Source organism: Paraclostridium bifermentans (genome assembly GCF_964259345.1).
Lineage (GTDB): Bacteria > Bacillota > Clostridia > Peptostreptococcales > Peptostreptococcaceae > Paraclostridium > Paraclostridium bifermentans_B.
Genome location: NZ_CAXVJR010000003.1, coordinates 346,029 through 403,699 on the forward strand (window position 1 = coordinate 346,029; position 57,671 = coordinate 403,699).

General features: G+C 27.1%; 53 protein-coding genes, 2 pseudogenes and 1 riboswitch (2 of these 56 cut by a window edge). Of the genes and pseudogenes, 41 read left to right on the forward strand and 14 right to left on the reverse strand.

What is annotated here, in order from left to right:
• The 3 genes from ACEXNK_RS07980 to ACEXNK_RS07990 all read left to right on the forward strand — a co-directional run.
• On the forward strand, positions 1–761 hold the 3' portion of the coding sequence (locus tag ACEXNK_RS07980; RefSeq protein ID WP_373598176.1) for a TraB/GumN family protein. Its footprint begins 157 nt before the window's first position; the window shows 761 of its 918 coding nt (coding positions 158–918); its start codon lies beyond the left edge, outside the window; its stop codon occupies positions 759–761.
• A gap of 189 nt (positions 762–950) precedes the next feature.
• A complete protein-coding gene (locus ACEXNK_RS07985; protein ID WP_373598175.1) occupies positions 951–2,627 on the forward strand; it encodes an N-acetylmuramoyl-L-alanine amidase in 1,677 nt (558 codons plus the stop codon).
• A 108-nt stretch (positions 2,628–2,735) separates the two neighbouring features.
• The gene (locus tag ACEXNK_RS07990) at positions 2,736–4,385 is read left to right on the forward strand and encodes a family 10 glycosylhydrolase (RefSeq protein WP_373598174.1); all 1,650 of its coding nucleotides are present in this window, start codon (positions 2,736–2,738) and stop codon (positions 4,383–4,385) included.
• A gap of 59 nt (positions 4,386–4,444) precedes the next feature.
• Here ACEXNK_RS07990 and ACEXNK_RS07995 read toward each other — a convergent pair whose 3' ends face one another.
• From ACEXNK_RS07995 to ACEXNK_RS08005, 3 genes are all read right to left on the reverse strand, one after another.
• Positions 4,445–5,275, reverse strand: coding sequence for a CPBP family intramembrane glutamic endopeptidase (locus ACEXNK_RS07995; protein ID WP_373598173.1), 831 nt, complete (start codon positions 5,273–5,275; stop codon positions 4,445–4,447).
• A 15-nt stretch (positions 5,276–5,290) separates the two neighbouring features.
• Positions 5,291–6,136, reverse strand: coding sequence for a CPBP family intramembrane glutamic endopeptidase (locus ACEXNK_RS08000; RefSeq protein WP_373598172.1), 846 nt, complete (start codon positions 6,134–6,136; stop codon positions 5,291–5,293).
• 241 nt (positions 6,137–6,377) lie between these two features.
• Positions 6,378–6,566 carry a hypothetical protein gene (locus tag ACEXNK_RS08005; protein WP_373598171.1) on the reverse strand — a complete coding sequence of 63 codons (189 nt, stop codon included), beginning with the start codon at positions 6,564–6,566 and terminating at the stop codon, positions 6,378–6,380.
• Positions 6,567–6,802: 236 nt separating this feature from the next.
• Here ACEXNK_RS08005 and murQ point away from each other — a divergent pair, with 236 nt between their 5' ends.
• The 6 genes from murQ (at position 6,803) to ACEXNK_RS08035 (ending at position 12,794) form a co-directional block, all read left to right on the forward strand.
• Positions 6,803–7,708 (forward strand): N-acetylmuramic acid 6-phosphate etherase, encoded by a 906-nt coding sequence (gene murQ, locus ACEXNK_RS08010; protein ID WP_373598170.1) that lies wholly within the window; start codon positions 6,803–6,805, stop codon positions 7,706–7,708.
• A 22-nt stretch (positions 7,709–7,730) separates the two neighbouring features.
• Complete coding sequence (locus ACEXNK_RS08015) at positions 7,731–9,092, forward strand: PTS transporter subunit EIIC (protein WP_373598169.1); 1,362 nt, start codon at positions 7,731–7,733, stop codon at positions 9,090–9,092.
• A gap of 390 nt (positions 9,093–9,482) precedes the next feature.
• Positions 9,483–10,556, forward strand: coding sequence for a DUF871 domain-containing protein (locus ACEXNK_RS08020; protein ID WP_373598168.1), 1,074 nt, complete (start codon positions 9,483–9,485; stop codon positions 10,554–10,556).
• A gap of 39 nt (positions 10,557–10,595) precedes the next feature.
• Positions 10,596–11,441: a MurR/RpiR family transcriptional regulator gene (locus tag ACEXNK_RS08025; protein WP_373598167.1), complete on the forward strand. Its 846-nt coding sequence runs from the start codon at positions 10,596–10,598 to the stop codon at positions 11,439–11,441.
• 207 nt (positions 11,442–11,648) lie between these two features.
• Entirely contained in the window at positions 11,649–12,377 is a 729-nt protein-coding gene (locus tag ACEXNK_RS08030) for a tetratricopeptide repeat protein (RefSeq protein WP_373598166.1), read from the forward strand.
• Positions 12,378–12,506: 129 nt separating this feature from the next.
• Positions 12,507–12,794: a hypothetical protein gene (locus ACEXNK_RS08035; protein WP_373598165.1), complete on the forward strand. Its 288-nt coding sequence runs from the start codon at positions 12,507–12,509 to the stop codon at positions 12,792–12,794.
• A gap of 22 nt (positions 12,795–12,816) precedes the next feature.
• Here ACEXNK_RS08035 and ACEXNK_RS08040 read toward each other — a convergent pair whose 3' ends face one another.
• Complete coding sequence (locus ACEXNK_RS08040) at positions 12,817–13,470, reverse strand: GDSL-type esterase/lipase family protein (protein ID WP_373598164.1); 654 nt, start codon at positions 13,468–13,470, stop codon at positions 12,817–12,819.
• A 220-nt stretch (positions 13,471–13,690) separates the two neighbouring features.
• Between ACEXNK_RS08040 and ACEXNK_RS08045 the strand changes: the two genes are divergently transcribed.
• From ACEXNK_RS08045 to ACEXNK_RS08100, 12 genes and pseudogenes are all read left to right on the forward strand, one after another.
• Complete coding sequence (locus ACEXNK_RS08045; RefSeq protein WP_373598163.1) at positions 13,691–14,290, forward strand: hypothetical protein; 600 nt, start codon at positions 13,691–13,693, stop codon at positions 14,288–14,290.
• A gap of 27 nt (positions 14,291–14,317) precedes the next feature.
• Positions 14,318–17,488 (forward strand): ligand-binding sensor domain-containing protein, encoded by a 3,171-nt coding sequence (locus tag ACEXNK_RS08050; RefSeq protein ID WP_373598162.1) that lies wholly within the window; start codon positions 14,318–14,320, stop codon positions 17,486–17,488.
• A gap of 260 nt (positions 17,489–17,748) precedes the next feature.
• Positions 17,749–18,597 carry a GGDEF domain-containing protein gene (locus ACEXNK_RS08055; protein WP_373598161.1) on the forward strand — a complete coding sequence of 283 codons (849 nt, stop codon included), beginning with the start codon at positions 17,749–17,751 and terminating at the stop codon, positions 18,595–18,597.
• Positions 18,587–20,212 carry a DUF2334 domain-containing protein gene (locus ACEXNK_RS08060; protein WP_373598160.1) on the forward strand — a complete coding sequence of 542 codons (1,626 nt, stop codon included), beginning with the start codon at positions 18,587–18,589 and terminating at the stop codon, positions 20,210–20,212. The genes ACEXNK_RS08055 and ACEXNK_RS08060 overlap by 11 nt, the downstream gene beginning before the upstream one ends.
• A 1-nt stretch (position 20,213) precedes the next feature.
• Positions 20,214–21,470, forward strand: coding sequence for a glycosyltransferase (locus tag ACEXNK_RS08065; protein ID WP_373598159.1), 1,257 nt, complete (start codon positions 20,214–20,216; stop codon positions 21,468–21,470).
• 11 nt (positions 21,471–21,481) lie between these two features.
• A pseudogene (locus tag ACEXNK_RS08070) lies at positions 21,482–23,551 on the forward strand (cellulose biosynthesis cyclic di-GMP-binding regulatory protein BcsB).
• 12 nt (positions 23,552–23,563) lie between these two features.
• Positions 23,564–24,595 (forward strand): glycoside hydrolase family 113, encoded by a 1,032-nt coding sequence (locus ACEXNK_RS08075; RefSeq protein WP_373598158.1) that lies wholly within the window; start codon positions 23,564–23,566, stop codon positions 24,593–24,595.
• Positions 24,596–24,799: 204 nt separating this feature from the next.
• A complete protein-coding gene (locus ACEXNK_RS08080) occupies positions 24,800–26,449 on the forward strand; it encodes an EAL domain-containing protein (protein ID WP_373598157.1) in 1,650 nt (549 codons plus the stop codon).
• Between the two features lie 28 nt (positions 26,450–26,477).
• Positions 26,478–26,579: riboswitch (purine riboswitch) on the forward strand.
• Between the two features lie 97 nt (positions 26,580–26,676).
• Positions 26,677–27,249, forward strand: a complete 573-nt coding sequence (locus ACEXNK_RS08085) for a xanthine phosphoribosyltransferase (RefSeq protein WP_373598156.1) — start codon at positions 26,677–26,679, stop codon at positions 27,247–27,249.
• A gap of 223 nt (positions 27,250–27,472) precedes the next feature.
• A complete protein-coding gene (locus ACEXNK_RS08090) occupies positions 27,473–27,649 on the forward strand; it encodes a hypothetical protein (protein WP_373598155.1) in 177 nt (58 codons plus the stop codon).
• A gap of 245 nt (positions 27,650–27,894) precedes the next feature.
• Positions 27,895–28,836 carry a polysaccharide deacetylase family protein gene (locus ACEXNK_RS08095; RefSeq protein ID WP_373598154.1) on the forward strand — a complete coding sequence of 314 codons (942 nt, stop codon included), beginning with the start codon at positions 27,895–27,897 and terminating at the stop codon, positions 28,834–28,836.
• Positions 28,837–28,917: 81 nt separating this feature from the next.
• Positions 28,918–29,292 (forward strand): ribosomal maturation YjgA family protein, encoded by a 375-nt coding sequence (locus ACEXNK_RS08100; RefSeq protein ID WP_373598153.1) that lies wholly within the window; start codon positions 28,918–28,920, stop codon positions 29,290–29,292.
• 146 nt (positions 29,293–29,438) lie between these two features.
• Here the strand turns inward: ACEXNK_RS08100 and ACEXNK_RS08105 are convergent, their stop codons facing one another.
• A complete protein-coding gene (locus ACEXNK_RS08105) occupies positions 29,439–30,665 on the reverse strand; it encodes an NAD(P)-dependent oxidoreductase (RefSeq protein ID WP_373598152.1) in 1,227 nt (408 codons plus the stop codon).
• A 164-nt stretch (positions 30,666–30,829) separates the two neighbouring features.
• On the opposite strand from ACEXNK_RS08105, the gene modA reads away from it, so the two are divergent.
• From modA to ACEXNK_RS08130, 5 genes are all read left to right on the forward strand, one after another.
• A complete protein-coding gene (gene modA / locus ACEXNK_RS08110; protein WP_373598151.1) occupies positions 30,830–31,582 on the forward strand; it encodes a molybdate ABC transporter substrate-binding protein in 753 nt (250 codons plus the stop codon).
• Positions 31,583–31,607: 25 nt separating this feature from the next.
• Positions 31,608–32,282 carry a molybdate ABC transporter permease subunit gene (modB, locus tag ACEXNK_RS08115; RefSeq protein ID WP_373598150.1) on the forward strand — a complete coding sequence of 225 codons (675 nt, stop codon included), beginning with the start codon at positions 31,608–31,610 and terminating at the stop codon, positions 32,280–32,282.
• Position 32,283: 1 nt separating this feature from the next.
• Positions 32,284–33,327, forward strand: coding sequence for a sulfate/molybdate ABC transporter ATP-binding protein (locus ACEXNK_RS08120; protein WP_373598149.1), 1,044 nt, complete (start codon positions 32,284–32,286; stop codon positions 33,325–33,327).
• 65 nt (positions 33,328–33,392) lie between these two features.
• Entirely contained in the window at positions 33,393–34,220 is an 828-nt protein-coding gene (locus tag ACEXNK_RS08125; RefSeq protein ID WP_373598148.1) for a DegV family protein, read from the forward strand.
• A gap of 139 nt (positions 34,221–34,359) precedes the next feature.
• The gene (locus tag ACEXNK_RS08130) at positions 34,360–35,460 is read left to right on the forward strand and encodes a WG repeat-containing protein (protein ID WP_373598147.1); all 1,101 of its coding nucleotides are present in this window, start codon (positions 34,360–34,362) and stop codon (positions 35,458–35,460) included.
• 71 nt (positions 35,461–35,531) lie between these two features.
• On the opposite strand, the gene ACEXNK_RS08135 is transcribed toward ACEXNK_RS08130, so the two are convergent.
• Positions 35,532–36,587, reverse strand: a complete 1,056-nt coding sequence (locus ACEXNK_RS08135; protein ID WP_373598146.1) for a PTS sugar transporter subunit IIC — start codon at positions 36,585–36,587, stop codon at positions 35,532–35,534.
• 276 nt (positions 36,588–36,863) lie between these two features.
• Between ACEXNK_RS08135 and ACEXNK_RS08140 the strand changes: the two genes are divergently transcribed.
• The gene (locus tag ACEXNK_RS08140; protein WP_373598145.1) at positions 36,864–37,316 is read left to right on the forward strand and encodes a MarR family winged helix-turn-helix transcriptional regulator; all 453 of its coding nucleotides are present in this window, start codon (positions 36,864–36,866) and stop codon (positions 37,314–37,316) included.
• 79 nt (positions 37,317–37,395) lie between these two features.
• On the opposite strand, the gene ACEXNK_RS08145 is transcribed toward ACEXNK_RS08140, so the two are convergent.
• Positions 37,396–38,610 carry a pyridoxal phosphate-dependent aminotransferase gene (locus tag ACEXNK_RS08145; protein WP_373598144.1) on the reverse strand — a complete coding sequence of 405 codons (1,215 nt, stop codon included), beginning with the start codon at positions 38,608–38,610 and terminating at the stop codon, positions 37,396–37,398.
• 311 nt (positions 38,611–38,921) lie between these two features.
• On the opposite strand from ACEXNK_RS08145, the gene ACEXNK_RS08150 reads away from it, so the two are divergent.
• The 3 genes from ACEXNK_RS08150 (at position 38,922) to ACEXNK_RS08160 (ending at position 41,033) form a co-directional block, all read left to right on the forward strand.
• The gene (locus ACEXNK_RS08150; RefSeq protein WP_373598143.1) at positions 38,922–39,872 is read left to right on the forward strand and encodes a galactose-1-phosphate uridylyltransferase; all 951 of its coding nucleotides are present in this window, start codon (positions 38,922–38,924) and stop codon (positions 39,870–39,872) included.
• Positions 39,873–39,892: 20 nt separating this feature from the next.
• Positions 39,893–40,645 carry an exodeoxyribonuclease III gene (locus ACEXNK_RS08155; protein WP_373598142.1) on the forward strand — a complete coding sequence of 251 codons (753 nt, stop codon included), beginning with the start codon at positions 39,893–39,895 and terminating at the stop codon, positions 40,643–40,645.
• Positions 40,646–40,706: 61 nt separating this feature from the next.
• Positions 40,707–41,033 (forward strand): hypothetical protein, encoded by a 327-nt coding sequence (locus ACEXNK_RS08160; protein ID WP_373598141.1) that lies wholly within the window; start codon positions 40,707–40,709, stop codon positions 41,031–41,033.
• A 27-nt stretch (positions 41,034–41,060) separates the two neighbouring features.
• Here the strand turns inward: ACEXNK_RS08160 and ACEXNK_RS08165 are convergent, their stop codons facing one another.
• Positions 41,061–41,918, reverse strand: coding sequence for an exonuclease domain-containing protein (locus ACEXNK_RS08165; protein WP_373598140.1), 858 nt, complete (start codon positions 41,916–41,918; stop codon positions 41,061–41,063).
• A gap of 224 nt (positions 41,919–42,142) precedes the next feature.
• Between ACEXNK_RS08165 and ACEXNK_RS08170 the strand changes: the two genes are divergently transcribed.
• On the forward strand, positions 42,143–44,041 hold the full coding sequence (locus tag ACEXNK_RS08170; RefSeq protein ID WP_373598139.1) for a glutamine synthetase: 1,899 nt from the start codon (positions 42,143–42,145) through the stop codon (positions 44,039–44,041).
• A gap of 335 nt (positions 44,042–44,376) precedes the next feature.
• Here ACEXNK_RS08170 and ACEXNK_RS08175 read toward each other — a convergent pair whose 3' ends face one another.
• Entirely contained in the window at positions 44,377–44,757 is a 381-nt protein-coding gene (locus ACEXNK_RS08175) for a hypothetical protein (protein WP_373598138.1), read from the reverse strand.
• Between the two features lie 157 nt (positions 44,758–44,914).
• Between ACEXNK_RS08175 and ACEXNK_RS08180 the strand changes: the two genes are divergently transcribed.
• The 3 genes from ACEXNK_RS08180 to ACEXNK_RS08190 all read left to right on the forward strand — a co-directional run bounded on the left by ACEXNK_RS08180 (position 44,915) and on the right by ACEXNK_RS08190 (position 48,293).
• Positions 44,915–45,706 (forward strand): M23 family metallopeptidase, encoded by a 792-nt coding sequence (locus tag ACEXNK_RS08180; RefSeq protein WP_373598137.1) that lies wholly within the window; start codon positions 44,915–44,917, stop codon positions 45,704–45,706.
• Between the two features lie 326 nt (positions 45,707–46,032).
• Complete coding sequence (locus ACEXNK_RS08185) at positions 46,033–47,301, forward strand: cation:proton antiporter (RefSeq protein ID WP_373598136.1); 1,269 nt, start codon at positions 46,033–46,035, stop codon at positions 47,299–47,301.
• 305 nt (positions 47,302–47,606) lie between these two features.
• Positions 47,607–48,293, forward strand: coding sequence for a hypothetical protein (locus ACEXNK_RS08190; RefSeq protein WP_373598135.1), 687 nt, complete (start codon positions 47,607–47,609; stop codon positions 48,291–48,293).
• 8 nt (positions 48,294–48,301) lie between these two features.
• Here ACEXNK_RS08190 and ACEXNK_RS08195 read toward each other — a convergent pair whose 3' ends face one another.
• The gene (locus ACEXNK_RS08195; RefSeq protein WP_373598134.1) at positions 48,302–49,417 is read right to left on the reverse strand and encodes an MGDG synthase family glycosyltransferase; all 1,116 of its coding nucleotides are present in this window, start codon (positions 49,415–49,417) and stop codon (positions 48,302–48,304) included.
• 102 nt (positions 49,418–49,519) lie between these two features.
• On the opposite strand from ACEXNK_RS08195, the gene ACEXNK_RS08200 reads away from it, so the two are divergent.
• The 5 genes and pseudogenes from ACEXNK_RS08200 to ACEXNK_RS08220 all read left to right on the forward strand — a co-directional run bounded on the left by ACEXNK_RS08200 (position 49,520) and on the right by ACEXNK_RS08220 (position 54,337).
• Complete coding sequence (locus tag ACEXNK_RS08200; RefSeq protein ID WP_373598133.1) at positions 49,520–50,854, forward strand: hypothetical protein; 1,335 nt, start codon at positions 49,520–49,522, stop codon at positions 50,852–50,854.
• Positions 50,855–50,875: 21 nt separating this feature from the next.
• Positions 50,876–51,907 carry a M42 family metallopeptidase gene (locus ACEXNK_RS08205; RefSeq protein WP_373598132.1) on the forward strand — a complete coding sequence of 344 codons (1,032 nt, stop codon included), beginning with the start codon at positions 50,876–50,878 and terminating at the stop codon, positions 51,905–51,907.
• A 409-nt stretch (positions 51,908–52,316) separates the two neighbouring features.
• The gene (locus ACEXNK_RS08210; protein WP_373598131.1) at positions 52,317–52,628 is read left to right on the forward strand and encodes a PadR family transcriptional regulator; all 312 of its coding nucleotides are present in this window, start codon (positions 52,317–52,319) and stop codon (positions 52,626–52,628) included.
• A gap of 13 nt (positions 52,629–52,641) precedes the next feature.
• Positions 52,642–52,819, forward strand: a pseudogene (locus ACEXNK_RS17550) (DUF1700 domain-containing protein); the annotation flags it as partial.
• 531 nt (positions 52,820–53,350) lie between these two features.
• Positions 53,351–54,337 carry a DUF4097 family beta strand repeat-containing protein gene (locus tag ACEXNK_RS08220; protein WP_373598129.1) on the forward strand — a complete coding sequence of 329 codons (987 nt, stop codon included), beginning with the start codon at positions 53,351–53,353 and terminating at the stop codon, positions 54,335–54,337.
• Between the two features lie 60 nt (positions 54,338–54,397).
• On the opposite strand, the gene ACEXNK_RS08225 is transcribed toward ACEXNK_RS08220, so the two are convergent.
• Together ACEXNK_RS08225 and ACEXNK_RS08230 are read right to left on the reverse strand one after the other, a co-directional pair.
• A complete protein-coding gene (locus tag ACEXNK_RS08225) occupies positions 54,398–54,661 on the reverse strand; it encodes a hypothetical protein (RefSeq protein ID WP_373598128.1) in 264 nt (87 codons plus the stop codon).
• Positions 54,662–54,687: 26 nt separating this feature from the next.
• Entirely contained in the window at positions 54,688–54,882 is a 195-nt protein-coding gene (locus tag ACEXNK_RS08230) for a hypothetical protein (RefSeq protein ID WP_373598127.1), read from the reverse strand.
• A 228-nt stretch (positions 54,883–55,110) separates the two neighbouring features.
• Between ACEXNK_RS08230 and ACEXNK_RS08235 the strand changes: the two genes are divergently transcribed.
• Both ACEXNK_RS08235 and ACEXNK_RS08240 read left to right on the forward strand, forming a co-directional pair.
• Positions 55,111–56,352 (forward strand): hypothetical protein, encoded by a 1,242-nt coding sequence (locus ACEXNK_RS08235; RefSeq protein WP_373598126.1) that lies wholly within the window; start codon positions 55,111–55,113, stop codon positions 56,350–56,352.
• Positions 56,353–56,442: 90 nt separating this feature from the next.
• The gene (locus ACEXNK_RS08240) at positions 56,443–57,123 is read left to right on the forward strand and encodes a M15 family metallopeptidase (RefSeq protein ID WP_373598125.1); all 681 of its coding nucleotides are present in this window, start codon (positions 56,443–56,445) and stop codon (positions 57,121–57,123) included.
• A gap of 27 nt (positions 57,124–57,150) precedes the next feature.
• On the opposite strand, the gene ACEXNK_RS08245 is transcribed toward ACEXNK_RS08240, so the two are convergent.
• Together ACEXNK_RS08245 and ACEXNK_RS08250 are read right to left on the reverse strand one after the other, a co-directional pair.
• Positions 57,151–57,471 carry a YlbF family regulator gene (locus ACEXNK_RS08245; protein WP_373598124.1) on the reverse strand — a complete coding sequence of 107 codons (321 nt, stop codon included), beginning with the start codon at positions 57,469–57,471 and terminating at the stop codon, positions 57,151–57,153.
• 186 nt (positions 57,472–57,657) lie between these two features.
• Positions 57,658–57,671: the 3' portion of a hypothetical protein gene (locus ACEXNK_RS08250; protein WP_373598123.1), read on the reverse strand. The gene runs 601 nt beyond the window's last position; 14 of the gene's 615 nt are visible here — the last part of the coding sequence; its start codon lies off the right edge, out of view; it ends in the stop codon at positions 57,658–57,660.

Consider the following 57,671-nt stretch of genomic DNA (forward strand, 5'->3'; position numbering starts at 1 on the left):
ATCTAGTAGGGACTATGCATCCATCCAAATCAAATATCAATTACCTAAATGATACCATGAAAAAAATACAAAAAGAAACAGATGCACTTGCAGTAGAAGTATCATCTACAAATGAAAAATCAGTACAAGAAATATTAAAATATATAGATGAAAATAAATATCTAAAAGAAGGTGAAATAAAAGACTTATTAACAAAAGAAGAAGGAGATAAGTTAGATAAAATATTAAAATCTTTAGATGTTAAATATAAAGATGTAAAAAATATGACACCTATGGGAGTTTGCAATGAAATTAATTATGCAATTTTAACAAAAGTAGGATATCAAGAAGACGGTAGTGATATATGGTTAGAAGATATATATAGTTCTAATTATAAAAAGGTTATTGGACTTGAGGATATTAAAAATCATTATAGTTTATTGAATTCAACAACTAAAAAATTAAAGGAAGATATAAATTCTTTTAACTCTAAAACGGTAGAAGAATATGAAAAAACTTTAAATGAATGTATGTACTCATTTATAAAAGGTGATTCAAATTATATGAGAGAACGTCAAGAAAAACTATTTGAAAATGATAAAGAAAGTTATGATAAGGTACTTACAGACAGAAATATAGATATGAGTAATAAAATAGACAAGTTAGCTAAAGAAGAGGATGAATATATGGTAGCTGTAGGGACAGGACACTTCTTTGGACCTGATAATATATTAAAATTATTAGAAGATAAAGGTTATAAAATAACAAAATTGAAAAGCTAGACTAAATAAAATAAGATATTATCCGAAAATAGATAATATCTTATTTTATGCAAAAAAATATAAAACATACTAAAAATTCACTAAAAAATCAAGTTACAGATTTGTTAATATTAAAACTTTGTGCTATCATAGATAATAGTGAAAGACATTGTAAAAAAAGAAATATATTAGGTGAAGGGAGACGAATTAATGAGTAAAAGAAAAAACGTAGTTAAACGTATATTAACTGCAAGTTTAGTATGCGCATTAACTATTTTATCTAATGGAGTCGTAGCAAGTGCAAGTGAACCATTAGAAAATGAATTAAAGACAGTTATACAAAGTTATGGACAACAAGAAGTTACAGTGGAAGATGGTATATCTTTACATCTTGGAGAAACGATAGATTTTTCACAACATCCAAACTGGAAGTTGTCTAATGACAATGTAGTTTCTATAAATGAAAAAGGTGAAGTAAAAGCTATTGGAAGTGGTACAGTATTTTTAAGTCAACAAATAGGGGATAAAGTACACATAATAGAAGTTTATGTACCAGGGGCTCCTAAGTATTATAGTTTTTATAAAGCAGATGATAGTAGAAGCAGAGATTATTATAAAGTATTTGTCGATGCAGGGCATGGTGGATACGACTCAGGAGCGCCAGGTATTGGTGGAAAAAATGAAGATGATGTTAACTTAGAAGTTGCAAAAAGAGTTGAACAAAAACTACAAGCTAAGAATATAGAAGTTAAAATGAGTAGAACTGATGATACTTTTATATCTTTATCAGGAAGAGCTGATATGGCAAATAATTATGGAGCAGATGCATATGTGTCTGTACATCAAAACTCAGCAGATGGAGTAGCTGCAACGGGTATAGAAACATATTATCATGAAAATAAAGAAATGTATAAGCCTCTTGCATCAAATATACAAACAAATGCAATAAACAATACTGGAGCAAGAGACAGAGGCGTAAAACCTGCTAACTTAGCAGTATTAAGAGAATCTAATATGCCTTCTGCATTATTTGAATGTGGATTTATATCAACGCAATCAGATTATAATAATTTAGTAAACCCAGCATATCAAGATAAATTAGCAACATCTATAGCTGATGGAGTAGAAAAATATCTAAAAGATAATATAAAATTAGATGGACAAGATTATCCAGTAATAAATACTGGGAAAGTCATAAATACAGATACATTAAATGTAAGAAGTGGATATGGAACAAGTTATCCTAAAATAGGCGTTTTAAATGGTGGAGACAAAGTAGAAATTGTTGAAAGTCAAAATGGATGGCACAAAATTAAATATAATGGTGGATATGGATATGTATCAGGAAGATATATAGCTATAGATGAAAAAGTACCAGTATTTAGTGATATAAGTGGACATTGGGCTGAGCAGCAAATATTAGATTTTGTAGATAAAGGATATATAAATGGATATGGAGATGGAACATTCAAACCAGATAATCAAATAACTAGAGCTGAGTTTGTTAAGGTTGTAAACAAAGTATTTGGATTTACAAATGTATCTGGGGAAAACTTCACAGATGTAAACCCAGAGGATTGGTATTACAATGATGTGTGTATTGGTATAAATAAAGGATATATAAATGGATATGGAGATGATACTTTTAGACCTAATGCACCTATAACAAGAGAAGAAGCAGCTAAAATAATATCTACAGTTTTAAATACAAAAGGTGATGGAAACTTAACTTTTGTAGATAGTAATGAAATTTCAGATTGGGCCAAACCACATGTTGATGCTTTAAGTGACAATGGAATTATAAATGGATATGGAGATGGAACATTCAGACCTATAAATAATGTTACTAGAGCAGAATCAGTTAAAATGTTAAGTGAAGCTAAATAATTATTTATTTTTAAAATTTAAGCTGCCTTATTAGACTAAGGCAGCTTTTTATGTTTATAAATTTTTTACTTTGAGAGATTATTTAAGAATGTTAAGGAGATTGAGGAAATGAAAAAAACACTTATTTTAGGATTAGTGTGTACATTATTTTTATTAGGGTTTAGCAATAAAAATATATATGCTAATGATAAAGATGTTTATGCAGCATGGATTACAACTGTATATAATGCAGATTGGCCAAGTTCAAAAAATAATCCAGAAGCACAAAAAAGAGAAATGATTAATACTTTAGATAACTTAAAAGATGCAGGAATAAATACTGTAATGTTTCAAGCTAGACCAAAGGCAGATGCACTATATAGATCTAATATAAATCCTTGGTCAGATGTTTTAACTGGGACACAAGGAAAAGACCCAGGATATGATCCTTTAGCTTTTGTAATAAATGAAGCACACAAACGAGGTATGAAAGTTCATGCATGGTTAAATCCATACAGAGTTACAACTTCAGGAACCGATTTAAATGCATTAGCGGCAAATCATCCTGCAAGACAACATCCAGACTGGGTTTTAAGTCATAATGGAAGACTTTATTACAACCCAGAACTACCACAAGTAAAGCAACATATATATGATACAGTAGCTGAAATAGTTAGAAACTATGATGTAGATGGAATACATTTTGATGATTATTTTTACCCAACGGACTACCCATTACCAGCAGGTGAAGGCAGAGATGGGCAAGTAGCAAATGCAAGAAGAAATCATGTAAATGAAATGGTATTAGGTGTAAAAAATACAATAAAAAGTATAAAGTCAAATGTGGAATTTGGAGTAAGTCCAAGTGGTATATGGAAAAACAAAGATAGTGATCCAAATGGATCAGATACAAGAGGAAAAGAAAGTTATTACTCTGATTATGCAGATACAGTAACTTGGATAAAAAATAATTATGTAGATTATGTTGTTCCTCAATTATATTGGAATATTGGATATAATATAGCTGATTACTCTAAGCTAGTTAATTGGTGGTCAAATCAAGTAAATGGAAGTAATGTGGATTTATATATAGGACAAGGTATATATAAAGATGTAGTTGCTAGTGAAATAGATAGACAACTACAATTAAATGAAACTTATCCACAAATAAAGGGAAGCGTATTTTATTCTACATCAGATATATTATCAAATAGACAAGGGTGTAGAGATAAAATAAAAAATTATATAAATTCAAAGGTTAGCTTTAATGATATACAAGGACACTGGGCTCAGGAAGATATTGAGAAGTTTGTAAACCTTGGATATATAAATGGATACGGAGATAATACATTTAAACCAGATGGTCAAATAACAAGAGCTGAATTTGTAAAAATAGTAAATAGAGTCTTTAATTTAACTTCAAAAACTAATGAGAATTTTATCGATGTAAATCCAGGAGATTGGTATTATGATGAGATAAGAATTGCTGTAAATAATGGATATATAAATGGATATGAGGATGGAACTTTTAAACCAAATAACTTAATAACAAGACAAGAAGCAATGAAAATAATAACTACTATAAAAAATAATAAAGATAATAACATAGATAAAATTTATAAATACAATGATGGAAATCAAGTGGATGAATGGGCAAGACCATATGTAGAAGGTGCTATAGAAGCTGGATACATAAAAGGAGATACAAATAATAACATAAATCCAAAAGCTAATTTAACAAGAGCAGAAACTGTAACTATGTTGAATAGATTACTGTAAATCTGTAAATAAAACCCTATAGAATTAACTATTTTATATGTTAATTCTATAGGGTTTTATTATATATTAGAAGTATTGTGGCTGGATTTTATAAAAGTTTTTATATTTTGTATATTCTTTATGATGAAAAATGCTAATATTATAGAACTTATAGCAAGAATACCTGTAGTACCATTATAAATAAAAGAGTTTTCAGGGAATACACTGAGTAACATAGTAGTACCATTGTAAATAATATGACCTATGATACTAGCATATATAGAATCTGTATATAAAACTAATAATCCAAAAAGTATTCCTAAAAGAGAAGCATTAGTAAACTGATACATATTACCATGATATATACCGAATATAATAGCTTGAGTAAGTATTGTAGCTATTATACCAACTCTTTTTCTAAGAAATTCCATACAAATACCTCTAAATACAATCTCTTCGTAAATTGGAATTATAATTACTCCAGCAAGTATATTTCCAAAGGACATTTTTATACTTTGCACAATACTATCTGAAGCCTCTGTACCAAACTGAGAGAAAAAAGCAGAAAATATAATTATAGTTAAAATACCTATAAAAAGTTTAGAACCTAATGACAAAATAACTGTATCTAAAATTTGTTTCTTGTTTAATTTATTAAAGTTACAATATTTTAATAAGCTTGAATCATAAGATTTAAAAATAAAGTACAGTGCTATTATAGAAATAAATTGACCGATAGCCTGCAGAGTAAAGCCATTTGAATCAGAAATAGTTGCATCAATAGTAGAACCTAGGATGGAAGAATATACTACTCCACAAAATAAGACTATCATGCTAGAACAAAAAGTAAAACCAAATAATACTACTGATATTTGGACAAGTCTTTTAATATAATTTAAAACTTTATTCATAAATTCATCATCTCCTTAACAATTATACTTAATAAATCTTCTAACTTTTCTACAAATGGATTTACTAAAAAATAATAATATAGTAGAACTTATAAAAAGTATCACAATTACACTTGTATAAATAAATGATTTATCACAGTTAATAGATATAATAGCTGCACTACCATTGAATATAATATGAAATATAATGCTAGAATATATAGAATTTGTATATAAAAAAATTAAACCCAAAATCAAACCTAGTATAGAAGCGGTAATAAATTGCTCCATATTACCATGAGCTATTCCAAACAAAATAGCTTGAGTAAATATTGTAGGCACCATACCTATTTTATTTTTTAAAAAGCCAACACAAAGACCTCTAAACACAATTTCCTCAAACACAGGTCCTACAATTACAACACTTATAATAGCACCAAAAGACATACTTAAACTTTTATGAATTGAATCTAGAGCTTCAGTACCTGTATGAGAAAAAAATGAGTAAAATATAACAGAACTAAAACAACCTATAATTAACTTTAAACCTAGAGACAAGCCTATAACATCTAAAATTTCTTTTTTGCTTAACTTATTAAATTTACATAATTTAAATAAATTCTTATCAAAGGATTTGAATATAAAATACAAAGCTGCAATTGAAAAAATTTGCCCAACAGATTCTACAGAAAAATAATGTTTTTCAGAAAACATAAAGTCAATAGGCTCGCCTAAAAAAGTAGAATAAATTCCAGCACAAATAATTGTTATTATACCTGATAAAAAATTAAAGCCTAGTAGTAATATTACAAATAAAAAAACTCTTAAAAAATAAGTTTTAAACTTAGTTAAAAAAGTTTTCTTATCTAAAACATAACTCATAAAAATCACCCTTCTTCATAATTTAAAATCAGATATAGACTAACACAAAAAAATAAAAAAATGTAAAAAATGGACTAACATCTCCCATATACGCACCAAAATGAAAAGGAGTTGACAAAGGTTCGCAGGCGAAGGGATAATATATAAGTTTTAGCGACATTTACAAGCATATTTTCCGCTTGTATGGAGCAAAACTTATATATTATCCCGAAGCCCAAACCTCCAGACAACTCCTTTAAAACTAACTATTTAAACCTTTTTCAACTGAAGAGAAAGTTAACCCTGAAAATACAAGTACACAAATAATTGCACAAGTATAAAGTACAGGTGTTAAAACGGGAACATCAAGTAAACCACCTGAAATTCCAAAGATTACGCCTAAAAGTAAAAGCATAACCATGTTATAACTTCTTCTCAACCGATCGTCCATTATTTATAATCCCCTTTCGAATCTATTAATAGATTGATAAATATAATCAAAAACTGATTATAACTATATTTTATCATAAATGCTGAAATTATGCTAATCGTGGAAGGTAAATGGACAAGTTATGAAATGATATTTCTTTTTTAAAAAAATATATTGAAATAATATTTTAAACATGATACTATTAAAACAAGAAAAAGAGAAAACGTATTCAAAAATGAAATATATGGAGGCAAAATATGGACAGATTAAATTTAGGAAAACTTACAACAGAAAGTAGAAATCAAAACACTTTAGATATAGATCAAGTATCAACATTAGAAATGGTAAAAAAAATAAATGATGAAGATAAAAAAGTAGCAATAGCGGTAGAAAATGAACTTCCTCAAATAGCAAAAGCAATAGATTCAATAGTTGAAAGAATGAAAAAGGGTGGAAGACTTATATATATAGGTGCAGGAACATCAGGAAGGTTAGGAATATTAGATGCATCAGAGTGCCCACCAACTTATGGAGTATCAGAAGAACTTGTACAAGGAATAATAGCAGGTGGTCAAGAAGCAATATTTAGAGCAAAAGAAGGAGCAGAAGACTCAAAAGAATTAGCAATAATAGATTTAAAAGATAAAAATATAAATGAAAATGATACTATAGTAGGATTAGCAGCATCAGGAAGAACGCCTTATGTAATAGGAGGTCTTGAATATGCAAATGAAATAGGAGCATTAACAGTATCAGTAACTTGTAACAAAGATTCAGGTGTAGCAAAGGTATCACAAATATCAATAGCACCAGTAGTTGGACCAGAGGCAGTAACAGGTTCTACTAGATTAAAATCAGGAACAGCTCAAAAACTAGTTTTAAACATGTTATCAACTGGGACTATGATAAAAATGGGTAAAGTATATGGTAACTTAATGGTTGATGTAAAAGCTACAAATGAAAAATTAGTTGAAAGATCGAAAAAAATTGTTTGTGAAGCAACAGGAGTTAGCATACAAGAAGCAGAAGAAGTTTTAAAAGAAACAGACTTTGATGTTAAGTTAGCAATATTTATGATTTTATCAAATCTAGAAAAAGAAGTTGCAAAAGAAAAGTTAGAAAATAGTAATGGATATATAAAAGAAGCTTTAAACACTATCTAAAAAATATATGGGAGGAATAGCTATGACAAATCAAGAAATTGCAAAAAAATTAATTGAGCTAGTCGGAGGGAATGAAAACATAATATCTGCACAAAATTGTATGACACGCTGTAGACTTGAGATTAATGACTATTCAAAAGTAAGAATGGAAGAACTTAAAAAGTCAGAAGGAGCCTTAGGTGTTGTTCAAGCAGAAGGGCAGTTACAAATAATTTATGGCCCGGGAAAAGTAAATAAAATAACTGAAGAGGTAAATAAGATATTAGGAAAGAAAGTACTTTTAGGAGATGATGCCGTAAAAGAAACTAAGGCTAAACTAAAAGAAAAAAATAATACTAAGTTTAAAAATGCACTTAAAAAAGTAGGAAATATATTTATACCTTTAATACCACTATTTGTATCTTGTGGACTTGTTTTAGCAGTAAATAATATAGCTGGAGTTTATTTAGGAGATGCATATAAGACAACTGTAGCAGCACAAATTATAGGTCTTATAGGTAATGGAGTATTTGCAATTTTACCAATATTAGTTGGGGTAAATGCAGCCAAGGAATTTGGTTCACAAATGCCTATGATGGGTGGAGTTTTAGGTGGTATATTATCATCTGCAAATCTTGCTAATATTACCCTTTTCGGACAAACGTTAACACCGGGTAGAGGTGGAATTATATCAGTAATATTAGTTGTTTTACTAGCAGTTTATATTGAAAAAGGTCTTAAAAAAGTTGTACCAGATGTACTGGATTTATTTATAACACCATTAGTAACTTTAACTTTATCAGTTTTAGTAGCACTAGTAGTAATACAACCAATAGGTGGATTTATATCAGATAGTATAGGTTTAGTAGTAGCAAATACTGTAGCATCAGGTAATATGGTAGTATCAGTTATATCAGGGGCTGTATCAGGGGCATTATTCTTACCATTAGTTATGACAGGTATGCATCAAGCTTTAACTCCTATACATGCAGATTTAATTGCAAGTACAGGTTCAACAGTGTTACTTCCGATACTTGCAACAGCAGGTATGGCGCAAGTTGGAGCTACTATAGCAGTTCTTAGAAGAACTAAGAATGAGAGATTAAAGGCAACAGCTAAAAATGGATTAGTACCAGGATTTTTAGGTATAGGGGAGCCGTTAATATATGGGGTTACGTTACCTCTTGGTAAACCTTTCTTAGGTGCTTGTTTAGGAGCTGGTATAGGTGGAGCTGTGATGGCATTTTTCAAGGTTGGAGCAGTTGCACTTGGAGTTTCAGGGCTTCCGCTAGCTTTACTTATAGCTGATGGAAAGATGTTTGTTTTCTTGATAGGTGTTTTAGCTTCTTATATAGGTGGATACTTCTTCACTGAACTTTTAGGATTTGAGGATCCGGTAGAGTAGGCTGTGCCAAGTCGGGCGCGCTCCGGGGGGATGTATAAGTTTTGCTCCATACAAGCTGAGAGACGCTTGTAAATGTCGCTAAAACTTATACATCCCCCCTTCGCTTACCGAATTTGGTCAGGCTATTGCTACCTTTAAAGTGGGGAGGGAAGAGATGTTTGTAAATGTCGCTAAAACTTACACTTACACCCCCTTCGCTTACCGAATTTGGTTAGGCTATTTCTACCTTTAAGGTGGGGAGAGGTAAGGATTGCTTGTAAATGTCGCTAAAACTTACACTTACACCTCCTTCGCTTATCAAATTTGGTTAGGCTATTTCTACCTTTAAGGTGGGGAGAGGGTAAGGATTGCTTATTTCTACCTTTAAAATAGAGAGAGGAGATGTTTGTTATGAGTTTCGGTTTTTCAGTTTATTTCGGTCTTGATAATTCTATGGATGAGAATATAGGTTTACTTAAGTCTGCTCATGAGTTGGGGTTTAGTAGAATTTTTACTTCACTTCATATTCCTGAGGCTGATTATGAGGTTTTAAAGGTTGAGGTTAGGGAGTTTTTTAGAGTTGCTAAGGAGTTTGATATGGATGTTATTAGCGATATTTCTCCTAATACTTTTAAGTTTTTAGAGCTTGATAATATGGATTTGAGAGGTCTTCGTGATTTGGGCGTTAAGACTATAAGGATTGATTTTGGTTATGAGGAAGAGGATATTGCTTTTATGACACGAAATGAGTATGGTATAAAGGTTCAGCTTAATGCTTCTACTATAACAAAAGATTTTTTTGATAAGCTTGATAAGTTTAATCCTAATTATGATAATGTTGATGCTCTTCATAATTTTTACCCAAGAGTTGGGACAGGTATTTCTGAGGAGTGTATGATTGAGAAAAATGAGATATTAAGAGAAAGAGGTATAACACCTTGTGCTTTTGTTTCTTCTAATAATAGAAGAAGAAGTCCTTTAAAAGATGGGCTTCCAACGTTAGAGGATCATAGAGGTATGGATGTTAGAGAGGCTGGTAATCATTTGTTTGCTCTTGGTAATGAGTCTGTTTTTATTGGAGATTCTTTACCTAGTGATAAAGAGTTAGTGGATTTGTCTAGTTTAAATAAAGAAGCCGTGGAGCTTAGAATAAAGGTAGAAACTAGTGATAAAGTTTGTTTAAGGTTATTAGATAATGTTTATACATCAAGAACGGATGAAGCAAGAGATGCTATAAGAGCTAGTGAGAGTAGATTGATGCTAGATGGAGATGTTATTGAAAGTGATAATACAATAATTAGAAAGTATGGAGATGTAACTATTGATAATAAAGATTATCTTAGATATATGGGAGAACTTCAAATTATAAAAAATGAACAAGAAAAAGATTCTAGAGTAAATAAGGTCGCTTATGTTTTACAGGATGACTTATATCTATTAAAATATATAAGAGACGGTAAAAAGTTTTACTTTAGAAAAGTTTAAGCTATTTGCCAAGTATAAATATACTTAGGAAGTGGGTTTATGAATATTTTAGAATATATAAAGCAAAATTATGATACTTTTACGGATAGAGAAAAATTAATAGCAGATTATTTGCTTTCAAATAAAGAAAGTATAATTAATTTATCTGCAAAGGAAATAGGGGATTTGACAAGTACTTCTGCTGCTACTTTAGTTAGGTTTTCAAAGAAACTTGGGTTTAATAGTTTAAATGAGATGAAGCTTAATTTATCTATGAGTTTAAAGGATAATAAGGAAAGTTCAAGTTTTGAGTATATAGATAAAAATCTTGAGACTAAGGATATTATCTACGGTATTAAAAATTCTATAGATGCAGTTATGGACAAAACAGTTAGCCTTATAAAAGAGGAAGAACTTGAAAAAGCAATTGATTTACTTATAAAAGCGAAGAATATATATATTTATAGTGTTGGTGTTTCAGGTCTTGTAGGCATGGATTTTTACTATAAATTAAGTAGAATAAATAAAAGGTGTATAGCACATAATGATACACATCTTCAAATAACTTCATCAGTACTTATGGAAGAGGGGGATGTAGCAGTTGCTATATCTTATTCAGGAAGTACTAAGGAAGTTTTAGAATGTGTAAAAAATGCAAAGAAAAATAATATACCAGTAATAGCAATAACAAAAGCAAGTGTAAATAATGAATTAGAGCAATTAGCGGATATAACTTTGAAAGTACCCTTTGTAGAAAAGTCTTTAAGAGAAGGGGCTATGAGTTCAAGAATTTCACAACTAGCTTTAGTAGATATGCTATTTATAGGTATGGCCAAGAATAATTTAGAAGAGGTCGAAGAAAAGTTAATATTAACAAGAGAGGCTGTAAAAGAGCTTAAAAAATAACTATTTCTCAATTGAGAGATAGTTATTTTTTTATTTGGGTATAAATAGTAAGAAATAGAACTGAAATAAAATGTGAAAATAAAAACAACTTTGAAAATTTAGAAAAAATAAAAATATTCGACATTTTTTTACAAAAATTATATCGTATTTAATTTATAATATATATACCAAAATTTGGAATAAAACAGGAGATTAAGGAGAACCATGATGAAAGAAAGTTGTGTTAATAGTTTAAATGATAATTTAAACTATGTATTAAAAGAAAATGATAAGATGTATAGTATTTTAGTAAATTTGGGAGAAGTCTTATCAAATTTGAACAATAGCATAAAAAAATTTGATAAATCTATAAGTAGTATAAATAATTCCCAAGAATTGATTTGTGATATATATGAAGTGCAAGAAAATATAAAAAAAGAATATAAGAGTTTTAAAAATACATATAAAGAATTGGATAAAGATATAAAAGAAATTAAAAGATATAATATAGAAATTAAAAAAGATATTGAAAAATTAAATGAGACAATAGAATTTAATAATGAAAAATTAAAGAATGAATTATTATTAGATATTAAAAAATTATTAAATTCAGACTCAAGTTCAGAAAAAGAAAATAATATTTATGAACTAAAATCAAATACTGAAGATTTTAATTTTTGGAAGTTAGAACAATTAGCAGCTAAAGGTGACGATGAGGCACAATTTAAATTAGGAATGTGTTATTATAATGGAGAGGGAACATACATAGATTATCAAGAAGCTGTAAGATGGTATAAGGAATCTGCAAATAAAGGAAACGTAGATGCTCAATACTATTTAGGTCTATGTTATGAAAAAGGATTAGGAGTAAATAAAAGCAGTATAAAAGCTAAGATATTTTATAAAAAAGCTGCAGAACAAGGATGTAAGAAATCTGAAGATAAGATTGCTAAATAATTCATATAAAACTCATCTAAAATTCACGAAAACAGTAACATTTTTGTAATTAATACAAAAATTTACAAAAAATGACAATAAAAGGGTTTATAATACTATTGTGATAAATAATGATGAGGAGAATTTAACGTGGGTGAAAGAATAGGTTTATTGAAAGAAGCATATAGTTTATTGTTAAATATAGAGTCTAGATTAAATGAATTTGATGACTATGAAAGTAAAATAAATAAGATAATTATAGATGAAGCAAATAAGTATATAATTATAGAAGATGTTTTTGGTAGTAAGATATATTATGAGCTTTGTGATTGTTATACATCTTTTATAAAAAGTGCTAAAAGATATAAAGATGCAGAAATAAATAGAAATTATGAAAGATTAAAAAAGATAAGCTTAAAAGCTGAGGTATTATATTAATTATTAACAAAAAGCGTACATATTACATTATGTACGCTTTTATTAATGAAGTATATAATTCATACCCATGTTCATTTAAATGTATACCATCTGTAGTTAGCTCATTTCTAAGATTTTTACTATGATCTAAAAAATTATAAAACACATCTACTAAAGTAATGTTTTCATAATTTTTAAATAATAACTTACATTCTCTAAATATTAACTGTAATAACTCATTAGAACGGAGACCTTGTCCTAATTGATATCCATGTAAGTTTTCATCGCAAGGGAGTGTAGATATTAGGACTATTTCAACATCTTTTAAATTTCTAATTATCAAATCTATAATAGTTTGAATATTTAAGGCTACTTTTCTAGGACTAGTCATAGTAGTATCATCAAGATCATTAGTACCTATCATAAGAACTACCTTACTTGGTTTAAATTTTATACAAACCTCATCTATTACCCATATTAATGATTCGGATGTAAAACCACATATACCGCAGTTATATTTATTTTCGATATATGGAAAATATTTATCGATATCGTACATTTGTGTTATTGAATCCCCTAAAAACAGTGTAGAACCAGCTTTAGCGGTTTTGTTATTAGCTATAATTTCTAGTATTCTTTCAAGTTGATATTCTCTAAATTGATAAAAGCAAGGGTTATATATCATGTTTTCTCTCATAAGACGCCTCCTTATATTTACTAGTTAAACTTATTATATCAATAATTTTAAATTAAAATAAATAATAAATATATTTAAAAAATTTATATAAGAGTGTGTAATGATAAATTTTCCAAAATTCTGATATAAAATTTTTATTATCTACCAATTTCGACAAAAAAACATAGATTAAAGATGTATACTTAATAAAGGGTTAAAATACATTAGGAAGGAGGATTTGATGAAAGTTAAATTAAAAAAGTTTAAAGAAAATATAAAAACTAAAATTTTTAGAATTAATGATAATCAAAATATAACTATCAATACATCAAAAAACCTAGACTCTATGTTGAATAAAACCAAAATTGATTATAGTTATTTCAAAGAATATAACAAAACTAAAGAGTATTTAGACAATTATAATGTTGAAGATATAGATATAAATAAAATAATACATATAGAGTGGGTTGATTCTATAGAAAATGTAAAAATAACTGATAATAAAGAAGTATTAGCTAAATATCCTAAACACTTAAAGAAAAATTCGCTGTATTACAAGTCCGTGTATATATGCCCTGTTTGTGGAGAACAAGTGCTTTATAAGGTCAGAGCTTATAATATCCCAACTATATTTAATGGAAAATATAAAAAACTACACCATATATTTACTTGTCCTAAGTGTAGAATATTTTTATCGTCTATTAGAGTATACAATGAACTGCATACTAAATGGATAGGTAATAAACTTTCTGACTATGCACTTATAAGTAACAGATACTCAAAATTTAAATACCATAGATTAATATACTATACAGAAAGCTTAAGCAGTGACGATATATAATCATATAGATATAGGGGAGAGATGCTTATGATAAAAACGAGATATTTTAAAATAGTTATATTTGTACTTTTTATATTTATTAGTGTTACAAATATATCAAATGCACAAAAAAGTATAAATTTTAGAAATCTAACTATAGAAGATGGATTATCTCAGGGAACTGTACAAGCTATGATACAAGATAAAGAGGGGCGTATCTGGATAGGTACTAATGATGGACTAAATGTTTACAATGGGTATGAATTTAAGCTATATACTCAACAAAAAGACGAAGAAGAGGGTATAGCAAATAACTATATAACAGATATTGCACAGGATAATAGTGGTAATGTATGGGTTGCCACCATAGGTGGACTAAGCAAGATAAATATAAAAACTGATAAAATAACCAATTACTATAAATGTAATAAACATGGTAATTTATCTCACAATAATGTTTATGATATATTAATTTCAAGTGATGGAAAGGTATTAGTTTCAACATCAGATGGAGTTGATATGTATAATGAAAAAGAAGACAGGTTTAGTTCAATATTAAAAGATGTAAGTATATTTAAAAGCATACATGCATATGAACTAGAAGAAGATAATGATAAAAACTTATGGGTCGGTACGAAAAAAGGATTATATAAAATCTATAGAGATGAAGGCAAGGTAGAATCATTTTTAACAGAAGAATCTCACGGGAAAGATATAAATATTTATGATTTATACCTTGATGGAAAAGATAATCTATGGATAGGGACTGAAAGTGATGGACTATATGGATTAAATATTAAAAATAATAAGCTTAGAAAATATGATATAACCAGTGAAGATAAAGATGATATTGTTATAAGAGATCTATTGTTAGATTCTAAAAAAAATCTATGGGTGGCAAGTGATGTAGGTCTTTTAAAGTATGATGAAAAAGAAGATGAATTTAAAGTTTATCAAAGCTGTGAATATGACAACAACGGATTAATAGACAACGTTATATATTCTATTATGGAAGATCAAAGCGGTTTAATTTGGCTAGGGACTTATTCAGGAATAAGTATATTTGATCCAAGCAAGAATATAGAATATTACAAACATAGCAACAATCCTAATAATGACATATCCATATCGGAAAATATGGTAAGTGGAATACACAAAGATAAAGATGGATTGGTATGGGTTGGTACTAATTCAAGAGGAATAAATATATTAGATAGAGAAAATGAAAAAACTTATTATATAACAACTGAAAATGGATTGAGCAGTGACACAGTTTATGATGTAACAGGAAATGGTGATGTAATAGCTATATCTACCAATAATGGATTAAACGTTATAAATAAAAAAGATAGAAAACTTAAAATATATAATGAAGAAAATGGACTTAAAAATAGTGATATAAGAAGCGCATTTATAGATGATAATAACTACATATGGTTGGGAACTACAGAAGGTGTATTTATTGTAAATATAGAAACTGATGATATTTTAGATTTATCAAAGGTAGAAGATAAGCTATGTATTAAAGACAAGTTAGTTGGAAGTATATTTAAAGATAGTAAAGGTAATTACTGGATAGGTTACTTTTTAGACGGAGGGTTAGTGAAATATAATCCTGAAACTGACGAGTCTAAAGTTTATAAAATGAATAATAAAAACAAAAACTCTTTAAGTAGTAACTCTGTAAGATCAATTGACGAAGATAAAAAAGGTAATTTATGGATAGGAACCAACTATGGTTTGAATAAATTTAATCCAGATAAAGAAGAATTTATAAGATATACTAAAGAAGATGGGTTGCCTAACAATACTATATATGGCGTAATAGTTGATGGTAAAGGTCATATATGGGTTAGTACAAACTATGGGATATCTAAATTTGAACCATCTAAAAATGAGTTTACAAACTTTGATATAGTAGATGGGATACAAGGAAGAGAGTTCAATGCTAAATCTTATCATTTAGGATATGATAATGAAATTTTCTTTGGAGGAACTAATGGATTCAATTCATTTAGATGTGAAGAATTAAAAAAGGAAAAGTATTATGTAGACCTAGTTATAGATAATATTTATGTAAATGATAGAAGGTATAAAGATATAAATAAGGCTGATTTCAATTATGATGAAAACGATATTGTTATAGAAATGTTTTTACCATATTATAAAAATATAAGAGATACAAAGTATTACTATAAACTTGAAGGTATAGATAAAGAGTTTAAAGAAGCTAAAAGTAATAAAATAAATTTAGTTAATTTACAACCTGGAAATTACAAATTAAAACTTAAAGCTTCTAATAATAATGTTGCGATATCTCAACAAAAGACTATTTATTTTAATATAAAGCCTCCATTTTGGAAAAGTAAAGTAGCTATGATTTTATATACATTAATAGCAATACTATGTTTATTATATTATGATAGTAAAGTTAAAATATTAGATAAAATGGTAAATAAAAGAACGAGAGCTCTTACTAATGAAATAGAAAAAAATGAAGAATTATTTGTTAAAGTATTAAACTTAGAAAAACAGAAAAATAGTTACTTTGTAAATCTTTCTCATGAGTTAAGGACTCCACTTAATGTAATATCATCAACTGAGCAATTAATAAGTAGTATGATAAATAAAAAAGGAATAAGTAAAGAAAGTTTAAATTATCATATGACTGTTATAAAGAAAAATTCAGAAAGACTTCTAGAATTAATTACTAATTTAATGGATATAGAAAAAATAGAGCATGGAAAATATATTATAGAAAAAACAGAACAAGATATAGTAGAAGTTATAGAAGATGAAGCAATAAGACTTAAAAATCATGTAGAATGTGAAGGAATAGAGCTTATTATAGACCCTGAAATAGAAGAAAAAATAGTAAGTTTTGACAAAAAAGAAATAAAAAGATGTATAGAAAACCTAATAGGAAATGCCGTTAAATTTACACCATCAGGAGGTAAAATAGAGGTAGTTATAAAAGATTTAGGTGATAGCGTTTTAATTTCTGTAGAAGATAATGGAATAGGAATAGATGAAAAAAATCAAAAAGTGATATTTGATAGATTTAAACAAGCAGTAGGTGCAAATGAACAAATACAAAATTCTAGTGGATTAGGTTTAACTATAACTAGAGATATAGTTAAACTTCATGGTGGAGAAATAACTCTAGAAAGTGAGATAGGAAAAGGAAGTAAATTTATCATAATATTACCTGTGGAATAAATTTTTATAAAAAAAATATTTTATATAGCAATAACTAATAAAAACATATAAACTTTGATATAGAGATATAAATTTATCAAAGTTTATATGTTTTTTTATTTAAAACTATATACAAATGAAGTAACAATGAATTTAGGCTATAAAAAATTTGAAATGAGGTGAAATTTGAAATAATTACATTTTAAATATTAAAAATAGTGAAAAATAATAAAAAACGGGTATAATATAAGTTTAAGATAACTAAAAAAGGAGGAGAATTAATGAACTCTATATCTAAGAAGATAGATTCATATATGCTAGCTTTAATATTAGAGATATTTATTATAGTATCTATAATGTTAATACCACAAAATGCAGATAATTCTACACTGAATTTTTTAATGCTAGGTATAACTTTTTTAATAAGTATAACTTCTTATATAGGTGGATTGGTAATAGGGCTTATAGTAACATCAATCACAATCTTTTTATATGCAAGTTACATATTTTATAACAATACAATTCTAAATATGAATATAACTTATATATCATATCTGTGGATGATAAGCATGCCTATAATATGTTTAACTAGTGGAAAATTATCAAGTAATATTATTTTATTACAAGAAAATAATAAAGATCTTCAAGAAAAATATAAGCATCTGGTAACGGTAGATGAAACTACAGGACTTGGAAATGTAAGACATTTTTATAATACTTTAGATAAAGAAATGAAAAAATCTAGAAGGCATAAAAATAAGCTAACCCTAATGATGATAAAACTTCCATACTATAAAGACATTAAAAAGATAATAGGGGACTCAAAAACTGAAACACTTATGAAAAGTATAAGTGACATAATTATTGGATGTACTAGAGGAGAAGATGAAAGATATTATATCGATGAAGATATGCTAGGAATAATAATGCCTCACACTGATTTTTCTGGAGCAAATGTAGTAAAAGAAAGAATAAAATCAAAAATAGAAGAACTAAACTTAGAAATAAATCAAGGTAAATATTATGTTGATATAGATACTAAGGTGGCTAATTTAGAGATGAAAGATAATATAAAAGATGCTATAGAATTTAAAACTCTGTGTGAAGAGGAATTACAGTATGACGTATAAAGTATTAAACGTCATATTTTTAACTTTTATATTAGCTTTAGGAAATGTAGCTTACGTATTTGCCGATAATAAAGAAAAAGATAAAGCTTTAATAGTTTATGAAAATCAAAAGACATTTTCTTACAACGAAAATGTGGTGAATCATTTAAATGAACTTTTATACAGATTTAACAATCAAGTTGACAATGTATATATAAATGATTATAAAGCTGACCAAATAAATAATTACAATTCTGTATTTGTAATAAATGTTGAAAATCAAATAACAAACAATGAATTTATAAAAGATTTAAACAGTTATAACGATAAAATATATTGGGTAGGAAATAGAGTTCAAGATTTATTATATAACAATGAAAAATATAATTTAGAATATGATAATCAAACTTATAATATAAAGAGTTTGATATACAAAGGAAAAGAAGTATTAGTAAATGGAGATAACAAATTTAATCTAGTAAAATATACTGATAAAAATGTTGAAGTTTTATCTACTATGAAAGATTCATATAATGAATATCCCTATGTTATAAAAGATAAAAATTTATATTATATATCAGAGTATAAACCTGGACAATCATTTATATTCGAAGATACTTTAAATGATTTTTACAATGTAGAAAAGGCCGACAAAGGAAAAATATTTGTGAGAATTGAAGATGTTCATATGTTTAGGGATAAGGATAAATTAAAAGAGATTGCAGATTACTTATACAGTGAAAATGTGCCTTTTATGATAGCTTTAATACCAGCATATATAAATGAAAATAGTGGTAAAATAAATACTTTAAATGATGATAAAGAATTTGTAGAAACTATAAAATATATGCAAGACAGAGGTGGAAGTGTTGTTTTACATGGATATATGCATTCTTTAGATAATAGAGAAATATCTGGAGAAGGATATGAATTTTGGGATATGGAAAAAGATGAACCTTTGAAAGAAAGCATGGATATATATGTTAAAAATAGATTATTAAGTGGACTAAGGATTTGTGTTGAAAATGAAATTTATCCACTTGCATTTGAAGCTCCACACTATGCAATGGATGAAACCGGATATTTAGAACTTAAAAAATATTTTTCAACATATGTAGGTCAATTTCAAAATAATAATGAAAAATTTGCAACTAGTACTTTTCCATATATTATAAAGGGAAGCAAAGACTTTAATACTTTTATCCCTGAAAATTTAGGATATGTAGAAAGTGATAACTATTTAAGTATAGACAATATAAAAGATAATTTTTACAAATTATCTATGGTAAGAGGATATACAGGCGGATTTTTCTTCCATCCATATATGGATATAGATTATTTAAAAGAATTAATAGATTACTTTAAAGAACAAGATGTAGAGTTTTTCAATCTTAAAGATTATGATAATACAGTCAGAGTAGATGATATAAGAATAACGTCAAGAGATGGAAAAGTTAAAGCTTCATATGATGAAAAAAAGACAATAGAAAATAATAATGAAGATAAATCTTTTAATAAATATATTAAAAATATAAACGATATAATAGTTGAATCAATATCTGTTATATTAGTTATATTTGCAATTATATTTATCGTATTTAGATTTATAAATAGAAGAAAGTTTAAGAGGAAATAATATGAATAAATTAACAATTACAGATTATTTATTTTTATTATCCTTAGTATCTATATGGATTATCCTTTTTGTAAATATTGTTTTAGCAATTTGTGGATATATATATTACTTGAAAAACATGAAATTTAAAGATGAAAGGCTTGAGGAATATCCATTTGTATCGATAATGGTTCCAGCACATAATGAAGGCAAGGTAATAGGAAAAACCGTAGAGTCATTACTTTTACTAGATTATCCAAAAGATAAAATGGAATTAATAGTTATAAACGATAACTCAAGTGATAATTCAAAGGATATATTACAAAGCATAAAAAATAGATACGGGGGCTATAATTTTACAATAATTAACACAGACAATATAACCGGTGGTAAAGGTAAATCAAATGCACTTAATATAGGATATCAAAGGGCAAAAGGTGATTTTATAGCTATATATGATGCAGATAATACACCAGAAAAAACAGCACTTAGATACCTTATTCAAACTATAGTAAAAGACGATGGTTTAGGAGCTGTTATTGGAAAATTTAGAACGAGAAATAAACATAAAAACATATTAACTAAATTTATAAATATAGAAACATTAAGCTTTCAGTGGATAGCACAAGCAGGAAGAAGACAACTATTAGGGTTATGTACAATCCCAGGAACAAATTTTGTTCTTAGAAGAGCTACAATAGAAAAACTAGGTGGTTGGGATACTAAAGCAATAGCAGAAGACACTGAAATAAGCTTTAGAATTTATAAAATGGGACAAAGAATAACATATATTCCTCAGGCTGTAACTTGGGAACAAGAACCAGAAACCGTAAATGTATGGATAAAGCAAAGAACTAGATGGGTTAAAGGAAATATATATGTACTTGTTAAGTATATAAAAAACATATTTAAAGGGAAACAAAATATAGTTTTATTTGATATATTATATTTTGCTTCTGTATACTTCTTATTTTTAACATCAGTTGTAATATCAGATATAATATTTGTCTTAAGTTTATTTAATTTAGTAGAAGTAACAATACCATTTAATTTTTGGATTGTATGGATATTATCATATGTATTATTTATACTGCAAGTTAGCATAACTTTATCCATGGAAAAAGGTGAAGGTGACTTGAAAAATATACTTTTAGTAGCACTTATGTATTTTACCTATTCACAAATGTGGTTAATAGTAGCAATTAAAGGTATGTTTGGATATTTTCAAGACGCATTTTATAAAAGAGAAGCAAAATGGTATAAAACGGAAAGATTTTAAGGAGGTGCCTAATGAGGCTAATTACTATTATTATATCCTTGATTCTTACCTTTTCAAATATAGGAATAGTATTTGCAGAGGGAGAAAATATAAAATCCTATAAATTTCAAGAAGATGTAAATATAAGTGGAGTTGTAGGAAGTACTGAAAAATTCTTTGAAGTAAAAGAAAACTGGGATGTACAAGATATTAAATTAAATCTAGTGTTTACTAAAAGTGAACTTTTAGATGTAGATATTTCAACGCTAACGGTTTTTGTAAATGGAGAACCGGTAAATTCTATGAGACTAGATGGAAATAAAGAATATAAAAAGCAAGTTTTAATAGATATACCAAAAGACCTTATAAAACCAGGTTACAATAGTATATCGTTAAAAGCGTATAAAACTATATCAGACGAGATCTGAGTGGATGACAACAATACTGCTAATTGGTTAGTAGTCCATAAAGAATCTAGTATAGATTTGAAATATAAATTAAAAGCAAGTACAAATACTATAAATCAATATAAAAATATATATATGGAAACTGATGCAGCTAATAATATAAATACAGCTATTTTAGTTCCAGATAATTATACAAGCAATCAACTTAGTTCTATTATGAATATTAGTTTAGATATAGGCGAAAAATTAACACATGAAAGCTTTAAAATTGATACAAAGTTAAAGTCTGAATTTAAAGATGTAAATAAAAATGTAATATATGTAGGAGGGCTTTCAAATACTACTCCTGATTTTTTAAATTTATTAAATGAAAAGGAAAAACAAGATGCAAAAGATAAGGCAGTTATTAAACAAGTTATATCTCCATTTAACAAAGATAGAAAAATGTTGATGATAATATCAGATAACGATAGAGCTTTATCAAATGCCACAAAACTTATAACAAGTGACAAACTAATACAAAGTCTAAATAATGAAAGTGTAACTATAAGTGAAAGTCAAGATGTAACAGATTTAAAAGGAGAAAGTAATAAAAGTAAGGTATATCTAAAGGATTTAGGATATGATTACATTTTATTAAAAGGACCTTTTACACAAGAAACAAATTTTGATATCAAATTTGATAAAAATAAAACTAGCACAGAAGGTTCTAAGTTGAATTTAAAGTTTAGATATTCAAAAAACCTAGATTTTGATAGATCTTTAATTACTATTTATGCAAATGATAAGCCTATAGGTAGTAAAAAACTATCTATGCAAAATGCAGATAATGATAGCTTAGAGATAAACTTACCTAAAGATGTATTAGGAAAAAATTATTATAATGTTAAGGTAGTATTTAATTTAGATATAAAAGATCAAGAGTGTGTGACTAGGGATACAGATAGTCCTTGGGCATATATATTAGATGATTCTTATATAGATTTAGATCTTAAAGATAATACTAATTTAACTTTTAAAAGTTATCCATACCCATTTGTATTAAATGGAGAAGCTAATGATATAAATATAGTAGTTCCTAAAGGATTATCTTCTAACGAACTTAATGATATATCAAATATTGTAGGATATATGGGAAGAGATACAAAGTATAATACAGGAAGTATAAATGTTTTAAATGATGATGAGTTTTTAAGTTCAGATAAAAAAGGAAATCTTGTAGTTGTAGGGACTCCTGATAGAAATAAAGTAATAAAAGATATTAATAAAGATTTATATATTAAATTTAATGATAATTTTACTGGACTTGAGAGTAATGAAAAATTTAAATTCTTAGATCCTGAGTATTCAAAAAAACTTTCAACATTACAACTTATTGATTCTCCTTTTGATAAGAATATGGATGCGCTTGTAATATCATCTATTGATAGAAATAATTTAAATGTAGCATCAAGATATTTAACTGATGCAAGTTTACTTAATACGATGGCATCAGATGCAGCAGTTATAGATAGAGATGGTAAAATTGAGAATGTAAGATTTAAAGAAGTTAAAACTGAGGATGAAACTAAAGCCAAAGAAAAAACAAAGTTTAAATTAGGTCAAGAAGGAGAAGTATTTATTGTAATAGCTGGATTTTTATTTATAACTATATTAATTTCAACTATACTATTAGTATTAAAGTATAGAAAATAGATAGGAGCAAAAATGAAAAAAATAGTTATATCAATAATTATGTTAATTTCAATATTCACAACTATGTATTTAATTAGAGTTGAAAAGCAGATACCCAATAAATTAAAATCTGTAAATTTATCAACAGATTATGAAATAGACCAAGCGTTAAAAGACATAGATATGATGGATGCAAATACTGTAAATATACCTATAGTTATAAATATACCATCACTTACATCTAATGAAATGAAAGTAGATGAATATAGCAAAGAAAAAGCTATAAAACTTATGAAGATTTTAGATGAAAAAGATATAGCTGTAATACTAGAGCCATTTCCATGGATAGATAATGGAAGTAAATATGAAACTGAATATAACCCAAAAGATAAAGATGAATTTTTTAAAGATTGGAAAAATATACTTTCAAAACTAATATCAGAAGTGGCAAATCCATATGGAGCTGATATTATAATTACAGCTTCAAATTTTATAAATTTAGAGAAATATGAAGAAAACTGGTGTGAAATAATTGATTTTACAAAAGCTAACTTTGATGGACTAGTAACTTATAAAACAACTTGGTGGTATACAGCTTCTTGGGATGAAGAAAGTATGAAAAGATACGAGGAGAAGCTAAACAATAAATTATTTTACAAAGTTGATTTTATATCTATAGCGGCATATTTTGAACTTAGCTCCAAGGAAAGTAATACTGTTACAGAATTAGTAAATTGTTTAACAGGAACCACGGTTAATAACAGAAATCAAAATGTAAAAAGTGAAATAGAGGAATTTTCAAAAACTTACAATAAGCAAATATTTTTTGGTGAATTAGGATTTCCAAGACTTAATCATGCAGCAACACAGCCTTGGAATAATCAAGTATCTAATATAGAAAATGATGAAGAACAAGCAAGATGTTTTGAAGCTTATAGAATATCATTTGAAGACGAAGATTATATAAAAGGTTTTTCTGTATTTGCAGTTGGACAAAAAGGTAAAGATAAGTTATTTTATCCATCTAATGAAAGTATTAAAATTATAAAAAAATGGTATAAATAAATTTGTTTTAAATAGGGATTATCTATAATTAGATACTCCCTATTTTTATGCAAAGAATAAGCTATTTGTATTTATAAAGCTCAATTAATATAATTTTTTAAGAAAAAAGTAGGAAAAAGTCGAAAAAAGAAAAAAGTGGTTATAATAGCTTATGTGATATGATATATTTAATAGTAGGATAAATACAAATCTATGGAGTGAATTATGAAGAAACAGTCAAACAAATTAATTCTTTCTTTAATCCTGGTTTTAATTATAACTATTATGATATGTATGTTTTTTAGTAATACACATGCAAATTATAGTAAAGAAGGTGAAAAGGTTTTAAAAATAGGGTTTTATAGTTATGAACCTTATTATTATTTTGACAAAGATAATAAACCAACAGGGTATTATAATGATTTAATAGAGTATATATCAAAAGACTTAGGGTTTAAGTATAAATATGTTTTTTGTGATGTATCACAAGCAACTGATAAATTGGAAAAAGGAGAAGTAGATTTATTATTAGGAATAAATAAAACACCTAATAGATCAGAAAAATTTATATACACAGACCATTATATATCAGTTGAAACTTATGGAATATATACAGGAAAAGATATAAGCTATGGAAATTTAGATGAACTAAACCATATAAAGTTTGGATATATACCAAATGAAGCTAACTCAGATTGGATTTTAGAACTTTTTAAAGAAAGAGATATAAATATAATACCAGTAAAGGCGAATTCATATAAAGAGATGGATAAGCTTTTAATAAATGGAAAAGTTGATGCTACTATATCAACAATAGATAATAATAGCCTTAATAAAATGCAAAAAATATTTGAATATTCAGCGGGACCTGTTTATATAGCAGGAAATAAAAGTAATCAAGATATTATATCTAAAATAGATAGGAAGTTAGAAGAATATTCTAATAGTAACAATAATCCTATAGAAAAGTTAAATGTTAAATATTTTAATAAGGGTAATAATATAAATTTTAAAGCTGAAATTATTATAATTATACTATGTATTATTTTGATTATATGCATTGCATTTATTATTTTTAAAATTAAAATGCCGTACATAAATAAAATTAAAGCTAAAAAAGTCATAAGAGAAGATTTAATTAGCGGAAATTACTTTTTAATGTATCAACCTATAATAAATCCTAAAAAAAATATAATAGTAGGATTTGAAGGCTTGTTAAGATTAAATAAATATGGACATATATTAACTCCGTATTATTTTTTAGAAGATATAGAAGAAAATGATATGTTGTTTGAAGTATCTCTTTATATATTAAAAAAAGTAATAAATGATTATGAATTAATAAGAAACTTAGAAAATATAAAAAATGAAAAAATATATTTATCTGTAAATATGTCTTTAAATGAAATAGAAAATGATGAATTTATAAATGAGATATGTTTAATATCAAAAGAATTAAATATGAAAAAAGATAGTATATGTATAGAAATAGTAGAACGAGTTGGAATAAATGATTTATCTAAAATAAATAATTCAATAAAAAAATTAAAAGAATGTGGATTTATGCTAGCTATAGATGACTTTGGAGTAGAATATTCAAACTTAGATATATTAGAAAAAGTAGATTTTGATATAGTTAAGTTAGATAAATACTTTATAGATGATATAGATAAATCACTTATAATAAAAGAAATAGTAAATTTCTTATCTAATCTTTGTAAAATAACAAATAAAACTATTATATCTGAAGGTGTAGAATGCTTGTATCAAAAGGAAATTATAAAAAATATGGATAATGATAAATTTTATATACAAGGATATTTTTACTCAAAACCAGTAGATATAGCGGATATAAATAAAATTAATATTGATTAATATGAGTTAATGCTTTATAATTAGATAAACTAAAAACAATTACAATACCTGTATAAATTTGACGATAAGGGTCAAGAGTTTCTACCAAATCACCGTAAATGATTTGACTACAGGAAGTTTATTTATTATAACTATAAATAGTAAATTAAAACTCCTGTCTAATAAGACTGGAGTTTTTTTAGCTTCTTAAATGTTTATGCAGGATACTACAATCTGGAGGAGTATTTATGAAAAAACTAAAAGAAAAAATATTAACTGAAGGAAGAGTTTCAGGTAACGATATATTAAAAGTAGATAGCTTTTTAAATCATCAACTAGATGTTGCATTTTTAAATGAAATTGGAAAAGAGTTTGCTAAAAGATTTGAAGGTAAAAAAGTTGATAAAATACTTACAATAGAAGCATCAGGAATAGCTATAGCATCTATAGCATCACAACATTTTAATAATGTACCTGTTGTATTTGCTAAAAAAGTTGAATCTAAAAACCTAGACAAAGATGTATATGAAGCTGAAGTTTACTCATTTACTAAAGCTAAAAACTATACTATAAGAGTTTCTAAAAAGTATCTAAATGAAGGTGAAAATATATTAGTATTAGATGATTTTTTAGCAAATGGAAGAGCTGCTATAGGATTAAATGAGTTAGTAGAAAAAGCAGGAGCAAACTTAGTTGGAGTTGGAATTGTAATAGAAAAAGGATTCCAAGAAGGATCAAAACTTCTAGAATCTAAAAACATAAATTTAGAATCTTTAGTAGTACTTGATTCAATAGAAAATGGAAACATAAACTTTAGATAAAAAGCTGTTTTAAAACAGCTTTTTTTATTTTAATAAAATTATGATTAAGTAAAAAGATGGTTAAGTTTATGAATAAACTGAAGTGAATTTTTCATTTATATATAATGAAATATAATAATTTGTAGAAAAAAAGACGATAATTGCTATTAAATATAAAAGAAATATTATATAATCTAACTATAGGTAAATTATGGAATATAAAAATCAAAAGGGGAGGTCCCATATGAGGCTGAAAATAAAACTGGTAATTGGGATTACCTTGTGTCTAATATTTCTGGGGTTAATGTATATTACGGTTAAAACCACGCTGAGATACCAAGAAGAATATGGTTGCTTAGAATATAAATACACAAAGGAGTTAAATACAAAAAATAAACATGATGAAAGAATAAATTTATAAAATTAAACTGCAAATGCAGTTTTTTTTACGCTTAAGTAAAATATAATTAACGAATATTTGTATATGAGTTGGGGGCTTAATTAAAAGTAATTTTTTACAATGGGGTAAATATTTTAATTTTGAAAATATGTTACTGTTTTGAAATAGTTGTTACGAATATGTAATACAAAATAATAGTTATGTATAGTATAATTGTTTTTGTGATAAAATGTGACATTTAAGTTGCGGATAGGGGGGAAATGTTTGTGAAACAAAAAAATATTTTTGACAATCCAAATAATAAAAAAACAAAAGTGAAGAAAAATGTAAGAAATGCATTTTTACTAATGGTTGCATGTTTAGTTATATTTGGATCAGTAAACAAAGTTAAAGCTTATGTAGATGAAACTATAAAACATAAGCAAGAGCAAAAAATAGCAGAAGAAAAAAGATTAGAGGAAGAAGCTAGAAAGAAAAAAGAAGCAGAAGAAGCTAAAAAAAGAATGGTTGGTGTTAAGCACGGGGCAGAAAGTTATAGCTATGATGCAAGAAAAGTAGAAGAAAAGCTATCAAAATACGATTACTCTAACAATGGAGAAAAAGTAGTATTTTTAACTTTTGATGATGGAACATCAACTACAGTTACACCAGAAATATTAAAAGTATTAAATCAAGAAAATGTAAAAGCTACATTTTTCTTAACAGGACAAAACATTGAACGTGGTGGAGATAAAGCTAAAGAGCTTATAAAGCAAGAGTTTAATGCAGGACATGCTATAGCTAATCACTCTTATAGCCACGATTATGGTATACTGTATCCAAATAGAACTTTAAATTTAGATGCATTTAAAGCAGATTTCAAAAAAACTGATGATATATTAAAAGAAGTTTTAGGACCATACTTCTCAACTGAAGTTATAAGATGTCCAGGTGGTCATATGTCTTGGAAAGGTATGGAACCTTTAGATAACTACTTAGACCAAGAAGGAATGGCATCGATAGATTGGAATGCATTAAATGGAGATGCACAAGGGAAAAAGAAATCTCCAGAAGAGCTATATAACTATGCTGTAAAAACTGCAGAAGGTAAAGAAATGGTAGTTGTATTAATGCATGACACTTACGGAAAAGAAAACACTGCAAAAGCATTACCACAAATAATAAAATACTTTAAAGACAACGGATACCAATTTAAAGTATTAGTATAAGGTTAATATGTTTGAAATTTAGGGCTATATCTCTTAATAGAGATAAGCTCTTTTTTATTATTAGTTAAATAGGAGGATATTATGCAAAAAAGATTTATTTACTTAATCATAACTTTTTTAGTTATGATTATGGGATTATTATCTAGAAAATTTATGTTTATATTTCCCCAAAATATTGCACCTTTTATAGGTGACTCACTTTGGGCAATGATGGTTTACTTTGGATTTAGATTTTTACTTCCTAAATTAAACCTAACAAAAAGTTTTGGTGTAGCTATAGGATTTTCCTTTCTTATAGAATTTAGTCAGCTATATCAAGCAAACTGGATAAACAATATAAGAAATACTACAATAGGAGCACTTATACTTGGGCATGGATTTTTAGTTGAAGACTTAATAAGCTATACTATCGGAATATTAATTGGAATATTAATAGATATAGGGGTTAGAAAATAATCCTCCTCACACTCAACTCCAAATATAGTTTTATGAAGAAGCGAAGGGATATGATATAGTTGTTGACGAAACACTTAAAGACCGCGTCTCAGGTCTTTGTGTGCAGGAAACAACTATATCATATCCCGAGCCCCCTCGCTAAAACTCTATCTCAAATACTCATCAATAGAGTTAGCAACAGTTTTAGCTGCAACAACAGCCTCTATAACAGTCTTAGCACCATGAGTTACATCACCACAAGCGAAAACACCATCACGAGTAGTATGACCTAAATCATCAGTTAAAATAAGACCGCGATTATTAACATCTAAACCTTTATTATTAGAAACTATAGTATTTCTAGGAACTTGACTAACAGCAACTAATATAGAATCACATTCAAATAACTTTTCGCTACCTTCAACTGTAACTAAAGAAGTTTTACCATCTTCATTAACTATTTTTTTAGTATCAGCTAAAATAATACCTTCATTAACTATTTCAACAGGAGCTTTATAAGTCATAAACTCAACGCCTTCTTCAATAGCTTCATGAATTTCAGCCTTAGTAGCAGTCATATCACAAAAATCACGTCTATAAGCTACGTAAACATCTTTTGATCCATAGTGCTTAGCACTTCTAGAAGCATCCATAGCTACGTTACCAGCACCTATTACAACTACCTTATCACCTAAATCATAATTTTTAGGAGAACGAAGATAATCTATAGCGTAATGAACATGTCCTAAACTTTCACCTTTTATGTCAAGTCTTCTAGGATTCCATACACCAGTACCTATAAATATAGAATCATATCCATCTTCGAATAATTTATCAAGAGTAAGAATAGGACCTACCATAGCATTTATTTTAAATTTAACACCCATACCTTTTAAAAGATTAACTAAATTATCTATTATTTCTCTAGGTAATCTAAATTCAGGTATACCGTATCTAAGTATTCCACCTAGTTGTTCATTTTTTTCAAATACAGTTATATTATAACCTTTTTTAGCAAGTTCTAAGGCAACTGTAAGTCCAGCAGGACCAGAACCAACTATAGCTATGTTTTTACCGTTTTTTTCTACATTATCTAATTTAACTTCCTCTAAGAACTTTTTAGAGATTTCTTCTTCTATTTTGTAAAAGGCAATAGGCTCACCTTTTATTCCTCTTATACAATTTCCTGCACATTGATCTTCATGAGGACACACTATAGCACATACTGCAGATAGAGGATTATTATTAAATAAAAGCTCACCAGCTTCTTTTATTTTTCCTTCTTTATATAAATTTATAACAGTTGGTATATCTGTGCTTATTGGACAAGCGTTTTTGCATCTAGCATTTTTACATACCAAGCATCTATTAGCTTCTAATTTTAAATCTAACAAATTATCACCACCTATAAATATCTAGTCTATATTATTATAACTTATAACATCTATTTAGAATACAAAAAAAGTCGAAAATTGTAAAATATATAAGATATTGTGCTGAATTGACTATGAAATTAAGTAAATATATAATTAAAGTATAGACAGGGGAGGAAGTAAAAATGCATAGAAAATTTATAAGTACTTGTATAATATTAACATTAGGCTTAATAATTGTAGGATGTGAGAAAAATGATAAAACACAGATCAATGTAAGTGTTGCATCAAGTCTTAAAGAACCTTTTTTAAAAATTGAAAAAAATTATGAACAAGAGAACAAAGATGTTGATTTAGTGATGAATTTTGGGTCTTCAGGATCATTAACTCAACAAATAAAACAAGGTGCTCCATGTGATGTATTTGTATCAGCATCTATAAAATACATGGATGAACTAAAAAAGGATGGATATTTACTAGACAATAAGTATGAAGAATTAGCAAAAAACAGACTAGTACTAGTGAGTAATACAAAAGACATAAAAAATATAGATGATTTAAAAAGTGATGAATACAAAAAAATTGGGGTTGGAGAAATAAATAGTGTTCCTGTAGGTCAATATGCAAATGAAGTTATAGTTAAGGAAGGGATAAAACCCTACATAGAAGAAAAGCTAGTATATGCAAAAGATGCGAAAGAAGTATTAGCATGGGTAGTATCAGGAAATGTAGATGCGGCATTTTTATATAAAAGTGATACTAACCATCATAAAAATTTAAAACATTATGATATAGATGAAAATTTACATACCCCTATAGTATATCCAGTAGGAGTTATAAAAGAAAGTAAGAATTTAGAACAATCTATAGAATTTAATAATTATTTATTAAATGAAGATACTAAAAAAATGTTAAAAGACTATGGATATATATCATAAAAATATAGACTAGGAGAATTAGATTATGGATATATCACCATTAATTATATCTATTAAGACATCTTTAACAGCAACCTTAATAACTTTTATATTAGGAATAATAATATCTTATAAAATGGCGTGGTATAAAGGTAAACATGAAAATATCATAGATACTATACTTACGCTGCCATTAATACTACCGCCAACAGTGGTAGGATTTTTTTTACTTGTTATAATTGGTAAAAATGGACCTATAGGCATATTACTTGAAAACTTTGATATAAACTTGATTTTTACTTGGACAGCAACTGTTATATCTGCGACAGTAGTTTCTTTTCCTATAATGTATAGAACTTGTAAAAGTGCATTTGAACAAATTGATATAAATATGATACATGCTGCTAAGACTTTAGGGCTTAGTGAGAAAAATATATTTTTTAAAATAGCTATTCCAATGGCTTATCCAGGAATAATAGGTGCGGTAGTTTTATCTTTTGCAAGAGCATTGGGAGAATTTGGAGCAACACTTATGATAGCAGGAAATATACCAGGAAAAACTCAGACTATGCCAATAGCTATATTCTTTGCGGTAGAAAGTTCAGATATGAATCAGGCTATGATTTGGGTTATGATAATGATTGGGATCTCATCGGTAGTAATAGTATTATCAAATTATTTATCAAATAGAAAAAATAAAAAAGTTATAAAGGGGAAGTAAAATGTCTTTATATATAGATATAGAAAAGAAGCTAGACAATTACACGTTAAAAGTTAAGATAAATCAAGAAAATAAAGTTACTGGATTGCTTGGAGAATCAGGTTGCGGAAAGAGTATGACTTTAAAATGTATAGCAGGCCTTGTAACCCCTGATAAAGGGAAAATAGTAGTAAATGGTAAAATGTTTTTTGATTCTGATGAAAATATAAATTTAAAGCCTCAAGATAGAAACGTAGGCTTTGTATTTCAAAATTATGCACTATTTCCTCATATGACTGTTAGAGAAAATATAATTTTAGGAATAAAATCAAAAGATAAAAATATTAAAGAAGAAATTTGTGATGAATATATAGAAAAATTCAATTTACAAGAATTAAAAAATTCTTATCCTACAAACTTATCTGGAGGACAACAACAAAGAGTAGCTTTAGCTAGAGCGTTATCTAAAAATCCTGATATACTACTTTTAGATGAACCATTTTCGGCTCTTGATTATCACTTAAGGGATTCTATGGAAGAAAACTTAAGAAATAATTTGAAAAAATACAAAGGAAATGCTATATTTGTAACTCACAATATAAATGAAGCATATAGAGTTTGTGATGATATAGTGGTGTACGATAATGGCAAAGGAGTTAATAAAAGAAACAAAGAGGATTTATTTAAAAATCCAAAAACAATAAAAGAAGCTAAGTTAACAGGATTAAAAAATATATCTAAATGTAAATACATAAAAGAAAATGTAATATATGCTATAGATTGGGATTTGAAAATAAATTTAAAAAAAGATATTTGTAAAAATATGAATTACATAGCTATAAGAGAAGATGATATAAAAATTTTGAATAATAAAAGGACTGATGGATTTAATATGGAAATTATAAATATAATAGAAAATCCTTTTGATTATACAATAGAATTTAAAAAAATGAATTATGTGGACTCATCATCGATTTATATGAATATTAAGAAAAATAAAATAAATTTATTTGAAGAAAAATATGTAAATGTAGAGATTGATGAAGAAAAATTATGCTTTTTTTAAAATAATCAGATTTTGATATTATTTAACTTTAATGTATAATATGATTTGGATAAGGAGGAATTAGTATGAATAATTTTAAGATAGTATGTGATAGTTTATCGGATATACCTAAAAATGTAAGAGAAAAATATGATATAGAGATGGTTCCCTTAACTGTAAGATTTGGGGACGATGAATATAAAGACGGAATAGATTTAAATCCTAAAGAATTTTATGATATGTTAAGAGAAGGGAAGCTTCCTCAAACTTCACAAGCTACATATGCTCAGTTTAAGGATGTTTTTGATACATATGTAGCTCAGGGAAAGAAAATCATATATATATCTGGATCATCAAGAGCAACAGGGACATATCAAAGTGCTGTTATGGCTAAAAATGACACCGATGGAGAAATATATACTTTTGATACATTAAACTTTTCGTATGGATGTGGAATGCAAGTTGTAGAAGCTGCTAAAATGGCTAAAGATGGCACGAAACTTGAAGATATTATGAAAAGATTAGAGTATATGAGAGATAATATGTATGTTGTATTTTCTGTTGATGATTTAAAGTACTTACAAAGAGGGGGTAGGATATCATCTTCTAAAGCTGTTATAGGTAATATGCTTAGTATAAAGCCTATATTAGAAGTTAAAGATGGACTTGTTACTCCAGTAGCTCAAGTAAGAGGTAAAAAACATGTACATGGAAAAATGGTTGAGTTAGCTAAGAATAATATAGGAAATAAAAGTATTGCTATAGGACATGGAGACTGTGAATCTGATATGAGCAAATTAAGAGATATGGCTATTTGTGAATTAGAAACAGATGATGTATTAGTTACAGATGTGGGATCTTGTGTTGGAGCTCATGCAGGACCTGGTATATTAGGAATATTTTGCGTTAAATAACTAAATGAATTAATAAGTTAACAATATATAGGGACAGTCTATTTTGACTGTCCTATTTTTGATGAAAGAACACTACTTTTGTAGAACATGTAGTTGTACAAAACTATATAGTATACAATTTACATCAGGGGGGATTTTTATGAAATTTTATGCAATTTGTAGTGTTGTTGTATTAGGACTTTTTATTTATGGAGGAACTGGAGATACACCAATTATAAAGGCTGCATTAAATAATAAAGATACTATGGTTATAAATACTATTGATTATGATAAAGAAGCAGCTGAGAACGCTCTAGATTCGCTTGTGGGAAGACTGAATAAAGAACTGTATCCTTTTTACGATGAAGATAGTGGTAAAATTGGTTACTTAGATAAGTATGGAAAAATTAAAATTAAGCCTCAGTTTGATATAGGACAACAATTTGACTATGGATATGCTATTGTTGGTATAGATGATAAGAAAGGTATAATAGAGCCGGATAAAGATATTGTAAAGATAATAAAAGATGATAATAATATTGAGATATCAAGCAATAGAGAAAGTATAAATAAACTTGTAAAAAAAATATCTGAATATGAAGAATATAAAGTTGGTAAGAGATTAGGAGCTTATGGAATAAAAGATAAAGATGGTAATTTCATAGTGAAACCTAAGTATAAAGAAATAAAACTTATGGAAAGTAATGATTTAAAAGATAGGTTTCCTGAGGTAGATGTTAATTATGATATTTTTGTTGGAAATTATGCTGTTGTAAATAATGGAGAGAAAGATATTTTAGTAAATAAGGATGGAGAAGAAATAAAAGATTTAAAACATAAAGTTTTAAAATTAGATGATGATTTTATATTAGGTTATGATTCAATAGATTCTAAAAAGGTTAATATAGTTGATCTTAAAGATAAAAAGAATTATAAAGAATTTCTAGAGGTACTTTTTGTTGATAAAGACAGAGCTATAGTTAAAAGTGAAAAAGGTTACTTAATTATTGATAATAAAGGAAATGAGATAAGTGATACATATGAAAATGTACATATATCACATCGTAGTATCAATAAGTTTATATTCTCGGATAATAATAAAACATACATATTAAATAGAGATGGTAAAAAAGAGCAGTCTATAGATAAATCATATGACGAGTTTGAAATGTATAGCTCGAATTTATATCTAGGTAAGATGAAAGATAAAGGCGGAGAATACTTAAACTCAAGTGGAGAGGTAATAGGATACTATAAATAAAACAATAAAACAATAAAAAAAGTACTATTAGAATTCTAATAGTACTTTTTTTATTTATATTACACTACTTATTAAGCAGCGTTATCTTCATTGTTTCCAGTTCCACGAACTACATCAGCTCTAACTATTTTGTAGTTTTTGAATAATGAGTATCCTATGAAACCACCTAATATACTTACTACTATACATCCAGCAGCAGCTATTAAAGCAGGAGTTCCGTTTTGTCCAACTGCTACAGCGAAACCAGCTATTGGAGTAGCCATACCTGGAACATCTATTGCAAGTGGTGCAATGTAAGTACTTACTAAAGCAACAACTACACCTGATAATGCTCCACCTATGAAGTTAGTAGTGAATACTGGTATTGGGTTAGCAGATATTATATCTGATTGAGTTAAAGGCTCTATAGCAACAGCTATTGTATCTTTCTTATCTCCGAATTTCATCTTAGAGAAGAATACGAAGTTCATGAAAGAAGAACCGAATACTGCTAAAGCACCTATTGCCATTGGTAATCCAGTTAATCCTATTATTGCAGTTAAAGCCATTGAAGATAATGGAGCAGTAGCAACAACAGTTATTAATCCACCAAGTATTATACCCATGAATACTGGAGATGCATCAGAAGCAGCTAATAAAGCTTGTCCTATTTGCATTAAAGTATCGTTAACTATTGGATCCATAACCATAGCTATTCCTCTTGTTAAAGGAGCAGCAACTAATATTATTACTATTAAGTCAAGTCCAGCAGGAGTTTTTTCCTCTAAGAACTTAACAACGAATGATATTACGTATCCTGCAACGAATCCTGGTAATATTCCATATCCTGAAACTGATAAACCAACTAAAACAGCGTATACTGGAGAAACACCTAATGCTAATGGAACTAATATAGCAGCGGCAACTCCACCTAAACTACCGTTAGCGGCACCAACTTCTCCTAAGAATTTTATTCCTAATTGTTGTCCAAATAATGAAGCGTGGAATGCTTCAACTAGGAAACTTGCGCAAGCAGCACTTGCAAGGGCACCCATAGCTTTCATACCGTGAGGTGCTTTGTAACTAAATAAAGTGAATAATGCTAGTACAACTAATAGTAATGCTGTACTTGTAAGTATTGACATCATTTTATGATTTCCTCCTTGTTGAATAAAATAAATAAATGCTTGTTATTGTTTTCCCGCGACTTTCGCGAGCTTATGATTAAAGTATATTATAAAAAATCATTTTTGTAAATAGTTTTAATGTAGAAAAATGTAGAAAGAGTTAGAAAATAAAGTCAAATTATAAAAATGATGGAAAAAATTCATATAAAAATAGTTAGATTTTTTAGGTGTTGTATAGTGGCAAAAATTAGTGTAAACTAGGATTTGACAATAATTAAAGGGGTTGGAGGTGAAAGCATGAATGAAATAATAAAAGATATTATAGACTTCGTATCAAAAACTTTCCCAAAGATACATGCAAGTCTATACTTAGAGTCTCTAAAAGAGTATGCCGCTAATATTGATGTAAATAGAACTCAATTAAGAGCACTTGTATTCATAAAAAATAATGGGGAAATAACAATGACGGACTTATGTGAAAAATTAAATATAGAAAAAGGTAGTTTAACTACAATGGTAGACGACCTAACTAAAAAAGGCTACTTAACAAGAACAAGAGATTCAAGAGACAGAAGGAAGTATATATTAAACTTGACCAATGAAGGTGAGGTTATAGCTTCAGATTTCTTAGAAGAGTTAGGGGAAAAACTCGAAAAAAGATTTTTAAAACTTAATGAAACAGATAGAGAAAAGTTTATGGAATCTATAAAAAATCTAGAAGACATACTTGTAAAAGAAGAGTTCAGATAAGTGTTAACTTTCCAGTTGAATTAACAAGAAAATAATAAGAAGGCTAATCTTTAAGATTAGCCTTCTTTTATATAGATTATTATTCATTAGTAATTAAGTTGTTTTTTAACTCCATATATTTTTCAAGACCTTGTTTTAGTATATTAGCAGCTTTTTTAAGATCTGCTTCATTTAATATATATGCAAGTCTGATTTCGCTCTTGCCAAGACCTTTTGTAGCATAAAATCCTTCAGCAGGACAAGCCATAACAGTTTCACCATCTACATCAAATTCATTTAACATCCAAATTACAAAATCTTCTGCATTTTCTATAGGTAATTTAGCTAGTATATAAAAAGCACCTGTAGGCTTTTTACATATAACTCCATCAACTTGCATAAGTTCGTTATATAATACATCTCTTCTTTTTTTATACTCTTCATTAACTTCATTAAAGTAAGACTTAGGAGTTTTATATAATTCTATAGATCCAACTTGATCAAGAGTAGATACACACAATCTTCCTTGGCATAATTTTAAAACTTGAGCAATAAACTCTTTATTTTTAGAAGCAAGGGAACCTATTCTAGCACCACAAGCGCTATATCTTTTAGATACGCTATCAACTATTATAACTCTATCTTTTATTTCATCTATATTACCAAAGCTTATATAATCAAGTCCATCATAGACAAACTCTCTATAAACTTCATCTGCTATTATCCATAAATTATTTTCCTTGGCTATATCACTAAGCATATACACTTCTTCTTTAGTATAAACAGCACCTGTTGGATTACCTGGATTAGATATTAGTATAGCTTTAGTCTTTTTATCTATCTTAGAAACTATTTCTTCCTTACTAGGTAAATGGAAACCTTCTTCAGGATGAGTAGTTATAGGTCTTACAAAAACGTTTACACAAGAGCTAAAGCCATTGTAGTTTGTATAAAACGGTTCAGGAACTAATATGTTATCTCCTGGATCACAAGCTGCCATCATAGCAAATAATAAAGCTTCACTACCACCATTAGTTATAAGTATCTCGTCTTTTTCAAAATGCATATCATAAGTAGCATAATAATCAATCATTGCATCTATAAGTTGAGGCAATCCTTGAGATACTGCATATTCCAATACTTCACTATTAAAGTTATTTACTGCATCAAAAAAACCTTTAGGTGTTTTTATATCAGGCTGTCCTATATTTAAGTGATATACTTTTAATCCCCTTTCCTTAGCAGCTGTGGCATAAGGAACTAACTTTCTTATAGGCGAAGATTGCATAGATATAACTCTGTTAGAAAAATTCATTTTTAAATATACCCCCTGTTATTTGTTTGAAAAATCTGTAAAATCCCCTTACAAGAGTATCATAGCATAAGTAGATTTAAAAATCATCTTATTTTAGCAAGAGTTAAATACTTAACGAGATTTACAATTAGTGCTAAAAAATGTAAAATTATAACTGTATATTTATAACATAAAAAATTCACAGAGCTTAGACAACAACAAGTTTTTAAGTTGTTAAAAATTTGATATTAAAATAGCACTATGCAAGCTAATATAAAATATAATATAAAAATGCGTTAAAATTAAATGCTCTGAAAAGAGGTGCTTAAGATATGAGAGAATTAAGAGTTGACTTATTTAGTGGGGATGTAGTTATATTTGCACCTGATAGGTCTAGCAGGCCTACAGATATGGCTAAAATAAAAGATGAAAAAGAGCTAACTAATATATATGAAGAAAACTGTCCATTTTGCAGAGGTAATGAAAGCTATGCAGATAAAAAAACATTTGAATTGAAAGATGAATATGGATGGGTATGTAGATCTATTTATAATAAATATCCCATAATAGATAATAACTGTAAAGGCATAAATGGTAGTCATGAGGTTATGATAGAAAACTATAGACATAATGGGACTTTTTATAATATGACTGAAAAAGAATTTAATAATATGTTTTTAATGTATAAAAATAGGTATATAAATTATATAAAAGATAAAGAAATTTTATATGTAAGCATTTTTAAAAATTTCTTAAAAAAAGCAGGAGCATCATTAGCACATCCTCATTCTCAAATTGTATCTATGAATATAGTTCCAAAAGAGATTAAAAATGAGCTAAGTGTGTTAAAAAATTATTATGATGAAAACAATGAAAGTTTGTATGATAAAGTAATAAAAGAAGAAATAATATTAAATGAAAGAGTAATTTTTAATGGGGAAAAATTTATAGCAATAGTTCCTTATGCATCTATGTATGGGAATGAAGTTAGAGTTATATGTAAAGATAATACACGTTTTGAAGATTTAGAAGAAGGTAATTTAAAAGAACTTTCTTATATATTTCACAATTTATTTAAAAATATATATAAAACTTGTGGTTATATGCCATTTAATTTATCTATGCATTCACATCCTAAAAATATAGATTGCAACAATTTATTTAACTTACACTTTCATATAATACCTAGAAAGTATAGCTTTGGAGGTTTTGAAATTAGTAATGGTATGTATGTATCATCTACTATGCCAAAGGATTTTACAAAAGAACTTATATTTAAATAAAAAAGACAAAGGAGAAAAGTATGAAATTTATATCATGGAACGTTAATGGACTTAGAGCTTGTGTAACTAAAGGATTTATGGACTTTTTTAAAGAAGTAGATGCAGACATATTTTGCTTACAAGAAACTAAGCTTCAAGAAGGTCAAATAGATTTAGAACTTGAAGGATATTATGATTATTGGAATTATGCAGTTAAAAAAGGGTATTCGGGAACTGCTATATTTACTAAGAAAAAACCACTTAGTGTAAACTATGGGATAGATATAGAAGAACATGATAACGAAGGTAGAGTTATAACATTAGAGTTTGAAGACTTTTATTTTGTAACAGTATATACTCCAAATTCTCAACAAGGATTAAAGAGATTAGATTATAGAATGAAGTGGGAAGATGATTTTAGAGATTATCTAAAAAAATTAGATGAGGTTAAACCTGTTATAATGTGTGGAGACTTAAATGTAGCTCACAAAGAAATAGATTTAAAAAATCCTAAGACTAATAGAAAAAATGCAGGATTTACAGATGAAGAGAGAAATAAATTTACAGAGTTTTTAGATTCTGGGTTTATAGATACTTATAGATACTTTAATCCTGACAAGGAAAGTGTATATAGCTGGTGGTCTTATAGATTTAATGCAAGAAAGAATAATGCAGGGTGGAGAATTGACTACTTCTGTGCATCTAAAAAATTAGAGGATAGATTAGTTTCTGTAGATATTCACACAGAAGTTTTAGGATCTGATCATTGTCCAGTTGAATTAGTTATAAAATAAAAACATAAATTCATAACTCCTTTAATATAATTAAATATACTTTGTATAAAAGGAGGATACTATGAATTTATTACAGCTTAAAGAAAAAATAAAAAAAGGAATAGATTTAGGAGCTAAAGTTGTTTATATAAAAGAAGATAGTCTTTTATTTGGAATAGAAGCGATTCTTTTTAATGAGGAAGATAATAATATAGTATTTATAAAGTCTAAAGAAGAAGGAATAAAGAGTGAGGATTTTATAGATATAATAGATGAAAGATATAATCAAGTTGGAAATATAAATGCATATGTGGGAAAAGAAAGTAAATATAGAAGTGAGGATAAACCTATAGCTTACGTAGAATTTGCACAGTATGAAGAAATAAAAATGTTATTTTTAAATGCATAAAAAAGAAAGATAAATCCAAGGGAGGATTTATCTTCTTTTTTTATATTTAAACGCATTTTTCTTTTTACGTTTATTTTTACTCTTATCAGATTTTTTACAAGATGTATTTTTAGATTTAGAGTTATACTCAGGTAATTCATCTATTAAAAACTGATTTGTTTTCCCCATTTTATAAGCTAAATCAATTATCTTTTTATCATCAGATGTTAAATCCCTGTTTAATATTTTCATGAATTCTTCAAATAGACTAGCATAGTCAACTTTCTTCTTAGTAGATTTAGATCTTGTTGGTTTTGAAGGTGTATAAACGTAAGTATCTGGTATTATATCTTCATTGTAAATATTTTTAAAAACAAGTGATGTATAATATGCATCATTTAAAGCGTCATGGTAAGCTTTTTCTTGATCAAGTTTAAGTATTTGTACAGCATTTTGAAGTCCGATACTTTGACCTGATGGGTTATTAAAGTAAGATGAGGCATAATGCTGTATATTTATATAAAGCTTAGGAAGTCCTTTTGATGGTAATGAATAATAATTTATATTTCTGTGTAATTCTTTTAAATCACCAGATCCCCAAACGCATAATATATTTGACTTACTTGATATAAATTTTTTGAAATCTTTATAAACAGAAGTGAATGAAGGTGCATCTTCAACCATATTCTTAGTTATATGTGTCATTTTGCCTACAAAAGGATGTATATCTTTATATATGTTAGGTTTTACAAAACTACTAAATTTATCAATTATATTAAAATTAGCATCTAATTTTATAGCTCCTATTTGTATTATTTCAAAAGGACATTTTTCATCAGAAAATGTTTTATTATTTTCTTTATCAAATCCCTGATTAAATTCTAAATCGAAAACTATATATTCCATACAAATCTCTCCTAAAATTATTAGTTATTAACTTAGTATACCCTATGTAAAAAAAAATTTACATAGAGGATTTTAATCTAAAGTTTAAAATTAAAATTATTGCGAATATTATATATATTGTATATAATATTATAAATTACATTACGAACCAAAAATACAATATGCAATATAATATATTGTAATACATAATTCGTAAAATACAATCATCGAATTGGGGGATAAAAATGCAATCTTTACTATATGTTATAAAAAAACATAACCATAATGAAAAAGATTTAAAGGAAATACTATCTCAACATGAAAACATAAGATTTGTTTCACTTATGGGTGTTGACCTAGGAGGTAATGCCATAGATGAAAAAATACCTATGGAAGTATTCCTAGATGATATTACAAGTTTCTTAAGTTCTGGTATACAGACAGATGGTTCTAGCGTTGAATTATACAATATTGCAACATTAAATAATGCAAAAGTAGATTTGATGCCAGATAATGATGCTATTTGGTATATAGATTATAATATGGAAAATATATGTAATAAGTGCAACTTACCGATAGGAACTTTAAAAATACCTGCATTTTTATTACATGAGGGAAAAAGAGTTTGTTCTAGAGGGATATTAAAAAAATCAGAACAATATATAAAAGATTCTGTATTAGAGATAATAAGCAAATATCCACATATGATTGAAGATTTAGAAATTAATACAGTAGATGAAATTGAAAGTATAAACCTAACAGCAGCAACAGAATTAGAATTTTGGGTAAATACTCCAGAAGATAAAGCTGACTTAGAAGCTTTACATGTATCTCAAAGCCTTAAGGAGCAATACTGGAAAAGAACAAGAGGTATTATTAGAACTTGTTTAGAAAATAGCTTAATAATACTTCAAAATTTAGGAGTAGACCCTGAAATGGCTCATAAAGAAGTTGGAGGAATAACTAGTTCTATAAGTGTAGATGGAAAAACTAATCATGCCATGGAGCAGTTAGAAATAGACTGGAAGTATTCAACACCGCTACAATGTGCTGATAATGAACTTTTAGTAAGAGAGGTTATAGAAGATGTATTTTCAAGAAATGGGCTTGAAGTAACATTTAAAGCAAAACCATTAGATGGAGTTGCAGGTAGTGGAGAACATACTCATTTTGGTATAAGTGCTAAACTTAAAAATGGAAAAATAGTTAATTTATTTTCACCAAGGGATATGACAAGTAATTATACTACTAAATTTGGATATGGAGCATTAATGGGAATACTTAGAAACTATGAAATATTAAATCCATTTGTAACATCATCAAATGATGGATTCAATAGACTGGTGCCTGGCTTTGAAGCTCCTGTTTGTATAGTGACATCTTTAGGGCATACTTATGAACTACCATCTAGAAATAGATCTATACTAGTGGGGCTTATAAGAGATTTAAATAGTCCTCTTGCTACAAGATTTGAGTTAAGATCACCAAACCCACTATCTAATACTTATTTAGTTATAGCAGGATCTTATCAAACTATGTTACATGGAATAAAAGCTGTTGCACAAAGTAAATTAGATATAAAAAATCTAGAAAAAGAACTATCAAAAGACTTAGGGGAAGATGGATTCTACTTAGAAAAAGATAGAATGTATAGAGATGAGAATGATGTATTTGAAGATTACAATGAAGCTGAAAGAAATGAAAGATTTGCAATTCCACCAGCAACAGTTTATGAGAATATGATGAATTTAGAAATTCAAAAGCATAAACTAGAAGCTTTAACTCAAGGTGATGTATTTACAGATAAAATTATAAACTCTTTTAAAACAGGGGCTATTGATAAATGGAAAAAAGAACTTAAAAATAGAATTATACAAGATAACATAGATATCATAAGAAGTTTAAAGAAATTACATTCTAAAGATGATATGGATGTTTTAGATGAGGTTATGTATAATGAGATTAATGAAATAAAGCACTATCTTATGAAGGATACTATGCATAGTAAATCTTTATTTACAAGAATTAGAGAAGCTATAGAATTAGGTGATTATAATACAGCCTCAAACCTTCAAATTGAGATGAAAAATAAGATGAAAAATGTTCAACAACTTTATATACAATACCAAAAGAATATATTCTAGACTTACTGATTGAAAATGGAAAAATTTTTAGCTTTTAGAATTTACAAAAAAACTAAAGATATGTTACAATAATAAAAAAGTCGGAACTCAATGAAGTTTCGCAAGTGTAAATGTTGAAATTTAAATAGTAATATAATTTCGTGATGATTATGTAGGAACTCTCGTCAGAGTATTAATGATTGGGTAGGAGCTTTCATTAGTATTTAAGAAATTACATTTTGTTTAAAATCCAAAATTGAAAATTTGTTGTTGAAGTCTTGTATAAAGACAAAAAAATATTGTTGTCACAGAAATGTGAGAAAAGAGAAGGTGTTCGGTGTACCTTCTCTTTTTTATTATCTAAAAAATATATGAACAGCTAAACTTATTGTTGTAAGATAAGCTATTATTGATGAATATTGATTTATTTTGAATTTATTTAAAAAAGATAGTTTTGTGCAAGTTGACATAAATAATAAAATTAAAAGTAAATATCCTGTATTAAATATAGATGCATTGTCTTTTAGGTAATAAATATGAGGTATTGTAAATAATAGTGCAAGCATAATTGAAGGTTTGTTTAGTTTACTAAGTACAGGAAGTATTTTATTTATAGTTGTTTTTATAGTTTTTGAATTAATTAATAGATACGTATCTTGAAGTATGTACATAAAAGCGTAAATTAATATGAATATAGCAGATATTATTCCAAAGTAAACCTCCATATCTTTTAGCATTTTATAACCCCCTTCTATCAGTACTTTTTATCATTAAAAAGTAGTTTATAATATATTATTAAGTTAGCCTGTACATTGTGATAAATATCTAATATGAATAATTTATGGAAATTTTGTCTATATTAAAAAACAGTGATTGAAAAGGAGGTAAAGCTTTATGGTTAAAACTTTAAAAATATTAACTATGATAGGCTTAATAACTACTATAAGTACAGTTACTGCATATGGATTAGATGATAAAAGCAATAAAAGTGAACAAATCGTAAAAAATATATATGAACTAAAAGTAGAGCAAAAAAATATTAGTGACCAAATATCACAAATTGATAGCATGATAGAATCAAAAAAATCACAATCAAAAGAAACTGCAGATGTAGAAGTTATTAGTTTAAGTTTTGTTGAAGATAATGAAAATATAAGTGAAGATTCAATAGCAAAAGATGCGATAAAGTCAGAAATAGAGGGTTTAGAGAGTCTTAAAATTAGTTTAAGTGAAAAAGTTAAAAATTTAGAACTTGAAGAATCACAATTAAAAAGTGATATAGGTGGCGGTTTTAACTATGGATGTTGGCCTGTAGATGGGTTTTATGATATTAGCTCACCTTATGGATATAGAATTCATCCTATATCAAAAGAAAAGAAGTTTCATAAAGGTATAGATATCCCTGCAGATTATGGAAAGGATATAGTTTCTACTGACTATGGGGTAGTTACTTTTTCAGGTCAACAAAATGGATATGGAAATGTTGTTATTGTAACTCATTTTGATGGGAAATCATCTAAGTATGCACACAATAGTGAAAATTTAGTTAAAGAAGGCGACTTAGTACAAAAAGGTCAGACTATAGCTAAAATTGGGTCAACAGGAAACTCAACAGGAAATCATGTTCACTTTGAAGTTTTATTAAATGATGAATTACAAAATCCAGTAGATGTTACTGTAAAATAAAAAAATAATATATATTAATAATAGAAGTCTATGTAATATTTAGTGAAAACGATACTAAAATATTATATGGACTTTTATTAATTTACTTTAAAAAATAAAAAAAATAAGCTATATAAATAGTTTTAATAAAATAAATTAACCTAAATCATTTAAATACTTAAAAGTTTTAGATATTAAAAGTTAGAAAGCTAATTTTCTGACTTTTTGAAAAAAAAAGAATTATTCAGAGTCAATTGACAATACAAATTAAGAGTATTATACTTATACATTATTCGGTTAAAATAGTTAGATATCTAATTATTAACAATAGAGAAGGAGTGAGGCAAGTGGAAAATACAATGGAAGCTATAGCTACTAACAATTTATTATTCATATTTTCAGTAGTTGTTGTAACAGGTATAATACTAGGTAAAGTTAGTGAGCTAATTAAATTACCAGATGTAATACTATATTTAATAGCTGGTATAATAATTGGACCTGCAGTTTTAAATATAATAAGTATAGAATCTTTTCCAATAGAAAATAACCTTATATTAACTTTTGGATCGGCATTTATATTATATGAAGGTGGAAGAGAAATAAATTTAAAAGTTTTAAATAAAGTTAAGGTAAGTGTTGGGTTATTAGCAACTTTAGGAGTTGTAATATCAGCAGTGGTTGTAGGTTTTGCAACTAGCAAGATATTCCCAGTTTCTATAATGACAGCTTTATTAATAGGTGCAGTTATAGCATCAACAGACCCAGCGGCACTTATTCCTGTATTTAAGCAAGTTGCTATAAAGGATAAAATAAAGCAAACTGTAGTTAGTGAATCGGCATTTAATGACGCAGTTGGAGCTATATTAGTTAGTACTTTATTAGCAGTTATAACATCGGGATCATTTTCACTAGCTGAAAGTGGTAAGGAGTTAGTAGTTTCAGTAGTAGTTGGGTTAATAGTAGGAGTTGCAGTGGGACTATTATTCTCTTTACTAATATCTGATAAAAAATGGGGAGTATTCCACTCATATGCACCTATAATATCAGTATTAAAAGTAGCATTAGCTTATGAAATAGCTACTAAATTACATGGTAGTGGATATATGGCAGTATTTATAACTGGTCTTATAGCTGGAAATAAAAAATTATTCGGATTATGGGTACCAGAAGTAGATTTCCATGCAGAACATTTATTTAGAGAAAGCGTTGGAGCACTTTGTCGTATGGCTATATTCATAGTTTTAGGTACACATGTAGACTTGGCTTCATTAGGTCAATATTGGTTACCATCATTATTAGTAGTATTAGTTTTAATGTTTGTAGCAAGACCTTTAGTAGTTTTAATATGTACAGCATTTGATAGAGAAGCTAAGTGGAGCTTTAAAGATAAATTGTTTATGATGTGGGTAAGAGAAACAGGAGTTATACCAGCAGCATTATCAGGTATAATAGTTTCTATGCAAGTAGAAGGATATCAAATAATATCATCAGTAGTATTTATGACTATATTAATAACATTAATAGTTCAAGCCAGTACAACTAAGTTATTAGCTAAAAAGCTAGACTTATTAGAAGAAGATGATAATGAAAATATAAAAACTGAAAACGCAGCATAACATATAAAGACTGTCTATAAACAAGTTTTTATGAAAATGTGATTTTATGTTATTATAAATATAAGCAAGATATTATAATAATATTTCACTAATTTCATATAGAGACTTTTGTTGTAGATGGTCTTTATATTTTTAAAAAAAAATAATTAAACAGTTGAGATAGAGAACACTTTTATAACAGACTTATTTATTTGTAAGGGAATTTTTATATAAAAATAGGAGGAAAAAATAGATAATACATAGAATTTATTTGATATAGAAATTATATAAAAATTTAAAAAATTCAATAAATTAGGGGTGAGTCTATGAAAAAGAAGTTATTAAGTGATGTACTAATTTATCTCGTTACTCCAATTATTTTATGTTCTTTATTTAAAGGACAGCATAATATATATTCTATTATGTTGGGAACTATGTTGGGGATAGGATATACTATGATTATAAAATATAATCAAAATAGATTTAATTTATCTGGGATTGTATTTTTATCTATATATATAATGATGCAATCTGGAAAACTAAGTTTAACTGATGGATATTCTATATATGTATATAATATATATTGCTTATTATTTACATCAATTTTTATAATTGTTACAAATCTCTTTGATAAAAATATATTTAAACAAATATACACAGACATTCTTAAAATATCAAATTATACTCAACTTCAAATCGCAAACATTATAAAAAAGAATAATTTATATCTTGATTTTTATAAAATAACATCTATCGTAAACATTCACATATTATCATTAGTTCTAGTTAAATCACATGCAGCTTTAAGTTTAGGAAAAAGTGGATATTCAAACAATTTATATATGGAAGGATTTGTATGTACTATATTTTTTATAATTGAAATAGTATTTATAGTCTCTTTTGTAAAGAGAACTAAGCAAATATTAAGTACAAGTAAAATAAAAACTATTAAATTTGTAAGCAATGAGTCTAAAATTATTAATTTTCACAAATATAAAAATTTAAATAAATAGGGACTATCTTAAACAGTCCCTATTATTTGTGTTACAAAAGATGCTATTTTTTCAGAATCTATAGAGTTTTTAAATCTAATCATGTTTTCTTTCATAAAAGATATTCTATCACCTAGTTTATTATCAACTAAAGCTTGGAATATCTCCTTTAAATCATCTTCATCATTGTATATAATTCCTACGCCTTTATCTATTATAAAGCGAGCATTTTCAATTTCTTGACCGACCTTAGGCAGCATAACAACAACTGGGATTTCGCTTTTTATAGCTTCAAATAAAGTTGCACCACCAGGCTTTGTTATAAGTAAGGTGTTTTGTTTTAATAAATCAGGCATATTAGTTACAAACCCTAAAACATTAATATTTTGTAGAGGTTTTTTTTCTGTTAATTTATCATATAGTTTTTGATTTTTCCCACAAACTATAGTTACCTCAAACGTATCTTTATGAGACTCTAATAGTTCGTCTATATAGTAGAAAAAGTCTGTATCCATATCGAATAATCCTCTACCACCACCAACTATTAGAAGCTTGTGTTTTTCATGAGAAACATCAGAGTGATGATTAAATTCTTTTTTTACAGGTACTCCTGTAACTTTAACTTTTGTAGGATTTATTCCTTTTTGTACATATCTATTTTTTATCTCATGAGATGCTACAAAGTACATATCTGTGCTAGGATAAATCCATTCAAGACTATCAACAACATCTGTAACTACTGTTATAGTAGGAATTTTAAAGTCAGGGTTTTTGGATTTAAAATGATCTACACAAGCACCAGCCATAGGGAATGTTGATATTATAAGGTCTGGATCAGTTTCTAATATATATTCTGATAGCTTAGGTGTATACATTTTATACGCTACATCATGTTTTGAGTCGAATGACTTTTTCAAATAATAATAGTAGTTATAAAGTCCAGGAGTATACTTTGTATTAGCCTCGTAAAGTTTAACTAGAGGTTTATTCATTTTAGGTATACTAGCACTTATAAAGTTTTGTATAACAATATTATATGTAGGTTCTTTTTCAAGAATATATTCTCTAATAGCATTAGCAGCACTTATATGACCTGCACCAAATTGTGCTGTAAGAATTAAGATAGTTTTATTGGTATTATCCAATAGATCACCTCTTTTTTATATAAATTTAACTAATGATAGTATTATACATTTATATAAAAATTAAATCAAATATATATAAAATTATATGTAGGAGGAATTTAAGTGGATGTAGTAGATATTAAGAAAAATGAAAGTGTGTATAAAGATTTTGAACTTATGGATTCATTTAAAGTAGTAATATATTCATTACTAGGAATATTTATATTTTTTATACCTATAAAAATAAACGGCTATACAAATAATATAATTTATCATTTATATTTTTTTATAAAAGAAGAATACATACAGCTACTAAAAATATACATAACTATAATGGTTATAACAGGTGTTATATTGCCTATAGTAAAACAAAAAGATAAATACTGTGATGTATTTTTAAAGATTAAAAAAGGAACAAGACTTATAAGTATATTATTTATATTTATAATATTTTCTAAAACTGAATATAGGGGTTATACGAATGATAGTGTTCTTTTTATGCAAGAAATAGTATTACAGTCATCGGTATTAATTTTAATAAGTTCAATATTTATGCCACTTTTAACGGAATATGGATTACTGGAAGTTGTTGAAGCTTATTGTCACAAATATACTAAAAAAACATTTAAGATAAGTGGAAAAGGTGTACTAAACATAATGGTGTACTTATTTGTAGATGTTTTTAGTGGGTTATTCATGACTAATTTGTTATATAAAAAAGGCAAATTAAGACAAAATGAAGCCTGTATAATAGCATCTTGCTTTTCTTTTATGAGTATAATAAATTGCTTATATATATCGGATGAACTAAAATTAACATCTAAAATAATTACTGTAGTAATGGCGGGTATTTTAAGTTTAATAGTAAATTATTTTGTATGTAGAATGTACCCTCTTAAAAATAAGAAAAAGTCTTATATGTGTAAAACCTCTTATAAAGAAAGTAATTTTAAAAAAGATAAATTTAAAAATGCAATAAGAAAATATATGGCAAGTAAAGAAAAGAAAAAGATAACAACTTATATATTGGAAAATTTCAGAGAATCATTTAATATAATTATGACAATATTACCAAATTTAGTTATAATTATATTTGTAGGAGAGTTTTTAATTAACAATACAGGATTAATTGACACTATTAGTCACATTTTATATCCGTTTATAGAGTTACTAAAGCTTCCGAATAAAGAGCAATTAAGTGAGTTTATATGTATATGTATGTTTAATTCCAACAGATATATAGAGTTTATAAATAATAATATAGCTGATATATCTATACTTATCATATTTATAATATCTATTGTGCAAACGATATCAATAACTACTAATATGTTGTATATAGACAATATATGTATACCACTTAAAAAAAGAGAACTTTTAGTAATTGCAATAGAAAAAGTATTGATAACTCTAATAATAATATCTTTAATTTATTATTTACTTATAGGGTATATATAAAATAATAGGGAGGTTTATATTATGGAATACAAAGTAGATATAGTAAAAAAATATTTAAATGATGTGTTAAACATACCTAGCCCATCTGGATATACTCAAAATATAATGAAGTATATAGAAGATGTACTAACAACTCAAAAGGTAGATTATAAGGTTACTAATAAAGGTGCTATAGTGGCTACTATAGAAGGAGAAGATAATGATTATCAAAAAACTTTATCTTGTCATGTAGATACACTAGGAGCTATGGTAAAAGAAGTAAAAGGAAATGGAAGATTAGCATTAACTCAAGTTGGAGGATATATGATGACTTCTGTTGAAGGTGAATGCTGTAAAATACATACAAGAGATGGTAAGGTTTATGAAGGAACTATACAAACTATAAAACCATCTGTTCATATACACTCAGATTGTAAAGAACTTCCAAGAGTACCTGCTAACTATGAAGTAGTTATAGATGAGCAAGTTTGTTCTAAAGAAGATACACAAGAATTAGGAATAGAAGTAGGAGATTTTATATCTTTTGATCCAAGAGTAAAAATGACTGAATCAGGGTTTATTAAATCTAGACACTTAGATGATAAAGCTTCAGTAGCAGCAGCTTTATATGTTATCGAGTATTTAAAAGTTGTAGGTATAAAACCTAAGAATACTATAAACTTCTTCTTTAGTAATTATGAAGAAGTTGGACATGGTTCATCAGCAGCTATACCAGAAAACACTAAAGAATTTATAGCGATAGATATGGGATGCCCAGGTGAGGGACAAAATTCAACTGAGTACGATGTATGTATATGTGCAAAAGATTCAGGTGGACCATATGATTATGAGTTAACTAATAGACTTATAAATTTAGCAAAAGAAAATAATATAGGATATAAGGTTGATACTTATCCTAATTATGGATCAGATGCAGGTGCAATGTTAAAGTCTGGTCATGATGCTAAGACTGCTTTAATAGGTGCTGGTATATTTGCATCTCATGGTTATGAGAGAACTAATGTACAAGCTATAATAGAAACTATAAAACTTGTAATAGAGTATATAAAATAGGTGAAACTGTAATAAAGGGTACATTCCGTTAGGACGCTTCGTAGTTAATACTAATTTACCTCCATACAGGCTTAAAGATCGGGCCTGTAAATGTCGGTTAAATTAGTATTAACTACTTCGCTAAACAGGGGATGTACCTTTTATTTATTAGGGGGAGGGAAGAAAAAGAAAAAATATTTAACAAGGTATTGTGTGTTACACAGTACTGTGTTAATATATGTGTATGACGATAATAAAACAAGGTACTGTATAAAACATAGTAGCGTATTTTTACGCTTAAGTAATTTATGTTTAACGAATATCTATTAAGAACTTATAGAGTATAGTTATATCAACATATTGATGAAAGTAAAAAAAGACATTTTGAGCAACGGACGAAGCTAAATTTTTTATAGAAAGGAATGAGTGAATGAATACACAGTTTAAAAAAGGTGTTTTAGAGATATGTGTGTTAGCTCTTATATCTAAAAAAGATATGTATGGGTACGAGATAGTACAAAACATATCTAAGGTTATAGAAGTTAACGAAGGAACTATATACCCTTTATTAAGAAGATTGACTAAAGAAGGTTACTTTGAGACTTATATACTCGAGTCTAGTGAAGGACCTGCACGAAAGTATTATAAAATAACTGATCTTGGAAGAGAGAATTTAATAAACCTTATAAGAGAATGGAAAAATTTCACTAGTGCGGTAGATTATCTTATAAATTTAGATTAAGGAGGTAGTAGTATTGAATAAAAGAGAGTTTTTAGAAATATTGAAAGATTATTTGGCTAATCATTTTTCAGAAGATGAAGTTAACGATATATTAAGAGATTATGAAGAATATTTTATAGATGGGGAAATAGAAGGCAAAAGTGATATAGAGATTATACAATCTTTAGGATCTCCTAAGTCTATAGTTAGAGATTTAGTTGATGAAATGAAAGAAAGTAAAGTTAATAATAGCAATAAAAAGTTTGATAAAGTTTATGATAGCTTAAATCAATTTAAATTAAGAGTCAGAGATGGATATAAAAAATCAAAAGATGTTATAAATGATAAGTTAACACCTAGTTTAAGAAATGATAAAGATGGATTATCTACTAAGCTTATAAAGCTACTTTTAACAGGATTAAGTCTAGGATTAATGTTTGTATGGTTAATGTTTGTAGTAATGATGGTATGTGCTGGAGTAGTTATAATATCACTTAATATAGCTTTTGTTATTTTACTTGGAACATCAGGACCGTTATTTGTATTAGATAATTCTATAGCAGCACTTATAGTATTTGCAAGTATAGGTATATTAGGATTTGATATTTTAGGAATACAAGTATATATGTATATATTAAAACTTGGAAAAAGATTATATAAGCAATATGTAAACTGGTTAAAAAATAAAAAGAGATATATAGATGCTAAAGAAAGAAAAATAAATGCTAAAGGAGATGATATAGATGAATAAGAAGGTAACCATATTTGCAGTAGCATTAATTGTTATAGGGATTATAGGAACTATATCATCATCTTTATTTGCAGTTCCTTTTGCAACAAACTATGTAAAGGAACTTGAAAAAGAGGCTAATAAAGAAGTAACTATATATGATAAGAAAGTTGATATAAATCAACTAGAAATAGACACACGACATGTTAATGTAGAAATTAGAAAAAGTAATTCAGATAAACTTAAGATAGTACAATTAGGAAAAACAAATAATAAAACTTTTACTATAGATAATAAAGAGAATAATTTTAGTATAAAAGAAAATGATGAAAATTATAATTTTAATGTGCAGATACAAGGCTTTGGAGATGCTATAATAGAAATGATGAACTTGGGGCCAAATAAGATAATAGTATATGTTCCAAATGAGGTAGATATAAAAGCAAAAACTCTTGGAGGAAGTTTAATCATAGAAGATAAAAATGCTATATTAGACAATGTAACTTTTGATACTGCATATGGTAGAATATTTTTATCTAATGAAATCAAGAATATGAAGAACTTAAAAATAAGTGCTGAAGATAGTATAACATTAACAGCGGGAGAAATTTTAGGTATAGAAAATGTAAATATAAGTAGTGATTCTTATGTAAATATAAAATCTGAGTCAGGAGATATATTTACTGATAATATAGATAACTACATTCCAAATCAAATTAATGTATTTGGAGATGCTGTTATGGATGTGGATATAGATAGTGATATTCCTATTGCTAAAAATCTGAATATAGTAAATAAATTAGGAAGTGTAAATATAGATCTACCTATAGATAACTATAACCTACAATTTGATTTAAGTTCAGAAAATGCAATATATCATCTAGATGGAGATAACAGTTCAGATATGAAAACTTTTAAAGGTAGTTTTAATAACTTTAATAATAATAAACCTGAATATAAAATAAATATTAAAGCTGAAAATATAAATATTAACAGATAACAAAAGAGCTATTTAAAATAGCTCTTTTTAAATTTAAATAATAATATGCTATCTAAAGTTTTATTCATATATAGAATTTTTGCTTTGGTTAGTTAGATAAGTAGCCATAGCAAGCATTCCAAGTCCTAATGTGAATTTAGCTTGTTGCTTTATTGCGTATTTTGCAACTGGTACTGTTACTTTTCTAGTTTTAGGACTAACTAAACTAAGACCTGTTAAAACTGTAGCAGATGCAGCAGTAGCTGTTATAACAGGATGCTTTTTAGCATAATCCTTTACATAGTCAACTGTAGTTTTTTCATCATCAAAACACTCATAATCCATACCACAGCAACAATCATCATAACTACTTACTTCAGAGTTGTCTTTTTTTTTAAAACATTATTCATATCATCTTTCATATCTGTTGTTTTATCAACAACATCATGTGCAACACCATTTGCTTTTGATAAAAGTTCATTAGCTTTTTCTTCAGCCTTTTGTAAATATTCTTGTCCTTTTTCTGTATAATCATCAATTTGATTATTCATTTGGTTCTTATCCATTTAAAATCACTCCAATCAACTATATTTTAGTGTTTTGATTATTAATTCATTAATATATTATGTAATAACAAAGATTTTTATAGTAAGAAAAAAATAAATTTAAAGGTAATTTATGTATAATTTTTAGATGTTATTAGTAACCAGAAAAAGCTAGTTTCATATAATTATTATTAAGCATATAAATTTGCTTAGTTAAAATAAAATACAACAAAGGGGTTTTGACTAGCTATGAGTAGTATGAGAAAAAAGAAAAAATGGAATAATAGCTGTGGAACAAATACAGGTTGTAACAAAAAGAAAGATGAGTGTAAAGTAAAAGAAAGTTACTGTGAACCATGTAAAAAACCAGCTTGTAACAAAAGTGAATCATATAAAATGCCAGAGGCAACTTGTTGTCCAAAGGGTCCTTGTGATGACTGTGAAATAAAGTTTGAAGATACGTGTGTTAAATTAGCTAAAGAAGCTGAAAAACTTTTTAAAAAGGCATTAGATTGTGAGTGCTTAGCAGTTGAATCTTACGAAGAAGCAAAAGAATGTGATAAAAAAGCTAAAGCATTAGAGGCAAAAGCTAAAAAATTAGCAAAAGAATCTATAGATAACGAATGTGAAGCAGAAAAATTAAAGAAACAAGCAAATGACCTTTTATGTAAATCAGAAGATCTTTGCCAAAAAGCTAAGTGTTTATATAAAGAAGCAGAAAAAGCTGGAGATGAAGCTGAGAAGTACTGTGAAAAAGCTAAATGTCTATATGAAAAAGCTCAAAATGAAAATGAACAAGCAAAATGTTTATATTCTCAAGCTATGAAGTGTGATGAAAAAGCTATGAATTGTTATAAAGTAGCAGGAGAAAAAATAAAAGAGTACGAAGAAAAATCTAAAAAATGTGAAAATATGATGAAAAAATGCCAAGATAAGATAAATGATTGTTATGATATGGATGACTGTAAAAAAATGAAAAAATCTTGTTATGTAGATTTAGGACTAGATGAACCTTGTAAATCTAAACCTAGTAAATGTTCAAATAAACATGACAAAATGAACTGTTATGACAACTATGAAAGTTGTAACAAAAAAATGAAGCCAAGTTGTGAATGTGAAGTTAAATATGTATGTCCAACTTACAATAAACCTAAGAAAGAAATGAAGAAAAAGTGTAGTTGTGATTATGACTATAGCTATTGTGATATGGACGACTATTGCAGCAAATATGATTATGATAAAAAAGAAGATTATTGTGATTTAGATGATATTTTACTGATAAAAGAAGAGGAAACTGGATTATATATAAATCCAATATATAATATGGAACCAATGCAATACATGGGAGATTTTGCTTGTAAATACCCATCTATGGAAGAACCATACATGAATATGGATGAAATGGGAATGGAAGAAATGCAAGATATGTGGATGAACTATTACATGTATATGCAAAATATGATGAAAAATATGATGAATAACATGAATTAAATAAACAAAGCAAAGCTCATAGTTTAAACTATGAGCTTTGCTTTGTTTATTGTAAAATATATTTAAGTATATTTATGAAAGGGGTAAAGTATGAGAATTTTAAGAAATAATATATATTTATTAGTATTAGTTTGCTCACTTATAATCTTAAGTGGGTGCAATAAAGAAGAAACTAAGTCAATAGAGCCAATAGAAAGTAAAAAATTTACACCTGTATTTACATCATCACAAATACCTAGTGATATATATGAAAACATGATAGGAAAATCTATACCAAATAAAGAACAAGTGGATATAAGTCAGCTATCTTATTTAAAAGTTACATATTATGGATTTGACGATAAACCACATATAGGAGAAATAATAGTTGATAAAAGTGTTTCAAATGAAGTTTTGGATATATTTGAAGAATTATATAGTAAAAAATATCCAATAGAAAAAATTAGTTTAATTGATAAGTATGATGCAATTGATGATTTATCTATGAAAGATAATAATACATCTGCATTTTGCTATAGAGAGATAGCTGGATCTAATAAACTGTCAAATCATTCTAAAGGGCTAGCGATAGATATTAATCCACTTATAAACCCTATGGTTAAAAATGGAGAAGTAAGCCCTAGAGAGGGTATAGATTATATAGATAGAGAACTAAATGTAAAGGGAATGATAACTAAAGGAGATGCATGTTATGAAGCATTTACTAAAAGAGGATGGACTTGGGGAGGAGATTGGACAAGTTTAAAAGATTATCAACATTTCGAAAGATAAAAAGACTGCCTTAAAAAGGCGGTCTTTTTATTTAGTTAACTCAGATTCTATTTGTTTATAAAGGTTTTCCATCAAAGTATTAAAAGTTCTATTAGCATTCATATAATTAGAAACTAAAGGATGATTAAAGAATTTATCATATTCTCTATTAAGTTGACTTATTTTTTTTGAAGCATCTTCTATTTTATATCTAGAATATATTAGATTTTTATTTTTTGCATACTCATCAAACTGCTTTTTTAAAGATGGGTTTTTATCAAGTTCTTTTTTTGCTTTGTACATTGATTTAAACTCATTACTATTTCTAATAGATACAGCAAATTCTTTTGCTTTAGTATTTAAGTTCATAATATTCCCCCTTAAAATAAATTTAAAGCATATAATTTATACTATAAAAAAAAATTATAAATGTTACTTATATGAAAAATTAAAAGTTGTATCAAAACTATTAATTATGGAATAGTATATAGTATGAAATACAAAGACTTATAAGAACTATACAACGTGGAAAAAGAGACCAATTTAGGTCTCTTTTTATATTACAAAAT

Coding starts and splice junctions, on each gene's coding strand:
- ACEXNK_RS07985 (WP_373598175.1), top strand. CDS start 951: ATGAGTAAAAGAAAAAACGTAGTTAAACGTATATTAACTGCAAGTTTA.
- ACEXNK_RS08005 (WP_373598171.1), bottom strand. CDS start 6,566: ATGGACGATCGGTTGAGAAGAAGTTATAACATGGTTATGCTTTTACTT.
- ACEXNK_RS08135 (WP_373598146.1), bottom strand. CDS start 36,587: ATGATGTCAATACTTACAAGTACAGCATTACTATTAGTTGTACTAGCA.
- modB (WP_373598150.1), top strand. CDS start 31,608: ATGGATATATCACCATTAATTATATCTATTAAGACATCTTTAACAGCA.
- ACEXNK_RS08015 (WP_373598169.1), top strand. CDS start 7,731: ATGACAAATCAAGAAATTGCAAAAAAATTAATTGAGCTAGTCGGAGGG.
- ACEXNK_RS08180 (WP_373598137.1), top strand. CDS start 44,915: ATGGTTAAAACTTTAAAAATATTAACTATGATAGGCTTAATAACTACT.
- ACEXNK_RS08000 (WP_373598172.1), bottom strand. CDS start 6,136: ATGAGTTATGTTTTAGATAAGAAAACTTTTTTAACTAAGTTTAAAACT.
- ACEXNK_RS08100 (WP_373598153.1), top strand. CDS start 28,918: ATGCAAAAAAGATTTATTTACTTAATCATAACTTTTTTAGTTATGATT.
- ACEXNK_RS08125 (WP_373598148.1), top strand. CDS start 33,393: ATGAATAATTTTAAGATAGTATGTGATAGTTTATCGGATATACCTAAA.
- ACEXNK_RS08240 (WP_373598125.1), top strand. CDS start 56,443: ATGAGAATTTTAAGAAATAATATATATTTATTAGTATTAGTTTGCTCA.
- ACEXNK_RS08080 (WP_373598157.1), top strand. CDS start 24,800: ATGAAGAAACAGTCAAACAAATTAATTCTTTCTTTAATCCTGGTTTTA.
- ACEXNK_RS08055 (WP_373598161.1), top strand. CDS start 17,749: ATGAACTCTATATCTAAGAAGATAGATTCATATATGCTAGCTTTAATA.
- ACEXNK_RS08120 (WP_373598149.1), top strand. CDS start 32,284: ATGTCTTTATATATAGATATAGAAAAGAAGCTAGACAATTACACGTTA.
- ACEXNK_RS08190 (WP_373598135.1), top strand. CDS start 47,607: ATGAAAAAGAAGTTATTAAGTGATGTACTAATTTATCTCGTTACTCCA.
- ACEXNK_RS08065 (WP_373598159.1), top strand. CDS start 20,214: ATGAATAAATTAACAATTACAGATTATTTATTTTTATTATCCTTAGTA.
- ACEXNK_RS08150 (WP_373598143.1), top strand. CDS start 38,922: ATGAGAGAATTAAGAGTTGACTTATTTAGTGGGGATGTAGTTATATTT.
- ACEXNK_RS08165 (WP_373598140.1), bottom strand. CDS start 41,918: ATGGAATATATAGTTTTCGATTTAGAATTTAATCAGGGATTTGATAAA.
- ACEXNK_RS08230 (WP_373598127.1), bottom strand. CDS start 54,882: ATGGATAAGAACCAAATGAATAATCAAATTGATGATTATACAGAAAAA.
- ACEXNK_RS08160 (WP_373598141.1), top strand. CDS start 40,707: ATGAATTTATTACAGCTTAAAGAAAAAATAAAAAAAGGAATAGATTTA.
- murQ (WP_373598170.1), top strand. CDS start 6,803: ATGGACAGATTAAATTTAGGAAAACTTACAACAGAAAGTAGAAATCAA.
- ACEXNK_RS08140 (WP_373598145.1), top strand. CDS start 36,864: ATGAATGAAATAATAAAAGATATTATAGACTTCGTATCAAAAACTTTC.
- ACEXNK_RS07995 (WP_373598173.1), bottom strand. CDS start 5,275: ATGAATAAAGTTTTAAATTATATTAAAAGACTTGTCCAAATATCAGTA.
- ACEXNK_RS08130 (WP_373598147.1), top strand. CDS start 34,360: ATGAAATTTTATGCAATTTGTAGTGTTGTTGTATTAGGACTTTTTATT.
- ACEXNK_RS08170 (WP_373598139.1), top strand. CDS start 42,143: ATGCAATCTTTACTATATGTTATAAAAAAACATAACCATAATGAAAAA.
- ACEXNK_RS08220 (WP_373598129.1), top strand. CDS start 53,351: ATGAATAAGAAGGTAACCATATTTGCAGTAGCATTAATTGTTATAGGG.
- ACEXNK_RS08060 (WP_373598160.1), top strand. CDS start 18,587: ATGACGTATAAAGTATTAAACGTCATATTTTTAACTTTTATATTAGCT.
- ACEXNK_RS08045 (WP_373598163.1), top strand. CDS start 13,691: ATGAAAGTTAAATTAAAAAAGTTTAAAGAAAATATAAAAACTAAAATT.
- ACEXNK_RS08225 (WP_373598128.1), bottom strand. CDS start 54,661: ATGGATTATGAGTGTTTTGATGATGAAAAAACTACAGTTGACTATGTA.
- ACEXNK_RS08235 (WP_373598126.1), top strand. CDS start 55,111: ATGAGTAGTATGAGAAAAAAGAAAAAATGGAATAATAGCTGTGGAACA.
- ACEXNK_RS07990 (WP_373598174.1), top strand. CDS start 2,736: ATGAAAAAAACACTTATTTTAGGATTAGTGTGTACATTATTTTTATTA.
- ACEXNK_RS08155 (WP_373598142.1), top strand. CDS start 39,893: ATGAAATTTATATCATGGAACGTTAATGGACTTAGAGCTTGTGTAACT.
- ACEXNK_RS08040 (WP_373598164.1), bottom strand. CDS start 13,470: ATGAGAGAAAACATGATATATAACCCTTGCTTTTATCAATTTAGAGAA.
- modA (WP_373598151.1), top strand. CDS start 30,830: ATGCATAGAAAATTTATAAGTACTTGTATAATATTAACATTAGGCTTA.
- ACEXNK_RS08205 (WP_373598132.1), top strand. CDS start 50,876: ATGGAATACAAAGTAGATATAGTAAAAAAATATTTAAATGATGTGTTA.
- ACEXNK_RS08175 (WP_373598138.1), bottom strand. CDS start 44,757: ATGCTAAAAGATATGGAGGTTTACTTTGGAATAATATCTGCTATATTC.
- ACEXNK_RS08085 (WP_373598156.1), top strand. CDS start 26,677: ATGAAAAAACTAAAAGAAAAAATATTAACTGAAGGAAGAGTTTCAGGT.
- ACEXNK_RS08145 (WP_373598144.1), bottom strand. CDS start 38,610: ATGAATTTTTCTAACAGAGTTATATCTATGCAATCTTCGCCTATAAGA.
- ACEXNK_RS08090 (WP_373598155.1), top strand. CDS start 27,473: ATGAGGCTGAAAATAAAACTGGTAATTGGGATTACCTTGTGTCTAATA.
- ACEXNK_RS08245 (WP_373598124.1), bottom strand. CDS start 57,471: ATGAACTTAAATACTAAAGCAAAAGAATTTGCTGTATCTATTAGAAAT.
- ACEXNK_RS08075 (WP_373598158.1), top strand. CDS start 23,564: ATGAAAAAAATAGTTATATCAATAATTATGTTAATTTCAATATTCACA.
- ACEXNK_RS08025 (WP_373598167.1), top strand. CDS start 10,596: ATGAATATTTTAGAATATATAAAGCAAAATTATGATACTTTTACGGAT.
- ACEXNK_RS08210 (WP_373598131.1), top strand. CDS start 52,317: ATGAATACACAGTTTAAAAAAGGTGTTTTAGAGATATGTGTGTTAGCT.
- ACEXNK_RS08050 (WP_373598162.1), top strand. CDS start 14,318: ATGATAAAAACGAGATATTTTAAAATAGTTATATTTGTACTTTTTATA.
- ACEXNK_RS08020 (WP_373598168.1), top strand. CDS start 9,483: ATGAGTTTCGGTTTTTCAGTTTATTTCGGTCTTGATAATTCTATGGAT.
- ACEXNK_RS08030 (WP_373598166.1), top strand. CDS start 11,649: ATGAAAGAAAGTTGTGTTAATAGTTTAAATGATAATTTAAACTATGTA.